This window comes from Cyanobium sp. T1G-Tous, assembly GCF_024345455.1.
Lineage (GTDB): Bacteria > Cyanobacteriota > Cyanobacteriia > PCC-6307 > Cyanobiaceae > Cyanobium_A.
Genome location: NZ_JAGQBD010000021.1, coordinates 1 through 48764, shown reverse-complemented (window position 1 = coordinate 48764; position 48764 = coordinate 1). Strand labels below are relative to the sequence as shown.

Here is a 48764-nt window from a genome sequence, read left to right as displayed (position 1 = left end):
TCCTGACCTTCCGCCACCTGTTGGAGAAGCACGAGCTGGGCGAGCAGATTTTTGAAACCGTCAAAGCCCACCTCAGCGCGCGAGGGATGACGATGCGCCAGGGCACGATCGTTGATGCCACCTTGATCGCGGCACCCAGCTCCACCAAAAACAAAGACGGGAAGCGGGATCCAGAAATGCACCAGACCAAGAAGGGCAACCAGTGGTATTACCGCTTCTCGGGGCTACGCCTACGGAATGAAGGTCCATATCGGCGTCGACAAGGACTCTGGTCTGATCCACTCGGTTGTGACCACGGCCGCCAACGTGCATGACCTCACCCCGGCGGCTGAGCTGCTGCATGGCGATGAAGAGCTGGTGTACGGCGATGCCGGCTACCAAGGCATTGCCAAGAGACCCGAGATGGAAGGGATGGCAGCGGAGTTTCGGGTGGCAATGCGACCGGGCAAACGCCGAGCCCTCCCTCATACCCCCGATGGCAGGCTGCAAGATCTGATAGAAACGGCCAAGGCACATGTCCGCGCCAAGGTCGAGCACCCGTTCCGAGTGATCAAACACCAATTCGGGTTCCAGAAAACCCGTCTGCGTGGCCTGGCCAAGAACCGCTGCAAAATCAATGTGATGGCAGCGCTGACGAACCTGTTCCTGGTCCGTCGACGTTTGCTTGCAACAGCATGACGAGGGGATTGGTGTGCCCCAAAGGGGCTGTTGAAAGGTTCAAGACAGAGCTGTAAAGCCAAAAACCCACCCAAATGACCAGCGAGCCGAGCCAATCAGCTGAGAAATGTTGATTTCGGTGGGTTGGTCGGTTCAGCTGCTGCGAACACCCCTGTTGCCCAGAGTTTCCCTTGCTACCGTAATCTACGCAATCAGCAGCTCCCATCAAATAGTCCAGTCAATAAGGGAGCGGTATTTCTGTCGTTACTCAATTCGGTGGTAACACTGAGCTGGATAGAAAGCTGGGTCTGGACCACGTCCTTATTTCGGATGTACTTTCCAGCCGCGACTCACTTAGTCTTATTGCCGTGTTGCAACTTCAAGAGACGCTTGGTGTACTAGTCATTTCACAAAAAGATTTTTTCGACGCTTGCTCAAGCTATTCGAAGTACATTAATGAGTCAGTCCGGAAATGACAATCAAGACTGAGCATTCAACTGTTGTCGGTGCTAATGACCGTGTTATTTCGCTTGTCTCAACCGGCTTAACTGCATTACGGCTCAAGCAATTGTTAGTCTTCCAACCAGGCTGGACAAAGACGGCAAGCCGGTTAAGTTCAACAATAGCGAGGGGTACGCCTTTGAAGAGGGGGCTGCTTGGGTTGCTAATGAAATGAACGCACCTTTAAATGGTTTTGAACGACATGCGACCCCATCGGTGGGTGGTTCTTCACCATCATAAGAAGGCGTGGGGTCTGTTCTGGGCAGGAGGAGGTCTGGATCAATCCGCCACCCTCAGAAAACGACATCACTCCAGCTACGTTGGTGATGGCCGCCTGAGTGGTGGCAGGGGCGTCACCTTTCCCGACAGCCTCCGTCCGGAGATACCTCCGTGATCTCAGTATTGTGTTAAATCTTCGGTTGAAAACTACGCGAAAGTGTCTTCACTTGCGAGGGCAAAGCAAAGGAATCTTTCAGATTATTTGGCGTATTTAAAGTATTCGAAGTCTTTGGCAAGGCTAGTGGCGACAATGGCCTTTGTCTCATGCTCGTAATAATCTTGCCAATTGGCTTTCCGATTTGATCGATTTTCCATTAGCTTACTGAAAGAGAAAGAATATTTGATTTCGCGAGCAATGCATAGATCGTTAAGTCTTCTGATGGCGAGCCTCATGTCTTGTTCGAACCTCTCTGCCTTTGCAATAAAGTTGATTCGATAATCTTCTATATAATTCCACTGAAGAAGGGGCGAGATCGCCTTTGATCTATAATCAGTCTGATTTTGAGCTTCTACATGGTGCGGCATGTCGGCTAATATGCATTCTCTAAAGCTCATGGATTTATAAGGAGGTATGTTCTTGTGATATTGATACCAGGATACGGTTCGGTCATAGGGATTCCTGGCGACGCAAAAGACAAACAGATCATTTAAATTGCACTTATTGTATAAGATTGCCGCTCGCTGGTGATTTTCGTATATAATGAGAGATCTCGTAGTATCGCTATCGCGGTTGGGGCCAAGCTGCAGCATAGCTAGAACTCTCTTGCTTGCACATTTTGGAATCGATGTAAAAGCGGCAATTCGCGTTCTGTCTAAATTATTGTGGATAATCGAATGCTTAATTGTATTTGCTAGGACGTCTTCAGAAGAAGTCTTTGCGGGGCTTGCGATGGGACTCCGATAGATTTTGTTGAGAAATTGACGTAACACGTGAGTGTGATGAGCGATTGAGGTGATGTAATTCTGGAATGGGAGGCTCTCAGCAGTGCCGGCTGAGCTGGCATTTACTGAAGTGACGGATGCTAAGGATCGACGCGGATCTCCCAGCCTGAGAGGACGGTGGGCCGCTCTCCAGGGCCGCGGGTGATCCTTTAGGCGAAGCGACTGCCGTCGGGGCTGATGAAGCTCACCAGGCTCTGGCCGTCGGGATACATCGCTGTCCCGATGCAGTCGGGGGTGACGCTGTAGGTCGCGAGCATCGTGCCGGTGGCGCCACCGGTCCCGCGGTAGGTGAGTTCAACGCCACCTTTACCGTCGTACACCTCACGGCCGGCTTCGGCGTAGGGCTTGCCATCCAACATGCCGACCGAGCTGTAGATGTAAGTGCCCTTCAGGGTGGCGCTGTTGCAACGGCCGGAAGGAGAGGAGGCCTGTTCCGCCCATGCGGCCGGAGCCCAGACCAGTGTCAGCAGGGATGCCAACAGGGCAGGCAGGGCTAGCAGTCACAAACGGGCAACCACGGAAAAGGAGCAAGACTTGCTCCAGACAGCATGACGTATGGTGGGATTTGTAAAGTTTCCAACGCGGCGTCGGTCGTCTACCGGCTGACCTACTCGACGGCCAGGACCGCCACAAGCTGCTGAGAGCGTGGCTAACGGGCGAGGAGTGAGTTGAGGACAGCGGCAGCAAGGCAGTACTCAGCCCAGCATCCTGATCCAGACCCACCACAGCAGAGCCACAGGCACCATCGCCAGAGCCAGCACAGCAAGGCTTAGAAGCTGTTCTGAGTTCAATTGGTCCACTTTGTCCTTGCAACCAGACGGGCCGCCACAGGCTGCTGAGAGCGTGGCTCAGGGGGAAGGGTGGTGGTTGGGCCGTGAGGGGTGAAGACACATGCGCACCCTTGCGACCGCTCCTTACTTCTGTTTCTACTTCTGTTTGCTCTTGTTGAGAACCGTTGAGAAGTCAGTTGTGGAGAGGCTTTTGCCTGGTTTTTATAAACTCTTCCTCCAGCAACATATTGAATTGCAGTAGTTGGCTGTCGCTAAGTAGTTGGCGACCGGCTAATGCAAAGTGCTGCTCGAGGAAGGCGCGACCCTGGCCCGGATCCCACTCCAACTGGCTAAGGAGCTCCTCACACTGGCTGAGCAGCTCCTTGCGCCGTAAGGGAGGTGGTGCGCTGGCGGGGTCGCTGCCATCGGCAAAGCCCTCCAGGGCCTGTAGGTAGGCGAGCAGGTCCCCGTAGCTGGTGAGGCGGTTGCGGTTGGGGTGGCCGAATACCCGCTCTAGATAGATGGCCTCCTGCTCTCGATTCCAGCCGAGCCGCTGCAGCTGCAAATCCAGTCGGGCCAACTCGCTGCTCCAATCCTCCGGGTCGGCCGGCGGTTCTTCGATCGCCTGAGCCGGGGGGGGGCTGGGCGCCGCTGGGCGCTCGGCTTGGGGTTTGGGCTGAACCTGGGCGGGCGGACTACTAACCCTGACGGGAGTGGGGGCGCTCGAAGTGGGGGGCGCGGCCACTGGAAGGTGTTCACCCAGGCGTTGGCGCGCTCGGTCTTCTGCTGCCTCGGCGGTCGATGCTTCGCCCAATGCCGCGTCGATTACCTGGCCAGCACGGCTTATTTGCACCAGCACCACTCGGCTGCCTGCTTCGGCATGGAGCAGCTGGACGTTGAACTGCAGCTCGCCTAACGGATGCTCCAACCCAGCTTTCTAGAGTGAAACCCATCTTGACCCGCTGCAGCCCGTGGAAGCGGAGTCGATCCAATCCCTCACCCCCCTGCTCAACCAAGCAGACCAGTGGCGTGAGGTGCTGTTGTTGCTGCCCCTGTTGGTGGCCCTAGAAGCAGTGCTCTCCGCCGACAACGCCATTGCCCTGGCGGCGATCGCCCGGGGCCTGGAGGATCCGGCCCGGCAGCGCCAGGCCCTTAATCTCGGCCTTGCTCTTGCCCTGGTGTTTCGGCTTGGTTTGATCGTGGCTGCCCGCTGGGTGCTCAATTTCTGGCCGCTGCAACTGGCGGCGGCGGCCTACTTGTTGTGGCTGTGCGGGCGCCACCTGCTGCTGGTGTGGTCTGAGCCCGAAGAGGCGGCAGGCGATGCCGCTGCAGCCGATGGCTCCGACTCTGCTGGAGCCCAGCCCGGCTCCCTGCACCACGCCGGGCTGGGCTCAATTGTGGCCACCCTGGCCCTTACCGATCTGGCTTTTTCGCTTGACAGCGTTGCTGCAGCAGTGGCGGTGAGTGACCGGCTGTGGCTGGTGATGGCCGGTGGGGTGATCGGGGTTATTGCACTGCGACTCACCGCTGAACTGTTTATTCGTTGGCTTGAGGTTTACAAGCACCTGGAAACGGCCGGTTATCTGGCGGTGGGTCTGGTGGGCATTCGGCTGCTGCTGCGTCTGGGCTTGCCCCAGGTGGTGCCGCCGGAGTGGCTGCTGCTGCTGCTGGTGGCTGCCTTGTTTGCTTGGGGCTTCTCGGTGCGCCTGCCTCTGGCGCCGAAACCACTGGAGCCATGAGGGTGGAGCTGCGCCAGATCGGCAGCGATCGCCTGCTCGATTGGCTTGAGGTGCCAGAGCTGGCTGAGGTACCCCCGCCAGGCCGCTGGCTTGAGGCTGGCGGCCGCAGTTTTCTGGTGCTGCAGCGGCGCCACCGCTATCAATTGCGCAATGGCTGCTACGAACTTGCCAGCGTCGCTCTGCAGGTAAAGCCCCAGCGCCAGCCCACCGATGCCCGCTGGTGGCAAAACCAGTGGGTGATCGGGAACCCCGACTGCCGTTTCAACGCCCGCAGCCCGCTGCTGCGCTGTGCCGTGCTTCCCGATGGCCCATGCGAGCGCTGCAGCCACTTCGCCTGTCCCTAGGGTGGGGGATCACGCAACACCTGCAATCCGTCAGCCCTCTCCAAGATCCGGCACCGCGATTGCCGATTCCAGTCCGGCGGCGGTGGACGCTGCTGCGCTCAGCAGCGATGCTCCTGAGCTGCTCGACTTTGCATCGTTTGGGCTGGGTGAGCCGATCTTGAAGGCGGTAACCGAAAAGGGTTACACCAAGCCCTCACCGATCCAGGGCCAGTGCATCCCGGCGGTGCTGGCGGGTCATGACGTGATGGCGGCGGCCCAGACAGGCACGGGCAAGACCGCCGGTTTCACCCTGCCGATGCTCGAGCGGCTGCGCCACGGCCCCCACGCCCGCGCCGGCATTGTGCGCTCCCTGGTGCTCACTCCCACCCGCGAGCTGGCTGCCCAGGTGGGCGAAAGCGTGCGGGCCTACGGCCGCTACCTCGATCTGCGCAGCGACGTGGTGTTCGGCGGGGTCAAGGTGAATCCCCAGATTTCCAGGTTGCAGCGCGGCACTGACGTGCTGGTGGCCACCCCGGGCCGGCTGATGGACCTCTACCAGCAGAAAGCCCTGCGGCTCGACCGGGTCGAGATCCTGGTGCTCGATGAGGCCGACCGGATGCTGGATATGGGCTTCATCCGCGATATCCAGAAAATCCTGGCCCTGCTGCCGCCCAAGCGTCAAAACCTGCTGTTCTCAGCCACCTTCTCTGGGGATATTCGCCGCCTCGCCACCGGTCTGCTGCACAACCCCGTGCAGCTCCAGGCCACTCCCGAAAACCGCACCGCTCCCACGGTGGAGCACCTGTTGCATCCCTGCGACATGGACCGCAAGGCTGATCTGCTCAGCCACCTGATCAGCAGCAACAACTGGCAGCAGGTGCTGGTCTTTTCCCGCACCAAGCACGGTGCCAACCGCATGGCCGAGCGACTCACCCGCGAGGGGATGTCGGCTTCGGCTATCCATGGCAACAAAAGCCAGGGAGCTCGTACCCGAGCCCTGGCCGACTTCAAGGCTGGTTCTTTGCGGGTGCTGGTGGCAACAGACCTGGCGGCCCGGGGCATTGATATTCACCAGCTGCCCCATGTCGTCAACCTAGACCTGCCGAACCAGGCCGAGGACTACGTTCACCGGATCGGCCGCACCGGCCGGGCCGGCCACAACGGCCATGCCATTTCCCTGGTGGCAGCAGAGGAAAGTGAGCTGCTGCGGGCCATTGAGCGCATGATCGGCACCCGTCTGCCGCGGCAGGAGGTGCCCGGTTTTGAACCCAAGGTGCTCTCAGCTCCACCCTTGGATCTCAGTGGTGGTCGGGGTAAGGGCAGGGGCGGTGGTGCTCGCCGTGGTGGACCTCCAGCAGGACCCTCCCGCAGCGGCAGCAGCGAAGGTGGACGCCGGGGTCGCTACAGCTCTGGGCGCTGATCTAGCCCTAACGGCAGCATTCGACACACCGGCTAAGGGTTGTCTCCGCTCGGATGGAGCCGTTGAAGTCTCCCCCTATGCCCTACGAGCCCGGATCCCCTGAATGCCGCGTCCTGATCGACTGCAAGGTTCAGATTGAGTCGATGCTGCTGGCCCTGGGGCGCATCGACAACAGCCAGCACATCCGCGACCAGCTGTTGTCTGTGCACAACCAACTTGAAGGGCTGCACGCCATCCACCGCAAGGCAGTTGCCGCTCCCCAGTCTGCGGGCCAGCCTTGAGAATCAACCAGCCGCCGGGGCAGCTAGGAGCCCGCTTTTCTGCTGTCCCAGTTCAAAACCGTGACAGGTGGCATAGGCGCTGGCCAGGGTTGCAACCCGGCGGCGCCTGTGGGGCTGCTGCTCGTGGCTGACCACGTAGCGGCCTGTCGTTTCCCTGTAGATCAGGCAACCATTGCCGGTTTCGCCGACGTAGGACAGTTCGTTTCCCATGGTTGCCGAGCAAGGTCTCTCTCCTCTTTAGCTGCAGTTACTGGCCTTGAAAAGTGAGGGAGTCCTAACAACACAGAACTTAAATTGGCCCTAGGGGGCCCCAAGCTGATCACCTGTGTTGCAGCCAAGTTGTTGCAGCAGGCTCTGGCCTTGGGCAGGGGACTTGCCCTCCAATTGGGCAGCTCGTACCAGCAATGGGCAACCAGCAGTGCCAACCACTAAGCCCGCATCGGCAGCAAGGGCCAGCACGGTTCCTGGTGCCGCTGCTGCCGACAACGCTCCTTTCGACAACACTCCTGGCTCTACCAGTAAGCAGCGAGCTTCTGGACTCAGTTGAGAAGCGAGCCTGGCGACCAGAGGTTCGGTGGCTAGAAGTTTCAGTCGCTTGCCCTGCCACTGGGTGACAGCGCCGGGGTACAGGCTCATGACCCGACGATGAATTTCCAGAGCCGACTGGTTCCAGTCGACTACCAGGTCGTCCTTGGTGAGCATCCGGGCGTAGCTGAGGCCCACTTCTCCCTGGGCACGAACCCCGAGCCGGGCAAGCCGTTCGGCTTCTGGTCCCGTTCCGGCTGCTTCTATACGCGGCAGGGCCTCTACCAGCAGCTCGGCGCTGAGCTGGGCTAGCCGCTGGCCCAGCTGCTGGGAGTTCTCCAGCAGGCCAATGGAGATGGAGCGCTCCAGCAGCACCGGCCCGGTATCAAGGCCCTCCTCCATGGCCATGATCCCTACGCCGGTGCTGCTGTCGCCCTGCAGCAGGCACCACTGGATCGGTCCAGCGCCACGCCAGCGGGGCAGCAGGGAGCCATGGGCGTTCCAGCAGCCCAGGGGGGGCTGGGCCAGCACCTCTGGCGGCAGGATCTGGCCAAATGCCACCACCACGTACAGATCGGCGCCGAGGGCGCTAAGCCGGGCTTGAAGCTCGGGCTCGCGGCGGATACGCTCTGGCGTGAATACCGGCAGGCCTAGGTCCAGGGCTCTGGCCTTGACAGGACTCGGCAATAGATCTTTTCCTCGCCCCCGTCGCCGATCTGGCTGGCTGACTACCCCCACCAGCTCGTGCCCTGCCGCCACCAGGGCATCAAGGCTGGGCACCGCGTAGGCGGGGGTGCCCCAAAACAGGATCTTCAAGGACAGATGATCAGGCCTCGCCAGTGATCGAGAGCCCTTCCACCCAGACGTAAGGGCAGAGGCCATCCGGGGTGATCTTGGCCAGGCCTTCAAAGCCGACGATCGCCTTCATCACTGTGCGGATGTCGCCGGCGACTGTGGCGGCTTCGATCGAGCGGCTGACCCCACCCTCAACCAACCAGCCGTCAAAGGGCAAGGAGAAGGAGCCCTGGCTGGCTTTAACTCCAGCATGCAGGGCCGATAGGGAGTCGATCACCACAACGGGGCCGGAATGGTTTAAGCGATCTAGACCCTGCTGGCCGCCGCCGCTGCCTGGGGTAACGCCAATCTCGAACCAATCGGCCCCCACCGACACCTTTGCTCCCATACCGGCATGGCCGGTGGGCGCCACCCCAAATGCTCGGGCGGTGGCCTCCGAGTGCAGGAAGTTTTTCAGCACGCCGCCAGCCACTAGATCTAGGGGCGCGGTCGGGGTGCCCTCGCCATCAAAGGCAGAGGCACCCACATTGCCGGGGTGCAGGCCGTTATCGCGGATGCTCAGAAAGGGCACGGCCACGCTGTCGCCGAGGGAGTCGCGGTGGCTGAGGCTCACCCCATCGAGCACGGCCCGGGCATTGAACAGGCTGCTGAAGGCCCCGATTAGGTCGAGGAAGGCTTCCGGGCTGAAAACACAGGTGTAATAGCCGGTTTCGATCGGTGCGTAGTCAAGGTGGGCGATCGTGCGCTCAGCGGCCTCATCGATGCAGCCGGCGATGTCGAGATCGGCGGTGCCGTAGGCCAAGCGCACGGCACCGGAACTGCGCGGTTTGCGGCCGGTTTCCTCGGCCCTGGCGTAGAGGTAGAGGCTGGCGGTGGTCAGGGTCTGGTGGCGGCAGGCCCCTTCGCTATTGAGATAAAGGCGCTCGCTACTGCGCTGAGCCAGGCCGTTGTAGGGAACTGTGCCGATGGCTATGTGGCGATCAAGCAGTTGCCGTTCGGCCTGTTTGAGGGTGTCCAGCAGGCTGAGGATCGGCTGGGGTTGGTGCAGCGGTTGATCTAGTGGGGCCAGGGGTGCGGTGGCCAGGGGCGAGAACGCCGGGGTTTCCTCCGCATTGCCAAAGGCGCTGGCGTCGCGGGCGCCGCTCAGGGCCCGGGTCAGTCCGGAATCGCTGAGGTCTGAGGTGCTGGTAATGCCTACTAGGCCGTCCCTGTTCCACACCCGCAAGGTGATGGCGCTGCGTTGGGCACCTTTCATCTGTTTGGCTTCGCCGCGGTCCACCTGCACGGAGGTGTCGGTGCTGCAGGAGGCGCCGAGATCCCATTGCTGGATGCCGGCGCCTTGGGCGAGTTGCTGGAGCCGGCCGCTGAGGACCTCGGCGTTCAGGGTCTGGATGGTGGGCTGGCTCATGCTCAGCGTCCTCCCACGGTGATCGAATCCACCTTGATGTGGGGCTGGCCAACGGTCACGAAGATGCTGCCGCTCACGGAGCCACAGAAGCCCGCTGCTAGTTCCAGGTCGTTGGCGCACATCGAAATGCGCGGCATCACCTCCTTGGCTTCGCCAATCAGGGTGGCCCCTTTTACCGGTTTGGTGAGCTGACCGTTTTCAATCAAGTAGCCCTCCTCCACGGCGAAGTTGAACTGGCCGGTGGGGCCGACGCTGCCGCCTCCCATCGACTTGCAATAGAGCCCCTTATCGACGGAGCCGATCAGCTGCTCAGGGGTGTGGGGGCCGGCGGCGATGAAGGTGTTGCGCATGCGGCTGGCGGCTGCAAAGGTATGGCCTTGGCGCCGGCCGCTGCCCGTGCGGCTGTGGCCGGTGCGCAGCTCGCCGGCTCGATCGCTGAGGAAGCGCTTGAGAACGCCGTTTTCGATCAGCACGGTGCGCTGGGGCTCCATGCCTTCGTCGTCCATCGAAAGGGAGCCGAAGGCGCCATCGCTGAGGCCTTCATCGATGGCCGTGACGGCTTCGTGGGCAATGGATTGGCCGACCATTTCGGCAAAGGGGGTGGTGCCCCGCTCCACCTGGGTGGTTTCCAGCAGGTGGCCGCAGGCCTCATGAAAAATCACGCCGCCGAAGCGGTTGGCCAGCACCGCTGGCATCTGACCGGCTTCGACGTAATCGGCGTAGAGCATGGTGCCCACACTCGAGCACACGTCTTGGGCGGCGGCGTCCGCGTCCCATTGGCGCAGGTCATCGGGGCGATCGGAGGTGCCGTAGCGGCGGCCGAGGCCGGCGCGGTGGTCGCCGTCGGCGGCAAGCACGTTTAAGCCGAGGGACTGGTGCAGGCGGATGTCGCGGGCAAAGGTGCCATCACTGGCAGCAACCAGCACCGACTGCCAGTCACGGGAGTAGCTGCCGCGCCTGGCCTGTAGGTGGCGGCCGTGGTGCTCGAGGCGGCAGGTGCCCTCAAGCAGCTTCAAGGTGGCTTCAGCCAGGGAGGGGCAGCTATCAAGCCAGTCCAGCTTGGCGGCGGCGAAATCGCGCATCACCTGCAGACCTTCGAAAGGGCTGGAGTTGCTGCTGCTGTGGCTCAGCCCGAGCATGCCGAGGGCTTGCTCAAGGGCCTGCATCAGGCCGCGATCACTCAGGTCGTTGGTGCTAACAAAGCCATCGCGGTCGCCCAGGAACACCCGGATACCAGCGCCCATGCCAAAGGCGGGGCTGACGCTGGTGATGGTGTCCTGCTCGGCCAGAACGCCGAGGTGGTCGGTGCGCTCCAGGAAAATCTCAACTAAATCGGCACCAGCTGCCCGGCCGCTCGCCAGTAAGCCCTCCAGCCGCAGCATCCAGCTTTGATCAAATGCATCTGCCACTAACCCTGCCGACTGGGCTGCAGCCGACTGGAGAACAACCGGTTTTGAGGCAACCAAAAGAACTCAGCGAAGGAATGATGTAACTGCAGTCCAGGCAAATGCAGACCTGACCTGACGAAAATGCTCAGCGCATCAAGAAAAATCAGCGCACTGAGGGCTGGAATTGCTCGCTGCGGATAGCAGGGGTGAAATAAAGCTTGGCCATTTCTGCGCCATTGGCGATCCAATAAGGCAGTTTGCGCAAAACTTTTATTGCTCCAGGAGCACTGCTTGAATCGGCCTCGCTGAGTTTGGCGTTGTTGCTAACCAGGCGCTCTAGGCGGGTATAGAACTTGGGATGGTCAACATCCAACACCACGGGGAAGACTCTGGCGGAGGTCTCGTTGGTTTTAGCAATCACGACCTTGTCGTATTCGCGGGCATCAAGGCCAAGGGCTTCGTAGAACTCTTTGCGAGCAACGTCCCGGACGTACATGGTGGCAAATACTGCCAGCAGGAAGAAGCGGCACCAAAGCCGGGCAGTGAAGCCGCGCACGGTGTCCGGCTGAGCCTTCATCAAGGCGTCAAAGAAATCGCCGTGGCGATTCTCGTCTTGGCACCAATTCTCGAAGAAGTTAAAGATCGGGAAGATCTTGCTCTCTGGGTTTTGCTCCAAGTGGCGATAGATGGCGATGTAGCGCCAGTAGCCAATCTTCTCGCTCAAGTAGGTGGCGTAGAAGATGAATTTTGGCTTGAAGAAGGTATAGGACTTGCTGGCGGTCAAGAAGCCCAAGTCGAGTTGCAGCCCAAAATCTCCCATGGCTTTATTGAGGAAGCCGGCATGGCGGGCCTCATCGCGAGCCATGTGGGCAAAGCACTCGGCAAGCAGCGGATTTTTGGTTTTGATGCGGCGGCTGAGTTCCTTGTAGAGCAGGAAGCCTGAAAATTCCGAGGTGCAGCTCTGCTCAAGAAACTCAACGAAAACCCTGCGGGTATCAGGATCTAGCTTTTCGGCTGCCCCCTCAAACTCGCCGTTGCGCACGAAGTGGTGGCGGTTGTAATCCTTGCGGAACTCCTCGCATATGGCCTCAAGCTCCACCTCATTTGGCCGCAGATCCATCGCCGCCATGGCGTCGAAATCTGTGGTGTAGAAGCGCGGCGTCAGGATCGTGTCCTTGGCCGGATCTTTGACGACTGGTGCACCGGGCGAGCCCACAGAGGTTTTACTGGAGCTGGTGGTAGCGCTGGCAGTTGTGCTGGCAGTTGCGGCGGGAGGCACCATCGAGGCTTGCGGCTTACAGCAGTAGTTGCATCGTAGAGGGCCTGGCCGTCAGTTCGGGCCGAGCCATTTCTGACCGTTGAGCCGCTGCACCAGCCGCGATACCAGCAGCGCCAGGCTCATCTTCTTCTCGTCGATCAGAAACGACTCCAGCAGGCTTGGCTGGCCGCCTGCCTCTGCCAATGCCACCGTTTTGGCTGAACTGATGTCTGGTTGGGTGAAGCACAGCCAGAAGCGACGCCGACCAGGCAGCTCCCCTTGAACCATCCAGCACTCCGACCCCACCACGGGCATGGCTCCTTGCACAAAGGCCAGTTCGGCAGCAGCTCCTCCGTAGCCCTGGATCTCCTTGGCCAGGGCCGGGATCAGTAGCTGGGGCACAAAGATCTCAAACGGCTGGTCTTCCACTGCAGGCGGTTTGGCTTTTGCGGGCTGATCTTTGGCAGCTGGCTGGGCGGATTCGCTCACCGTTGCAGGCCCCTTTCGGCATCGTCCTTGGACTTTACGCAGGTTGCCAGGCGCTGGGTTGCCCGGCAGCTCGCTCACCAGTCGTCGCTGCTGGGGCTGTCCCAGCCATCACCTACGGCAGCGGCCTGGGTAACTACCGGTTCGCCAGCTGGAGCTGGGTTACTGCCTTTGCGAATCACCCGGAATGGCACGGCAACGGTTGGGGCTGGTTCGCCAGGGGGTCTCGGCGGCCCAGCGGCGGCTCGAGCTGCGGGTCTTGCTGGTTCGCTTTGGTTTTGCTGCTGCGGCTGCCTCCAGTTCTCCTCGGGGTCACTGGCGCCGCGGCGCACTTGACGGCGCAGGTTGATCGGGCCAGTGCGCAGGGCTAGGGCGGCTCCGGCGGCGCTCAGCCCGGCTCCCGCGCTGGCGGCCAGGGCTATCCAGGCTCCAATTGGCAGGGCCGGGCTGGTCCAAACCAGCAGGCGCAGGGCTGCATTGGGTCGGGGGTTGAGGGCGCCTACCAGCAGCACCAGCAGCAGGGGAGCCAGCAGGGGGAGCAGCAGCAGGCGTTGCAGCAGGGCCAATGGATCGACTGGGGTGAGGAGGGCGGCCTAGGGGGAAGTCGTCTCAGCAGCTGGTGCCCCATGGGATCCTGGCTGGGGCGGCGGCCCCTGCCAACGGCGCAGGTTGCCGAGCTCGTAGCCGAGCACGTCAAAGACGCGGATCACCAGAAAATCCACCATGTCTTCGATCGATTGGGGCTGGTGATACCAGGCAGGCACCGGCGGGGCGATGCGGGCACCAGCCTCGGCCAAGGCCGTGAGGTTGCGCAGGTGCACCAGGCTCCAGGGGGTTTCCCTCGGGCAGATCACCAGGGGGCGCCCCTCCTTGAGGTGAACATCGGCGGCCCGCTCCACCAGATCCAGGGCTACCCCCGAAGCGATGCGCCCCACGGTGCCCATGGAGGCTGGCAGGATCACCATGCCACGGGTTTTAAAGCTGCCGCTGGCAATGCCAGCGGCCTGGTCGTTCCAGCGGTGGCAGCGCAGCCGCCCGGTGCTGACAGCGGTGCGTTCCCGCCAAAAGGCTTCCTGGGCATCAGGTTCCGAGGGCACCCTCAGCCCCAGTTCGGCCTGCCAGACGCCAATGGCTCCGCGCGAGGTGACCAGCTCCACCGCTTCTCCCGCCTCCAGCAGCAATTGCAGGGCCCGCTGGGCGAGGGGCTGGGCCGAGGCGCCGGAAACGGCTAGCACCACCGGCCCGGTTCCGGATGGCCGAACCATGGCTCAGACCTCGCTCAGCACCGCGATGGGCGCGAAGGGGTCGATGTCGTCCTGGTCCTGGTCCTGGTTTTGGGAATAGGAGTCGGCCGTCTCGCTCTCGTAGCCCTCGGGTAGCACCACGGCCAGGTCGATCTGGTGGCGCAGGGCATCCACCTTCTGGATCTCCACCTCCACCTGGTCACCCAGCATGTAGGTGCGACGGTTTTTGCGCCCCACCAGGCGGTTTTGGCGGGAGCGGTATTCGTACCAGTCGTCCTTGAGGGAGCTGACATGCACCAGGCCTTCCACCTGGGAAGGGGGCACCTCCACGAAGAAGCCGTAGCTCTGCACACCGCTGATAACCCCAGGAAGCACCTGACCCACTAAGGGCTCGGCCTGGCGGGCCTGGAGCATGGCCAGCAGGTCGGCCTGCAGTTCAGATAAAAAGCGGCGCCGGCCATTGAGACGCTGCACCAGTCCGTGCTCTTGAACTTCCAGGTAGGGAGTTAGCTGGCTTGGGGCCAGCAGCGGCCAGTCGATGGCGCCGTGGCAGGCATCCGATGCCAGATCGACGGTGGTTTTGTGGCGCACACTGGGGCGGTCCTTGCCCTCGGTGAGCAGCAGTACCAGCAGTTGCTGGTTCCACAGGTCGGCGTAGTGCAGGGTTGGGCAGCACCAGGGGGCCAGGGCTGCCCCCTCTTCCAGCAGGCCCGCCAGGGCATGGGGGCCGGGGCTGGTGCTGAGCTGGATCGGTTTGAGGATGGCCTGCAGTTGCTGCTGCAGGGCCCGGCTGCGGTCGGTGCCAGCGAAGGCGGCGGCCAATTCGGATGCACTGGCATTGCCCTCTTCGCTCAGCTCCAGCGGAATGTCGAGGGCCAGAGCGGCCCGGGCGACGTCATTGAGGTCGCTGGGGTCTGCCAGGGCATTGGTGGCATAGATCGCCGGCAGTTCCAAGCTTGCCAGGTGCTGCCCTAGGGCCTGATCGGCCAGCAGCACCGCTTCGCGCAGCAGGGCCAGGGGGTGGTGGGGCTCCAGGCTCACGAGCCAGCCAGCTAAGGCGCTGTCTGGGCCGGGAACAGCCAGATCTCCCAGGCTGTCGATGGCGGGCAGGGGCAGGTTGAGGTCTAGGGATCCCGCCGCTTGCCGCCGTTGGCGCAGCAGGCCGGTCACGGCGATGAGCTGCTCCAGCAGGCCCAGCTGCTCCTTCAGCCCCTTGAGCGCCGCTGGCACGGTGCGGCTCTTGGGTTTGCGCTCCGCCAGGGCATTCAGTGCTTCCAAACCGACTGCCGCCACGGGATTGATCTGGCTGCGGCTGAAGCGGTAGTGCTCAAGGCGGCCGTCAGCGCCCAGCTCCAGGGCCACCGACAGGGCTGCCTGCACCTCGCCCACCTTGAAGGCGCTGGCCTTGGCCAGAGCTGGACTCAGCAGCGGTAGCCACTGGTTTCCGGTGCAGTAAGCGTCAGCCTGGTTGCGAAGCCAGGTGTCCAGGGTGCTGCCGGCGCTGAAGCGCTCAGCGATGGCCGGGGTGTGCACCCACAGGGTCCAGCCGCCGTCGCGCTCCTCAATGGCCAGGGCTGGCAGAGCGGGGGCTTCCTTGCCGCTCCACGGTTCCAGCAGCAGGGTGGCTTGGGCGGTGAGGTCGATGCGCTCCTTGGCGGCCAGCGCTTTGAGGGTTGCCCGAGGTGGCTGGGGGCGGCTGTGGAGCCGGTGCTTGGTGAGCAGCAGGTCGAGGTCGGCTGCTTCCCCCCCGTTGATAGGCAGGCTGCGCGCCACATGGCCCTGGGGGGCGAACTGCCCCACCGGATAGCGGTCCACCAGCACTTCCACCACCGATGCCTGTTCGCCATCGAGATGGGCGGCGTCGCCAGCTGGCAGCTCCACCGCCGTTAGCAGGCGGTCGTCTAAGGGGGTGGCCACCAGACGCTCATCCTGCTGCTCGACCTGGGCCAGCAGCGAGGTGGTGTGGCGCTCAAGAACGCACTGCACCCCGCCCTCGGGTGAGCGGCGACGGCCGCCTTCGCGGGTCACCTTCACCAGCACTCGGTCGCCATTCCAGGCGTGGTTGAGCTGGTGATCGCGGATGTAGATGTCTTCGCCGCCGTCTTCGCGCAGGGCAAAGCAAAAGCCTTTGCTTGAGCAACGCAGCCGCGCGGCGATCAGTTCAGGGTCTTCGCGGCGGGCTACGCCTGCTTCGCTGACCTCCAGCAGGCCAAGGCGGCTGAGGCCGTCGAGGCCGATCTGAAGCTGCTGCTTTTCAGCTTTTTGGCTGATGCCCAGGGCTTTTTCCAGCTTTGTCAGCGGCAGGGCTTCCTGGGCGGGCAGCTGGTCGAGCAGGTCGGCGACCGTGAACTTCATCGATGGGAGGGCTGGCTGGACTGAAGCCGGTTGATGGCGGACTGGACTCGGAGCGATGCCCACGGCCGCCAAGGCCTTCATGAATCGATATTACTCAGCTGATGATTCTTCGGCTTCCGGGCTGCTCGATCGCTGGATCAGGCGTACGCCGATCACCAAAAAGCCAATCGATGCTGCTAGCTGCAGGGCATTGGTGGGGATCACGGCGGATAGGGAGCCGCCGGCGGCTGCGCCCAGCAGGCTGGCCAGCACCAGGGCAGCGGAACTGCCGGCAAACACCGCTCCAGGGCGGGTTGAGGTGCCACTGATGGTCACGATGGCCAGCTGGGTTTTGTCTCCCAGCTCAGCCAAAAACACTGTGGCGAAGGTGGAAGCGAGAAGGGCGAAGGGCATGGCGTAGCGCTGCGGTTAGGAGAGGGGAAGGTCGGAGGGGCTGGGCACCAGGCCCAGTACGGCTTGCCGGCCCAGCCACAGGCCCAGGGCCACCATCAGGATTCCCGCCAGGCGCTCCAACTGCTGTGGTGGCATCACCTTGGCTAGCCAGCGGCCCAGCAACACCCCCACCAGGCTGGAGCTGATTAGGGCCAGGGAGGCACCAACAAACACGACAACTGGCCTGCCTGATTGGGCAGAGAGCAGCAGGGCGGCGAGCTGGGTCTTGTCCCCAAGCTCAGCCAGAAAGACCGTGGTGAAGGTGGTCAGGAAGGCGGCTCCCCAGCTGCCTGCCCGGCTGGCGCTGGGATCGGGTTCGCTGCTCATAAACGCTTACGTATGGCACGCCTAAAGCGCTTCATCACCCTGCCACGGCCCCCGTATTCGCTGCGAATCTGCTGCAGACAGCAGCCGATAGCCAGGCGGTCGCCGGCGCCTGGATCATCAACCGTGCCAAACAGCTGCACCAAGTTGGCCACGTTGCAGAAGTCAGGCCGGTCCGCATAGATGCGGCAACTACGCGCGCCGGTGTTGAAGTTGATGCACCAGCCATCGGGGCCAACCATGGCCAGATACTGCTCCTGCTGCTCTGGGCTAAGCGCCTCGATTGCTTCCTGGCGCAGACTGGGATCCAGCCGGCAGCAGGCTCCGCAGCCGCTGATGCATCCCCAATGGGCCTGATCGTCCCTGGCCATCCCCCTGCAGCGATTAACTCCATTCAGCCACAGGCCAAGGCGCTTCTGCCGCTGTGACAAGCCGTCACAGAGCCCGCCGGCAGGCATGGGCCGCTGGGATCGACCCCTAACCTGTGCCCAAAGCGACTACTGCCCTGCGGCAGCAATCTCCATGGGTATCGACTTCCACCTGATCGCCAATTTTGCCGCCCTGGCACTTATCACCCTGGCTGGTCCTGCCGTGATCTTCGTGCTCTTCTACCGCCGCGGTGCACTCTGATCGCCGCTTCGGCCGAGGTTCCAGAGGGCGTGATAAATCGGCTCAGGCTGGATCTTGCGGCCCACATAGGCACCCACCACGGCGCTGAGCAGGATGCCGAAGAGCCACTGCTGATCCCCTGCCATGCGCAGGGCAAATAGCACTGTCATCAGGGGCAACTGGGTAGCCCCTGCTAAGGCTGCCGCCATGCCTAGGGCCAGGCCAAGCTGGCTGCTGCCCCCCAGCAGCTCCAGGCTGCCGCTGCCAAACAGGGCACCAATGGCGAAGGCTGGATCAATCAGGCCCCCGGGTATTCCCGCTGCCAAGGCCAAAATTGGCGCCACCAGCCGGGCTGCCACCAGCAGCAGCCAGCCGATGACGCTGAGTGGCGAGCCTGGCACCGGCAAGCTGCCGCGACCTTCAAGCAGCTGAGCCATCAGCGCTTCGCCATCGCCACCGCTCCAGCCACCGCTGGCCACGGCGATCAGGCCAAGGGCTAGGCCCAGTCCCAGCCCCCAGGCCAGGGGCCGTTGCCTTACTCGCAGGCGCAGCAGGGCTGAGCTCCGCCAGAGGATGCGGCTGAACAGGCCGCCCAGCAGGCCGCCACCCACACCTACGGGCAAGGCCCACAGCAGTTGCTGCCATTCCGGCTGGGTGGTCTGAACCATGCCCAAGGTGAAAAGCGGTGTGCCAGCGAGGTTGCTCACCAGGGCTGCTGCTGAGCAGACCACTACTGCCGGCCACAGCACGGCTGTTTGGAAGCTTCCGGTGAGTTCCTCCATTACAAACACAGCTCCCATCAGCGGGCTGTTAAAGCCCCCTGCCAGGCCGGCGCCAGCGCCGATTGCCATCAGGCTCTGGGTGCTGAGTTTGGCCAGCAAGCGGGGGAAGCGTTGCCGCAGGCGGTAGGCCACTGCCGCGCCCAACTGCACTACGGGCCCCTCGCGGCCGAGGGGCAGCAGGGCGAGGCTGGCCGCCGACCAGAGGCAGAGCCGCGCCACGGTGGCGAAGGGTGCCATCAAAGCGGCGGCCTGCTCGGGATCCTCGAGGCTCTCGATCGTTTGGGGTATGCCCGAGCCCGCACCCCGGGCCCAGGAGCCGGCCTGAAGCCAAAGCAGCGCTGGCATCACCAGCACCGGCGCCAGGGCGATCGCCAGGCCCTGCAGCGTCCAGGCCCCGCCGGCAAAGTTGGGCAGGGCCTGCAGCAGCAGCTCCTGGGCGTGGTCCACCAGATTCAGGGGCCAGCAAGCCAAGCCCACCAGCAGCCCCAACAGCAGGAGCTGCAACAGGAAGTGGAGCTGGCCGCGGTTTAGGGGCAAGGACATCTCAGGCGACCAGCCCCAGGGCCAGGGCCGCATCCTGCATCAGGGCGCGGACGTAGGGGTGGTCGTGGCTGGTGCCCTCGGCGCTGGTGAGTTCGTCGCCGGCCGCATTGCGCACCACCAGCCCAGCCCCCTCGCGGCGACACCAGTAGGTGCGGTTGTGGCGTTGCAACACCACCTCACCACCATCAAAGGCTCCACCAGCACTGGCTCGCAAGCCCACCAGTTCCAGCTGGAGCCGCTCCTCCCCCTGCCAGGAGTCGAGCCGCAGGCGGTAGGCCACATCGACCAATGCCGGCAGGTTGGTTTCACCCTGCCAGCGCCAGCCCATGGCGCGTAGGCGCGCCTCGCTCTGGTGCAGCTCCAGTTGCAGGTGGCCACCGCGCAATAGCTTCTGGGCCGCCACCTGGCAGCCCTGGCTCCAGAACACGGGCTGGGGGTGGCCGATGCCGAAGGGCTCGAGCCGTTGCAGCTGGCGGTAAAAGCTGCGGTTGATCTGCTCGAAGCTGAGCAGGGCTTCCGGTTCTACCGGGGTGCCATGGCCTGCCTGCTGCAGCCAGGTTTGGGCCAGTTGGTTCAGCTGCTCGTGCAGGGCGGCCACCTGCTCGGCGCGCACGGTGAAGCCCCCGGCGGCGGGGTGGCCGCCGAAGCGCTCCAGTAGGGGCGCGCACTGCTGCAGGGCCCCGTCCACCGCAAAGCCCCGGGGCGCCCGCACCGAGGCCCGCAGGCGGCCGTTGCCCTCGCCAGCGAGCAGGGCGGCGGGCAGGCCGAAGCGCTCCACCAGCCGGGCGGCGACGATGCCGATCACGCCGTGGTGCCAGTGGTTCTGGGCCAGCAGCAGGAAGGCCGGGCGCTGGGGACCATCGGCCTCCAGCAGGGCCAGAGCCTCGGCTTCGATGGCGGTGCAGAGGTCGCGGCGCTGGCGGTTGAGCGCTTCGCAATCGCGGGCCAGGGCCAGGGCCCGGCTTGGATCTTCGGTGGTGAGCAACTCCACGACTAGCTGGGGATCTCCAAGTCGGCCGACGGCGTTGATCCGCGGCGCGATCTGGAAGCCCACCGCCTGGGCATCGAGGGGCGTCTCGTCGAGGCCAGCTAGCTGTTGCAGGGCCTGGAGCCCCACCAGGGGGCTGCGGCCCAGCTCGGGCAGGCCGTCGATCAGCCAGCGCCGGTTCACCCCCACCAGCGGAGCCATGTCGGCGATCGTGCCGATACAAAACAGATTGAGAGCAATCTGCTGGCCGTCGGTGTGCCGCAGGCTTTGACAGAGCGCCGCCGCCAACACGTAGGCCAGCCCCACCCCCGCCAGGCTCCGATAGGGGGATTCGGGCGGGGTGCGCTGGGGATGCAGCAGGGCCAGGTGCGGCGGCAGCGGATCGGGAATTGTGTGGTGGTCCGTGAGGATCGCCTCGACGCCAAGGGCTTGGGCCCGCTCCAGGGCCTCCAGGGCAGACACCCCGTTGTCGACGGTCACCAGCAGGGCGACCCCCTGCTCCGCCAGCTTCTCCACCATGGCGGCGTTGAGGCCGTAGCCGTCATCCATGCGGCTGGGGATCGCCGCGATCGGCCTGGCGCCAAGGCGCTGCAGCACTCCCACCAGCAGGGCCGTGCTGGTCATGCCGTCGGCGTCGTAGTCGCCGCAGATCGCCACCGCTTCCCCCTGGCTGCAGGCGCGCTTCAGCCGCGCGACGGCCTTGGCCAGGTCGGGGAAGTGGCGCCGGGCCGCCGGTGCCGCCTCCGGATCCAGCAGGGCAGCGATGGCCTCAGGGGTGGTGAAGCCCCGGCGGCTGAGCAGCGCCAGTAGCGGTTCGGGCAGGGGATCGGTGGCCGGCTCTGCCTTCAGGGCGCCAGGCGCCAATGGAGCGGGCAGGTGCCAGCGTTGCTCGTGGAGGGCTGGCAGCAACGACACAACAACCGGGACCAAGTCATTGTGCGGGACCTGCTGCTAGGCCGCATCCCCCAGAATCGATGAGCCCTAGCCTGATAAGCCCTGGTGCGAGCAGCTGATGGCCCTGCAAGCCCTGCTCTGGGATGTCGACGGCACCCTGGCGGAGACCGAGCGGGATGGCCATCGCTTGGCTTTCAACCGGGCCTTTGCCGACGTTGGTGTGCCGCTGCATTGGGATCCCGCCCGCTACGGCGAGCTGCTGGCCATCAGCGGTGGCGGGGAGCGGATCACTGCTGCCCTTGCGGAGCTGCTGGGCGATCCGCCACCGCCAGAGTTGGTCGCTGAGCTGCAGGCCCGCAAGCAAGACCATTACGCAGCTCTGGTGGCCGCCGGTGAGTTGCGGCTGCGCCCCGGGGTGGCCGAGCTGATCGCTGCGGCTGGCTCGGCTGGCCTGAGCCAGGTGATCGTGACCACCAGCGGTCGCGCCGCGGTGACGGCCCTGGCGGAGCACCTGCTGGGCGGGCTCTGCCAGCACTTCGCCTTCTGGGTGTGCGGCGAAGATGTGGCCTGTAAGAAGCCCGATCCGGAGGCCTACCAGCTGGCCCTTCAGCAGCTGGGCTGCCCCGCCAGCACGGCGCTGGCCCTGGAAGATTCCGGCAATGGTCTTGCGGCCGCCGCCAGCGCCGGACTGGCCTGCCTGCTCACCCTTAGTCACTACGGCAGTGCGGAGCCGCCGCAGCGCTTTGCGCGGGCGCGGGCGGTGGTGGATCAGTTGGGCGCTGGAGCGGCCGTGCTGCGGGGGCCCGCTTGTCAGGGCCGGCAGATCACGCTCTCCTATGTCCAGGCCTTGCTGGAGGATTCGCCCCCGTGACGCGTTCGAACCTGCAGCCCACCCGCTTCAATCGGGCTATCGAGCGGCTAGGAGCCCAGCTGCTGGGCAATGTGCGTGGCAATTGGCGCCACCGCAGCAGCGTGGTTTTGGCCCTGCTGCTGGGCTTTTACGCCGGCAGCAACATCACCGCATACGTGCTGCTGCAGATCCCCGGTGGGCGACCGATGGCAGTGCTGACAATGGTGCTGCTGGTGGAGCTGGTCGTGCGCGTGCGCGGCCGATTGGTTCGAGCCACGCCCGGACTTGGCTGGGTGCTGGTCGACAACCTGCGCATTGGCATGGTGTATGCAGTAGTGATTGAGGCTTTCAAGCTCGGCACCTGATGGATTCCCAGCTAGAGCGCAGGTTTGTGGAACCCCTGCTGGCCCAGTTGCAGATGCTGGGCTCCAGGGGCCAGCGCGCGGTGCTGGCCCTCAATGGGCCGGTGGGCGCTGGTAAATCCACCATGGCTCGAGTGCTGCAGCAACGGGCCGCCGGCCTTGGGCTGGGGCTGGCAGTGGCCTCAATCGACGACTTTTACCTGCCCTGGGAGCAGCGGCAACGAGCGCTTGAATGCAACCCTTTTGGCGTATCACGGGTGCCGCCGGGCAGTCATGACGTGGCCCTGGCGCTGGACTGTCTCGACGTCTGGCAGGCCGGCGGCGCCCTGCGGCTGCCTCGTTTTGACAAGACCCTGCGGGATGGCCTGGGTGACCGCTCTGCTGAGGAGCTGGTGGAAGCGGAGGTATTGCTGTTGGAGGGCTGGCTGCTCGGTTGCCGCTCCCTGGGCAGGGAAGCCCTAGCCACTATTCAGCCTCCGGCCGGGCTCAGCTCCGAGGAGCTGGCCTGGCTGCCCCACTGGGACCAAGTTCTTGAGGCCTATCAGCCGCTTTGGCAGCGCTGCGCCCAACTGTGGTTGTTGCGTCCCCAAAGCTGGCAGTCGCCGCGCCGTTGGCGCCTGCAGGCGGAGGCGAAACAGCGCCGCCGCGGCGAAGCCTGGTTGCCAGCGACTGAGCTGGATCGCGTGGTGCGTGCCAGCCTTTGTTGTCTACCCCCATCCCTTTATCAGAATCCCCTGCTTGAGCTAGCCAGCGGTTACGCCGTGCTGGACAGCCGCCGTCGCTGGATTGGCGGCAGCTGCGTTAGCTCAGAGTCGTAGTTGAGTATTAGGGACGATCAGCTTTCGCCGTCGTCGCCCTCCTCATCCACCGGATAAATGAAGCCCTGGGCCTTGCCGCTCAGCACCGCCTTACCGATGGAAAGAGCTTTCTGAGCTGCCACAGCCGCCTTGCCCTTCCATGTGGCATGGCGCTGATTGCGCTTGCCCTGGGAAGTTTTCTTCTTAGGAACAGCCATTCAGGCCCACTACATCAAACCAAGATCTTCCGTTGTCGCCTGGCCTTTCGTCAAATCGCTAAGCTCAGTGCAAAGAAAGAACCTAGTGAGCGACAGCATTCCTCCAATTGGGCAATCCATGCGGTTGAACGGACTATCGACTCGCGACCCCGCTCCCTCCTACAGCCAGTTGCTGAAGGATCTGCGGGCGGGCAAGGTCAAGGATCTGGAGTTGTCGTTGCGGCAGCGGGAGGTGCGGGTGCGCTTCGACGACGGACGCCAGGCCACGGTGCCGGTATTCAGTAACGACCAGCTGCTTTTGCGCACCGCCGAGCAGGCGAAGGTGCCCCTCAACGTGCGCGATGACCGGGCTGATGGCGCCACGGCTGGTCTGGTGGCTAACGGCTTGTTGGTGCTGTTGCTGTTGGCTGGACTTGCCCTCCTGATCCGTCGCTCGGCCCAGGTGGCCAACCGGGCCATGGGCTTCGGCAGCAGTAAGCCCCGCTTACAGGAGGAGGGCGGCGTGGCGGTGCGCTTTGAGGATGTGGCCGGTATCGGTGAGGCCAAGGAGGAGCTGCAGGAGGTGGTCACCTTCTTGAAGGAGCCGGATCGCTTCACCGCAGTTGGCGCCAAGATCCCCAAAGGGGTGCTGCTGGTTGGCCCACCAGGCACTGGCAAAACCCTTTTGGCCCGAGCCATTGCGGGCGAGGCGGGCGTGCCGTTTTTCTCGATGGCCGCCTCCGAATTCGTTGAGATGTTCGTGGGGGTTGGGGCCAGTCGGGTGCGAGACCTATTTCGCAAGGCCAAAGCCAAAGCGCCCTGCATCATTTTCATCGACGAAGTAGATGCGGTCGGTCGCCAGCGAGGTGCTGGTATCGGTGGCGGCAACGATGAGCGGGAGCAGACCCTCAACCAGCTGCTCACCGAGATGGATGGTTTTGCAGACAACTCCGGCGTAATTCTGCTGGCGGCCACAAACCGACCTGATGTGCTCGATAGCGCCTTGATGCGGCCCGGCCGCTTCGACCGCCGCATCACCATTGACTTGCCGGATCGCCGCGGCCGCGAGGCGATCCTTGCGGTGCATGCCCGCAGCCGCCCCCTGGCTGGAGCGGTGTCGCTTGCGGCCTGGGCTAGCCGCACCCCGGGCTTTTCTGGCGCCGATCTGGCCAACCTGCTCAACGAGGCAGCCATCCTCACGGCACGCCATCACCAGAGCGAGATCGACGACGACGCCCTAGCCGGTGCCCTCGAACGCATCACCATGGGCCTAACGGCGGCACCGCTGCAGGACAGTGCCAAAAAGCGTTTGATTGGCTACCACGAGGTGGGCCATGCCCTACTCACCACCTTGGTGCCGAAGGCCGATCCCCTCGACAAGGTGACCCTGCTGCCGCGCTCAGGTGGAGTTGGCGGCTTTGCCCGAATGATGCCGGACGAGGAGATCCTCGACTCCGGGTTGATCAGCAAGGCCTACCTGCAAGCCAGGCTTGTGGTTGCTTTGGGTGGCCGCGCAGCTGAGCTGGTTGTTTTTGGTCCCGCTGAGGTGACCCAAGGTGCCAGTGGTGATCTGGATATGGTCACTCGCATCTGCAGGGAGATGGTGACTCGCTATGGCTTCTCCAGTCTTGGCCCGGTGGCTTTGGAGGGGGATGGGGCTGAGGTTTTCCTCGGCCGCGACTGGTTGCGCTCCGAGCCTCCCTATTCGCGTGAAACCGGCAATCGCATCGATGCCCTGGTGCGCGAACTGGCTAGCTCAGCCCTCGATCAGGCCGTGGCCTTGCTGCAGCCTCGCCGCGCCCTGATGGATGAGCTGGTCGAAATGCTGATCCGAGATGAAACCATCGAAGGTGAGGCTTTCAGAGCGGTGGTGACAAGCCATGAGGCGGCCCATCCGCAGCCGCCTGGCTCAGATGTTGCCCTGAAGGCCTCCGGAAAAGCGGATGTCGAGGCTGCGCAGGTAGGTGTGTAGGCCGGCATCTTGAATCGGCAGCAACCGGGAAATCCGCTCGCTGCTGTTGACATGGGCGTGCCAGTAGCCCGGCGGTGTAATGAAGGCCCCACCGGACTGCCAGTCGATGCGGCGGGGGTTGGCGATGGCGCCGCTGGCATCGAGCTCAGTGCCCACCAGGGTGTAACAGCCCGGGTCGCAATCGATGATTAGATCAAGGGCCACCGACTGGTGCCGGTGCGGTGGCTGGATGGCGCCTGCAGGAACCACTCCGAGCATGGCCCAAAGGGTGTGGGTCACGGTGCGGCTTTGGGGTAGATCGCTGTTAGCCAGCAGCAGGCTCAGCCGGTTGCTACGAGCGGCGCTGGGATCGGCGAGTAGCTGGTCTAGTTCGCGCTGCAGCAGGGCGGCGGGGTAGTGGGTTGGCTCGAAGCGGGCGGTGCTGGCCTCGACGCCGAGGTGGCTGAGCAGGGGGCCGTCGTGCACCCAGTAGAGAACGCTGGTGGCCTCTGCAGTTAGCAGGGGGGGCTCGCCAGCTGGCAATACAAATAGATCTCCAGCGCTCCAGCCAAGCTGCGGCGCGCCAGCACGCTCGAGGCTGCCCGATCCTTGCAACACATAAAACAGCAAGCTGGTGGCGTTTGCCGCTGCCTTGAGGCCTTCACCAGCTTCGATCCGCAAAAAGTTGGCCGCTAGGCCGGGGCTGGTGGCTGGGGAGCTACAGCCGAGCTCGCTGCTGAGATCGAGAGGCAGCACCGCCGTGGGCCCTGACTGGTGCAGGGCGGGGTCCCATTGGCGCAGAGGTATCGGTTCGGTTAGCCCAGCACGCACCGGATTGGCAGCCTGGCGGTAGTCGAACAGCTGGGCCTTGGCTTGCCACTGGGCGCAGCCGGTAGTGGGGATCGATTGGATCGGGGCCTGGGTCATTGCTCTGGCTCCTCGCGGGATCTGCACACTATTAGGACTTGGCTTGCGCCTAGAGGCTTCGGTCAGCCGCCGGCCACGGCGGGAACAATCGAAACCTCGTCACCGTCGCTGAGGCTGGTGCTCTGGTTGTCGAGGAAGCGGATGTCCTCACTGTTTACGTAGACGTTGAGGAAGCGGCGCAATTTGCCTGCCTCATCGCACAACCGACCCTTGATCCCCGGATAGCGGCCCTCGAGGGCATCGATCAGGCCATCCACATTGGAGGCATCGAGATCAACGCTGGCCTCGTCGTTGGTGAACTTTTGCAAGGGGGTGGGGATGAGAACCTGAACTGCCATGGCCGGGATTGGAGGGGCGTGGGGAATGGGTGGGGTGATCAGCGTTGGGGTAATCAGTGCTGCTGGTAATCAGTGCTGGTGGGAGGCTTGCGCTTTTGCCCAGGCCGCTTTGAAGCTGTCGAGCTGGGCCTCAATCAGGTAGGGCTCGCCGATGGAGGAGGCGATCGCCTCAGTGGTCTTCAGACCGTTGCCGGTGATGTAAGCCACGGTGGTTTCATCAGGATTGATCTTGCCCTGCTCCACCAGCTTCTTCAGCACGGCGATGGTGGTACCGCCTGCGGTTTCGGTGAAAACGCCCTCGGTTTCAGCCAGCAGCTTGATGCCCTCGATGATCTCGGGGTCGCTGACTGCCGCAATGCTGCCGTTGGTTTTGTTGGCGATGTCGATGGCGTAGGGACCGTCTGCCGGGTTGCCGATGGCAATCGACTTGGCGATCGTGTTGGGCTTCACCGGAGTGATGAAGTCCCGACCTTCCGCGAAGGCCTGGGCGATTGGTGAGCAGCCCTCGGCTTGGGCGCCGCTGAAGCGGACGTGCTTTTCGTCCACCAGCCCCACCTTGATGAATTCATCAAAACCCTTGCGAATTTTGGTGAACAGGGAGCCAGAGGCCAGGGGCGCCACGATGTGGTCTGGCAGTTGCCAGCCCAGTTGCTCGATCACCTCGTAGCCCAGGGTTTTTGAGCCCTCGGAGTAATAGGGGCGCAGGTTGATGTTGACGAAGCCCCAGCCGAAGGTGTTTGCCACCTCGGAGCAGAGGCGATTCACCTGGTCGTAGTTGCCATGCACCGCCATCAAGGTGGGGTTGTATATCAAGGTGCCCAGCACCTTGCCCAATTCCAGATCGCTTGGGATGAATACGCAGCAGTCGAGGCCGGCGTGGGCGGCGATGGCGGCGGTGGAGTTGGCCAGGTTGCCGGTGGAGGCGCAGCTCACCGTGGTGAAGCCCAGCTCCCGGGCGCGGGTGAGGGCCACACTCACCACCCGGTCCTTAAACGAAAGCGTCGGCATGTTGACGCCGTCGTTCTTGATGTAGAGGCTCTTGAGGCCGAGCCGCTTGGCCAGGTTGCCGGCCTTGAGCAACGGCGTAAAGCCCGTGCCTACATCGATGGGATCGCCTTCAATCGGCAGGAATTCGCGGTAGCGCCAGATGGAAGCGGGGCCCGCCTCAATCGTGGCCCGGCTCACCCGATTTTTGATCGCCTCGTAGTCGTAGACAACTTCGAGCGGTCCGAAGCAGACGTCTTCACAGACGTGGCGAGCGCTCGCTTCGTAGGGATGGCCGCATTCCTTGCAGCGCAATCCGGTGAAGGTGGAGCGGGAGAGGGTGGCAGTCACAGTCACGCCCAGGAGTGGCCTGAGATTAACAGCGTTGGCCGAGACGTCGATTTAATTCCGACTAAAGAGATCGGGTATTTATTTGAGGCTTGGGCTTGCTGATGGGCCAGGGCTTCCTAGCCTCAGCTTCTGCACCGACTTCTGATGCCAAGGCGCCCCTTGTCTGCCTCCCTGCGTGCGGCGGTCAGCGTGACCCTGGGCCTGGCTCTTCTGTTGGGACTCGGCGTGCTGGGGGCCCGTCTCTGGGTGGAGTGGAGCTGGTTTGAGCAATTTGACAAAGGCCCGGTACTGCTGCGCCGCTGGCTGCTGCAGGTTGGCTTGATGGGCCTGGGCTTGGGGCTGGGCCTGGTGCTGCAGGGCTGGCTGAGCCGGTTTTGGCGCTCAGGCTCGGCAGACCCCGACGAGCGGCGCTTTGGCCTGGCCCCAGCTGGCTATGCCGCCGCCCTGGGGCTGCTCGCCCTGGCCCAGCTGGTGCCGCTGGCCCTGCTATTGCGCCTGGCCCAGCGCCTGGTGCTGACCCCCTTCGATCCCCGGCGGCTGCATGGTTTGACCCTGCTCAATGGCCTGCCGTTTTCCCTGCTTTTGCTGCTGGCCGGGCTGCTGGTAGCCCTGCTGGTCTGGCCGCGGCGGGCGCCCCGGCTGGTGGCGGCGCTGGCCTCTTTGGCCACGGCCACGGTGCTGGGCCGGGCTTGGGGGGTGTGGTCGCTGGCCTTGCTGGCTCCTGACAGTGGGGTGCGGGAGCCGATGCTCTGGGCCGATATCAGCTTCGGCATGGTGCGTTTCCCTGCCCTGGCCCTAGGGCTAACCCTGCTGCTTGCCCTTGGCACCTGCCACCTGGCGGCGGGGCTTTGGGGCCTGCTGGCCCGCCCCCCCCAGCTAAGCGATGGCCGTTTCCACGGTTTCACCCCAGCCCAGCTGCTGCAGCTGCGCTGGCCGCTGGGCTCGCTGGCCCTGCTGGTAGCTGGCAGTTTTTGGCTTGGCCGCCACCAACTGCTGCTCAGCACCGCCGGCAGCGTGCCCGGTGCCGGCTGGCTCGATGTCCATCTGGTGTTGCCCCTGCGCACCATGGCGGCATTGGTGGCCCTGCTCACGGCTGTCGCCCTGCTGCTGCCCCTGCCGCGCCGGGGCATTCGGGGACCTTTGCTTGGGGCTGTTTCCTTGGCCCTGCTGCTAGTGCCCTTGCTTGAGGTCGCTCTCACCCCGGTGCTGCAGCTGCTGCTGGTTAGGCCGCGGGAGTTGCAGCTGGAAACCACCTATCTGGCGCGCTCAATCCGGGCTACCCGGGCAGCCTTCCAACTTGATGGCATCAGCACTCGTTTCGTAAAGCCACGCCGGCGTCTCACCCGCGCTGATGTGCAGGCAAGCCAGGCCACCCTGCGCAACATTCGCCTTTGGGATAGTCAGCCCCTGCTCTCTACCAACCGCCAGCTGCAGCAGCTGCGGGTGTATTACCGCTTCTCTGCCGCTGCGGTGGACCGCTACAACCTGGCGCCAAACCAGGGATTGGGCCGCCAGCTGGTGATCATCACGGCGCGGGAGCTAGATCAGGCCTCCCTGCCTCCGGCAGCTCGCACCTGGCTTAACACCCATTTGGTGTTTACCCATGGCTACGGCTTCACGGTTTCGCCGGTGAACACCAGCAGTCCCGATGGCCTGCCCGATTACTTCATTAGCGACCTAGGTGCATCAACCAGGGTTCAGGGCAATGCCCAGCTGGGCATCACCACCGCCCAGGTGCGCGCCGGCATCCCCATCGGCAAGCCCAGCCTCTACTTCGGGGCACTGGTGTCGCCCTATGCCCTTGCTCCCACCAAGGTGCAGGAGTTTGACTACCCCCAGGGTGACGAAAATCTTTACACCCACTACGGCGGCTCAGCTGGTGTGCCGATCGGCTCTGCTTGGGGCCGGCTGGCCGCGGCCACATATCTGCGAGAGCCGAAGTTGCTTATGCAGGGGGCGATTACCCCCCAGACCCGACTGCTACTGCGCAGGGAAGTTCGCCAGCGCCTGAGCAGCATGGCCCCGTTTGTGCGCTTCGAAGGCGATCCCTATTTGGTGTCGGTGCAACTCGATAAGCCCGGTCCCTTCGCCCGCGATCAACACCAGTTTTGGATTGTGGAGGGCTTTACCACCAGCCGCAGCTATCCATACAGCGCTGCCGTGCCTGGCGACGCTGATATCCGCTATCTACGCAATTCGGTGAAGGCGGTAGTAGACGCTTACAACGGCACGGTCGTGCTCTATGTGGCCGAACCGGATGATCCAATCATCGTCGGTTGGCAGCGCTTGTTTCCGGATCTTTTTCAGCCGCTAGCGGCGATGCCTAAGCCCCTGCAGGCCCATATTCGCTATCCCCAGCGCCAGTTCGAGCTGCAGACCTCCCAGCTACTGCGGTATCACGTCACCGATCCGCGCATTTTCTACAGCGGTGATGACGTGTGGCAGGTGCCCAAGGAGCTCTACGGGCGCAGCCAGATTCCGGTGAAGCCTTATCACATCAGCGCCCAGCTCACCCCAGAGTTGCCGCCTGAATTCCTGCTGCTGCAGCCGCTCACTCCCTTGGCCCGCCCCAACCTGGCCGCCTGGTTGGCGGCCCGCAGCGACGCCCCCAACTACGGCGAATTGGTGTTGCTGCGCTTCCCAACCCAAACGCCAATCTTCGGTCCGGAGCAGGTTCAGGCCCTGATTAACCAGAACCCGCGCATCAGCCAGCAGTTTGGTCTCTGGGATCGGGCCGGATCGGAGGTGATTCAGGGCAATCTCTTGGTGGTACCAGTGGGCGAGGCGCTGCTTTACGTGGAGCCCGTTTATCTCAAGGCCCGCAACGGTGGGCTGCCTACCCTCACTCGCGTGGTGGTAAGCGATGGCACCAGGGTGGCGATGGAAACCACCCTGGACCGGGCGATTGCCTCCCTGTTGGCGCCAGGCCCAGCCAATCGATCGGGCTTATGAAAAAGGCCCCTTAAGGGGCCATAAAAAGGCCCCGTAAGGGGCCGGTGATCTCCATGGCTGGAGCATTAGGAGGGTATGGCTAGATCAAGCTGCGACTGCTGCCTTGGGGTCAAGGGCGCCCTTGGCGTAGAGGCCGGCGTAGTAGTTGATGTCGCGCTGCTTGATCTTGCTGGCGTTGCCGGCACACCAGAACTGCTGATAGCGATCCAGGCACACCTGCTTCATGTACTGGCGGGCAGGCTTGTTGAAGTGGCGGGGATCGAAGTTGGCAGGATCCTTGAAGGCCGCTTCCCGAACAGCTGCGGTGAAGGCGAGGCGGTTATCGGTGTCGATATTCACCTTGCGCACGCCGTTGCGGATGCCCTCCTGGATCTCTTCGACGGGCACGCCGTAGGTCTCGGGGATGGCGCCGCCGAACTTGTTGATCATGTCCAGCCACTCCTGGGGCACGGAGGAGGAGCCGTGCATCACCAAGTGGGTGTTGGGGATCGCTTTGTGGATCTCAGCGATGCGGCTGATGGCCAGCACTTCACCGGTGGGCTTGCGGGTGAACTTGTACGCGCCGTGGCTGGTGCCGATGGCGATCGCCAGGGCGTCAACTTTGGTTTTGGCGACGAAATCGGCTGCTTCGGCGGGGTCGGTGAGCAGCTGGCTGTGGTCGAGCTTGCCCTCGAAGCCATGGCCGTCCTCGGCCTCACCCATGCCGGTTTCCAGGGAACCCAGGCAACCCAGCTCGCCTTCCACACTCACGCCGATGGCGTGGGCCACGTCCACCACCTCTTTGGTGACAGCCACGTTGTACTCGTAGCTGGCGGGGCTCTTGGCGTCTGCCATCAGCGAGCCGTCCATCATCACCGAGGTGAAACCGTTGGCGGCAGCACCAAAGCAGGTGGCAGGGCTGTTGCCGTGGTCCTGGTGCATCACCACCGGGATGTCGGGATAGGTTTCGACTGCGGCCAGGATCAGGTGGCGCAGGAAATTTTCACCGGCGTACTGGCGGGCACCGCGGGAGGCCTGCAGAATCACCGGAGAGTCGGTCTCACTGGCCGCCTCCATGATCGACTGCACCTGCTCCAGGTTGTTTACGTTGAAGGCAGGGATGCCATAGCCGTTCTCAGCGGCATGGTCGAGCAGCAGCCGAAGCGGAACGAGCGCCATGGGAAAACCTCTCGGGGTCGGGAGTTGAACTGGGGGCGACTCTAGGGGATGCCCCTTGGAGTGCCCTGGGCAGCTCCCAGGCGGGCCCAGTCGCAGCAGCGCTGACTCAGCACTGCCTCGCCCAAGCCAGGCAGCATCGGTCGGCCCTCGCGCACCGCCGCACTCCACCAGCTGTGGATGCGCTGCACCGGCGCAATCCGGCCATCGGCCCAGGTGCGAGCAAAGCTCCAGCGCTCATCAGCCTCCACCGGCCGCAATGGCTCTCCCGCCTGGGAGTGCCACAGCCCAAAGCCATGGACGTAGTCGGCCTGGTTGTCGGAGCCGAGCACGGCGGTGCCGTCACGGCCATACAGCTCCAGCCAGCAGCCCCGGCCCCTGCGGGTCACGGAGGCCAGGTTGAGCTGGGCCGGCACCTTCTGCCCCAGGGGTGTTTCCAGCTCCAGCTGCACCAAGGCGATGTCTTCGGCATCCACCCTGGCCAGGCGACCACTGCCATCGGCTAGGCGACCACTGCCATCGGCCAGGGGCCGCTGGGTAATTGCCGTGCTCAATTGGGCCCTAAGGGAGTGGCTTGGACCCACCAGCCAGTGCAGGGTGTCAAAGGCATGGGTGCCCAGTGCTCCCAGCACCCCGCCCCCTTCGGCTGCCTGGGAATACCAGCTCCAAGGGCGCGAGGCGTCAGCTCGGCTGCCCATCAGCCAGTCGTATTTCACCAGCACCAATTCACCGAGGACGCCGCTGGCCAGCAGGTCGGCGAGCTGCTGGAACAGGGGAACGGCCCGGTATTCAAAGTCGACCGCCACGGTTAGCCCCCGCTGCAGGGCCAGCCGTTGCAGGCTCTCGATCTGCTCGGCGTTGAGGGCTACGGGCTTCTCCAGCAGCAGGTGCTTGCCCGCTTCCAGGGCGCGCCTGGCTAGATCAAAACGTGGCCCCGGCGGGGTGGCAATCACGATTGCCTCGACGGCCGGATTGGCCAGCAGCTCATCGAAGTCGCTGTGGCCAGGCAGTTCGGCGCTGCGGCAGGCGGCTTCCAGTCGCTCGGGGCGCGGGTGCCAGAGGGCCACCGGCTCGGTGCCGGGGCAGGCGCGCAATGCGGGTAGGTGCACGGCCTCGCCAAAGCCCAGGCCAGCAATGGCCACCTTCAGCGGAGGAGCGCTCATGAGAGGCCCTCGGCTGCGGTGGCACAAACTTCGCCGATCACGCTGCTGATCAGGTTGTCTCCCGATGCTGGTTGCCATTCAGCCCTGAACTGGGGTAGGCCGTTGATAGAAGTGTCGCGGAACAGCTCCTGGCCGCAGTCAATTTCCATCACGTAGAGATCGGATAGGGGCCTGGGTTGCTCCTCGCTGACAGGTTTTTGGAAGCGTGTCAGCACCGAAATATTGCCGCCTCGGCTGGTGCGCAGACTGCCGCCATCCCACCACTGGCGTCCCTCGCTGGTGCTGGCCACCTCATGCCAGTCGACCGGGCCAGCTAGGGCCCTTCCAGGCGTGGCGGCCAGGATCCCCACGACCAGAAACAGCAGCAGCAGAGTTCGGGCTGCCCGGCGCAGGCCGCTCATGCCGGCACCGTTTCACGACAGCCGTGCATGGTTAGCAGGCTGGCCAGGGTTGCCTTGAATTCAGTGCGATCCACGATCGCGTCCACGAAGCCGTGGTCGCGCAGGTATTCGGCGGTTTGGAAGCCCTCGGGCAGCTTTTCACGCAGGGTCTGCTCGATCACCCGGCGGCCGGCGAAGCCGATCAGGGCCTTGGGCTCGGCGAGGATTAAGTCGCCCAACATGGCGAAGCTGGCGGTTACACCCCCTGTGGTGGGGTAGGTGAGCAGGGGTAGGTAAAGGAGCTCTGCCTGGCGGTGCCGCTCCAGGGCGCCGGAGATCTTGGCCATCTGCATCAAGCTCAGCATCCCCTCTTGCATGCGGGCACCACCGGAGGCGCAGACAATCAGCACCGGTATGCGCCGGGCGGTGGCTGTTTCGATCAGGCGGGTGAGCTTCTCGCCCACCACCGAACCCATCGAGCCGCCCATGAAGCGGAAATCCATCACTCCAAGGGCCAGGGGCAGGCCACTGGTGCGGCAGATACCGGTAGCCACGGCGTCGCGCAGGCCAGTGCTCTGCTGGCTGTCGCGGATGCGATCGGCGTAGCTACGCCGGTCCTTGAAGGCTAGGGGGTCGGTGGGTGAGAGGCCGGTATCCATGGGCTCGAAGCTGCCCGGGTCGGCGATCAGGGCGATGCGCTCAGGGCTGTCGATGCGGTTGTGGTGGCCACATCCCTTGCAAACGCTGGCGTTAGCCACCAGGTCTTTGCGATACACCACCAAACTGCATTCCGGGCACTTGCTCCAGAGACCGTCGCCCTCCTCCTGCTCCTGGGTGACCCGCACGGTTGGGGCATTTTTCTGGCGATCCGCAAACCAGTCGAACAGCGACATGCGGCGTTTACCAACAGCTCGACCTATTAAAGGCGCTTCACCACACCAGCCCCAGCACGGCCAGCCATAGGTCGTTGCCGAGTAGCCACACGGCGGCCCCACCAGCTGCAAGGAAGGGGCCAAAGGGAAAGGGCTGGTGCTTGCCCAGCAGGCCGCTGAGCCGGCCGATGCTGCCCAGCACCGCCCCGGCAAACACCGCCAGGATCACGGTGATGCCAAGCCCGGTGAGACCAAGCCAAGCCCCCAGCAGGGCAGCCAGTTTGGCGTCTCCCAGGCCGAGGGCCGGCCGGCCGATTGCCTTGTGGGCCAAGGCACTGACCGTTTCAAAGCCAACCAGGCCAACTCCGGCGGCCACAAGATGGTGAAACAGCAGCTCTCGGCCGATTGCGTCACCCTGCTGGAAGCCGATCACTGCGCTCACCGCCAGGCCTAGTAACAGGCCAACGCGGCACAGGGGTTCGGGCAACCAGAGGCGATCGATATCGATCAACACCAGCGGCAGCAGCCAGCTCAACAGCAGCCAGCCTGCGGCTACCAGCAGCCAGGGCTGGGGGTTAGGGCCCATGGCGCTCGGCTGGGCCAGCAGGGCCGCTACCCAGAGCCCGGCGCTAAGCAGCTCCACCAGGGGGTAGCGGCAGGAGATCGGAGCACCGCAGTGGCCACAGCGGCCACGCAGTAGCAACCAGCCCAGCAGGGGCACATTTTCAAACCAGCGCAGCCGGCTGCCGCAACGGGGGCAGTGGCTGGGTGGCAGCACGATCGATTCCTCCCGCGGCAGGCGCCAGGCCACCACATTGAGAAAGCTGCCCACGCAGGCTCCAAGTAGGGCCACCACAACTGGCACGGCTGGGGAGCTGGCAAGCAGCGGAGCAAGGGGGCTCAAACGGGCCTCAGGCGAGAGGGGGAGAGGATGGTTTGCGGGGTAGACGCAGCCTGGCTGCACCGCTCCCTGTCAGGCGGCCCCGGATCAAATTAATGGGCACAAATTGCTCATCGGGCAGCAGCACCGGCTGGTCGAAAACAATTCTGCCCTGCAATATTTGCTTGCCATTGAGCACCACGCCGGATGGTTCGTGGCCGGCGTTGCCGAGCTCCAAAGACTGAAACAAGATGCGGCGAGCTGCCTGAATCACCAGACTGCTGTTGATCTGGTCGAGACGCAATGAGTCTGCGGCCTTGGTTTTGGCAGCCCCCGGAATCAAAAACGACGGGGAAGGATTCTTCGTGGGTGTGGCGAAGGAGATCGGCCTCACCAAAACGAATGGCAACCCCAGAATAGGGGTTGCCATTGCAATCAGGACAGCTTCTTCTTCTCTTCGATCATGCGATGGATGATCGGCGTAAGGATCAGCTCCATGGCGAAGCCCATTTTGCCGCCGTTCACCACGATCGAGGTGGGGCTCGACATGAACGAGTCGTGGATCATGTCGAGTAGGTAGGTGAAGTCGATGCCCCACTTTTCGCGGGCCCCCTTGCGGAAGTGGATGATCACGAAGGATTCATCCGGCGTGGGGATCTCCCGGATCATGAAGGGGTTGGAGGTGTCCACCGTCGAAACCCGCTGGAAGTTGATATCCGTGAGGCTGAACTGGGGGCAGATGTGGTTGATGTAATCCGGCATGCGGCGCAGGATCGTGTCCACCGTGGCCTCAGCCGAATAGCCGCGCTCCTTGTTGTCACGAGCGATCTTCTGGATCCACTCCAGGTTGACTACCGGCACCACGCCTACTAGTAGATCAGCCAAGCAGGCTACGTCGTAACCCTCACCCTTGACTCCGCCGTGTAGACCTTCGTAGAAGAGCAGGTCGGTGCCGGTGGGGATGGCTTCCCAGGGAGTGAACTGGCCGGGATCCAGGTTGGTGCCGAGGCGGGCGTTGTGCTCGGCGGCCTCTTCAACGGAGTGCAGGTAGTAGCGCTTCTGGCCACTGCCGGTTTCGCCGTAGGCCTTGAACAGCTCTTCGAGCTTGTCAAACAGGTTTGCTTCGGGGCCGAAGTGGGAAAAGTTTTCACCATTGGCCAGGGCGGTAGCCATGGCTTCCTTCATCGGGCCGCGCTCGTAGCGGTGGTAGCTGTCGCCCTCCACCACTGCAGGTGTGATTCCCTCGCGCTTAAAAATGTGCTCGAAGGCGCGCTTGACAGTGCTGGTGCCTGCGCCGGAGGAACCGGTGACAGAAACAACCGGATGACGCTTCGACATGCGCAGGAATCAACGAAACTGATCGCGAGTTTGGCAGGTCGCCGGCGCCTTACCCCGCCAGGGCCCCCAGCAGCTGCTCTCCCATGGCGCGGCAGCCCAGCTGGGTGCAGCCCTCGCTCATCAGGTCACCGGTGCGATAGCCAGCGGCTAGGACCCGGTCGACGGCGGTTTCTAGGGCGGTGGCAGCGGCGTCTTGCTGCAGGCCGACCCGCAGCATCATGGCGGCGCTGAGCACCATCGCCATCGGGTTTGCCTTGTCCTGGCCAGCGATGTCAGGGGCGGAGCCATGGATCGGCTCAAACAGGCCTGGCCCGCTGGACCCCAGGGAAGCGGAGGGCAGCATGCCGATCGAGCCGCTCAACATGGCGGCTTCATCACTGAGGATGTCGCCGAAGAGGTTGCTGGTTAGCAGCACGTCGAATTGACGAGGATTGCGCACCAGCTGCATGGCGGCGTTATCAACGTACATATGGCTGAGTTCCACCGTCTGGTAGTCCGCCGCCATGGCGGTGACCTGGTCGCGCCAGAGCTGGCTCACGTCCAGCACGTTGGCCTTGTCAACGCTGCAAAGCCGGCCGCTCCGAGTCACGGCCAACTCGAACGCCACCTTGGCGATGCGGTCGATCTCGTCGTCGAAGTAAGCCATGGTGTTGAAGGCCCGCACCCGGCCTTCAGCTTCCACCCGCCCCTTAGGGGTGCCGAAGTAAACGCCGCCGGTGAGCTCACGCACTACCAGCAGGTCCACCGCTTCGATCACCTCCCGTTTGAGGGTGGAGGCGTCGATTAGGGCTGGGATGATCTTCACCGGCCGCAGGTTGGCGAACAGGCCCAGAGCTGATCTGAGCCCCAGCAGACCCGATTCAGGGCGCTGCTCCCGGGGCAAGCTGTCGTATTGGGGCGAGCCGATGGCGGCGAGCAGCACCGCATCGGCGGCCTTGCAGGCCTCGAGGGTGCTGTTGGGCAGGGGCTCGCCGGTGGCGTCAATGGCAACGCCGCCCATGGGCTGCTCGTCGTAGACGAGGCTGAACCCATGGCTGCTGCTGACCGCATCGAGCAGCTGGCGGGCTACAGCCATGATTTCCGGGCCGATGCCGTCGCCGGGAAGCAGGGTGATCCGGTAGCTCGACGTCATGGGCCTTGAAGTGCTGGGCGCGAGGCTAGGGCTTGGCCTGCTTCTCCAGCTGCCGCAGGGATTTAACGAGCTCTGGCAGCTTGTTGAATACGGCTGAGCTGCGCAGCCAGAGGCGGTTGGAGATAGCCGGATAGCCGCTCACCACCTCGCCGGCGGCCACCTCCCCATGCACCCCGGATTTGGAGCTGGCGATGGCTCGGTCGCCCATCACCGCCTTGTTTGCCAGACCCACCTGGCCCGCCAAAATCACGCCATTGCCAAGGCGGGCCCCGCCGGCGATGCCCACCTGGGCCGCCAGGGCGCAGCCCTTGCCGGTGCTGACGCCATGGCCGATATGAACCAGGTTGTCGATCTTGGTGCCGGCGCCGATGCGGGTTTCACCTACGGAGGGTCGGTCGATGGTGCTGCCGCAACCCACCTCAACCCCCTCCTCAAGAACTACCTGGCCGGTCTGGGGCATCTTGCGCCAGCCATGGGCGGTGGGCACGAAGCCAAAGCCCTCGCTGCCCACAACGGCATTGGAGTGCACGACGCAGCCCCGGCCCAGGCGGCTGCCGGGGTGCAGAACGGCACCGGCGTGCAGCTCGCAGTCGTCACCGATCTGCACGTCTTCGTAGAGCACCACCTGGGGGTGGAGTACGCAGCTGGCGCCGATCTGCACGTTGGCGCCGATCACGACCAGGGGGCCTAGGTGGGATCCCATGCCGACTACGGCGCTTGGATCGACCACGGCACTGGGGTGGATGCCAGCGGCGGGTTGGCGGCGGGGGTGGAGAGCAGCGAGGGCCTCGGCAAAAGCCAGGCGTGGATCAGCAAGGGCGATCCAGGCCAGGTCTCGCTCCAGGGCGAGCCGCTGCAGGGCTGCGGCCTCATCGCCGCGGGCTGGCAGCAGGATGGCTCCGGCGTTGCTGCCGGCCAGGGCGGCAGCTAGGCAGTTGCCTGGTTCCAGAAAAGTGAGCTGATCAGCCTGGGCCTTATCTAGGGCGGCGGCCCCATTTAGCTCGGGGTCGTTAGCGAGATGCCGCGGACTGGCATCCGTAACTTCGCTGAGCTGGCTGAGCAGTTCGCTGAAGCGCATGCCAGGGAATAGGAGCGGGGCGAATCGTAGGTCCGGCCTTAACGGCTGGTGAGCACCAGCTGGTCGCGGTGCACCACCTCAACGCCGGAGCTGCCCATCAGCTCTCGCAGCTCCGTGCTGCTAAGGCTGGCCAGACCTCGGCCCAGCTCGCGCCCATCACTGGCCAGCAGGCGCACCGCCTCGCGGCGCTCGAAATCGCCTACCACCGCTTGCACTCCCACGGCCAGCAGCGAGGCTCCCTGCTGGGTTAGGGCCCTCTCGGCGCCGGCGTCTAACTGCAGGCTGCCCTTGGGCAGGAGCGCGTGGGCCAGCCAGCCCTTGCGGTCTGGAAGGGGGGTGGGGCTGGGCTGGAACAGGGTGCCGACCCGCACGCCGGCCAGCAGGGCATCGAGCACGGCGGGGTCACGGCCGTCAGCCAGGCGCACCCGGATGCCGCTGGAGGTGGCGATGCGGGCTGCAATGAGTTTGGTGGTCATGCCGCCAGTGCCCCACTGACCTCCGCCGGTAGCCACCGATTGCAGGCTGTCGAGCTCGGCCAGGCTGGCCACCTCCTCGATCGGCCGGGCCTCGGCGTCGCTGCGGGGGTCGCCTGAATAAAGACTGTCCACGTCGGTGAGCAGCACTAGTTCATCGGCGCCGATCGCCACCGCCACAAGGGCGGAGAGGGTGTCGTTGTCGCCGAAGCGCAGTTCGTCGGTGGCCAGGGTGTCGTTTTCGTTGACCACCGGCACGACTCCCCAGTCCAGAAGCTGCTCGAGGGTGCGGCAGGCGTTCTGGTAGCGGCGGCGGGAGGCCAGATCGCCGCGGGTCAGCAGCACCTGGGCTACCGCCAGACCACGTACGGCGAAAGCGTCTTGGTAGAGGGCCATCAGCCGGCCCTGGCCCACGGCGGCGGCGGCCTGGAGAGCCACCACTTCGCTGGGGCGCTGCCCCAGGCCAAGGGCTTCGCAGCCCAGCCCCACGGCCCCACTGGTAACTAGGGCGATGGTCTCGCCCTGGCGCCGTTGGCGGCTGAGACTGGCAGCTAGATCTGCGATCACCGCTGCGGTGGGGCGCTCGGCGCTGCCCCGCAGCAGGCTGGTGCCCACCTTGATCACTCGGCGCATGGAGTGGGATGGGGTTGTCATCAGCCCAGGCTGGTGCCCACCCAGTTGGCCAGGCGCAGCTCCATTTTTTGGAGCCGATCCCGCTTGCAAGGCTGACCTAGGGGATCGATCGGTTTCACCAGCACGGTGAATAAGCCAAGCCGGTTGCCGGCGATCACATCCGTAAACAGGCGGTCACCGATCAGGGCGACCTCCTGGTGGGGCAGGTTGAGCTCCGCCAGCACCCGACGCAGGGCGCTGCGGCGTGGTTTGCCGGCGGAAATTGTGTAGGGCAGGTCGAGCTGGGCCGCCACCGCTCCGATCCGCTGGCGGGAGGGGTTGTTGCTGAATAGGTGGATCGGCACCTGCTGCCGCGCTTGCTGCAGCCAGCGCAGGGCGCTGGCGGGCAGCTCCGCCTGGCGGCGGGGGAGCAAGGTGCGATCGACATCGAGCACCAGGGCCCGGATCGGTTGCTCGAGCAGCTCCTGCAGGGGCAGCTCGGCCAGGGTGCACTCCCGCAGCCAGTTAGGGCGCAGCAGCTGGCGCAGCATCAGTCGTCGCCCTCGCGCTCTTCCAATTCAGCCTCGATTCGGGGTTGAACCCGTTCAAACTCCTCGCCTTCCACTAGCAAGGCGCCGTCGCCATTCATGCGGGCCACCACGAAGAACGGATCTAGGGGGATGTACAACCCATATTCCAGATCGTCTACGAGGAAGCTCACCAGCAATTCGTAGGTCTCGGAGTCGTCGTCGGCGTCATCGTCGTCATCGAGCTCATCGGGTTCGGGCTCGTCCAGTTCGCCGCTGACGGTGAGGGTGACGGCAGAGCGCACCAGGGTGAGGTCGTGCTCCTGCAGCACCACATCGGCAACCGACAGGATCGGCTCGGTGGCATCGATGGTGTCGATCAGTTCTGGGTCTTCGTCGCCGTCGAGGCGGAACAGACAGACAGGGGTGTCGACCGGGGTGAGCAGCACGTAGTCGTGGCCATCGAGGGGGATCAGCTGCTCGAGGAAGCAGAGCAGCTGGCGGCCGCGGCTGTCGTGCACCAGCACGGTGGGAACATCGGCGGGGATCTCCGAGCTGGACTGGGAGGGGGGTTCGGAACTCATGGGCTGGAATTGGATCTCTTCAGGATGCTGCAGCGTCGGCCGTCTGGCAGCGCTCGATGGTCGCCGGGAGCACCGGATCGGGGCCGTCCTGCAGCCATTGTTCGAGCAGCAGGGCCGCGGCGGCGCTGTCGAGGGCACCGCTGCGGTCGCCGTGAAGCCCGTGGCGCTCGCCGGCGGCCCAGGTGCTGGCGTGCTCATTTACCCAGGCCAGAGGAAGCTGCAGCCGGCGGGCAAGGCGCTCGCCGTAGCGCTGACAGTGCAGGGCTTGGGCGGTGGGCTGCCCAGCCGCATCGAGCGGCAGGCCCACCACCAGGGCCAGCACCCGCCGCTGCTGCACCAGGGAGTTCAGGTGCTCTACGTCGCTGGCGAAGGAGCCCCGGGCCAGGGCCCGCAGGGGGGTAACGGTTAGGCCGAGGGGGTCACAGCCCGCCAGGCCGATGCGCCGTCGCCCAACGTCGAGGGCCAGCGCTGAGCGGGGCTGCGGGGCGCTTCTTGATCGGGTCGCGCTCACAACGGCGGGGCCAGGGGGGTTGGGGTGGGCAGGGGGCGGCGGCGGGGTTGCCACTGCTCGAGCAAGGCATCGATGCGCTGGGCGGCCCGTGCCGGGGCATGCAGCCCCTGACGCCGCCAGACGCTGCGTGCCATCAGCACCCGCTCGCCCCGCTCCTGAGCTCCCAGCTCAGCGAGCCAGCGCTGGCGAGCTTCGTCGCGCAGGTCACAGCGCAGCCAGAGGGGTTCGCCGGCGCCGAGGCCGGCTTGGGCTTGGTGCAGCAGCAACTCGGTGGCGGCGCCCACCAGGTGTTCCCAGCCGGGATGGACACTCAGCTCCACATCGTGACCGCCGCCTGGGTGCTCGCCGATCCAGCGCACGGCGGCCACCGCCTGCTCCCGGCTGGGATCCACCAGCATCCAGCCGCGGCCGTGGCTCTGGTCGAGCAGATCTTCGACGCGGCGATCGAGCAGCTGACGCAATTGGGCCGGGCAGGCGGCCTGCTCCAGGTGCCAAAGCAGGGTGGCGCTGCGGCGGTTGAGAGGTGTGAGCTGCAGCTCTGCCGGTGCGGGGCTGCTGGCCGAGATAGGGCTGCCGCCGGCAGGGGCGCCAGGCCAGCACCACAGCCGGTCGCTGCGCAAGGGCTGAAAGCCCTGCTCGCGCAGCATCGCCAAGCGGGTGTCATCGAGGCTGGAGGCCGCAGCAATCCAGCTGGCCGCTCCCCGGGCCCGCTGGATTGCTGCTCGCAGCAAGGTGCTGGCCAGTTCATGGCGGGCGGCGCTTGGGGCCAGGCGCAGGTGTTGCATCTGCCAGCAACTGCCGCTGCGGTTGAGCCGGCGGCAGACGATCAGGCCGAGCGGCTTCTGGCCACTGAGAGCTACCAGCACCTGGGGTGCGAGGGAGGGCCTAGCCAGAAGCGCCTGCATTAGCCGCTCGGGCAGGCCCAGCAGCACGGCCCGCTGCAGCACCGGTTGCAGGGGCAGAAAGGCGGGATCGGTGAGTAGGGGCAGGTGCCAGCCAGCCAAGGTTTCGAGCCGCCAGCTATCTGGCCCCGGAGGCTCGGGTGGTGCCGGAAGGGCAGAAGGCGGCTGCAGGATCCCGAGCATGGGGGCGTAACCAGTTAGCCGCGTAAGCCAACTGTATCGGCGCCAGAGACGGCTGCGGCTTAGCTGGGCTGGGGCTCAGCTGGGCTGGGGCTCAGCTGGGGCGCACCAGCACCAATGGGGTGCGCTCGTTGGCATTACCAGCCGGGTTGGGACGCAGGGCCCGCTCCAGCAGGGCTTCATCGCAGCCCGGGCTGGAGGCCAGCACCTTGACCCGGCCCAGATCGTTGACGTCTACCACCGCCACGGCCACGCCCAAGGAGCGGGCCATGGCGGCGCAGAAAGCGGCGGGCTGTTGGGGACCGAGCACAATCGTCTGGTCGTAGGGGGGCGTGGTGCCGGTGATGTCGTCGATCAGGCGGGCCTGGTCGCCGGCAAGGCGATAAAACCAGCCCTTGCTTCCTACAAGTTTCAGGGCCAGGCCAATCAGCCAGGCGCCCAGCACCTGGGCCGGACCGACCACATCGATCAAGGACTGCAGGCCGCAGGCGGTGGCCAGGGAGCTGGTGGGGTGGAAGCCACGACAGAGCAGCCGGGCCAGGGCGCCCGGTTGAACGGTGGCCGGGTGGTGATAGCGACCCTGCATCACCGCCAGGGGGGTTTCGCCGATTGTGAGCACATCGCCGGGTTGGATCAGCTCGCCGGCGTAGCGGCGCAGCACGGCTTCTGGGTCGTCGAGCACGCCGAGCAGGTGGGTGCCAACCGGCAGCACGCGGCAGCGATCACCGTCGCGCCAGTGGGCCGATTGGGGCGCTATGGGAGTGGGTTGCTGCAGCGGTACCAACACGCCATCGCGGCGATGGAGGCGGCCGAAGGGGCCGTAGTTGACCCAGAGAATTTCCAGCCAGAGGGTGTCGAGCAGCTGGTCTAGGGACTGGCCCGGGGGGCCGCTCAGGCTGATCTGGATGCGGGCGCTGGTGCTCTTGCGCCCCTTGACTATGTAGGCGGCCCAGTAGCCATCCGGGCGGGATTCCTCATCCGGATGCAGCGCCTCGATTCGACTCGACACCGTGACGCCTGCCAGGTCGCCCCGACCCAGCAAGGTGGGCCGCAGCTCGATCTCCGGCACCATCACCTCCATGCGGTGGTGGGGGTTGTGGATCGTCACCATGCCGGAGACGGTGAGGCCATCGCTGCCGGCTTCGACGCGGAAGTCTTCAGCGCGCAGCCGCAGCGGCGAGGCGGGGCGCAGGCGATGGCGAAGCTCCAGCACTACCAGGCTGAGGCCCAGCAGCAGGGCCAACACCAGCAAGAGCTTGAGCAGAACCAGTGCGGCAAGCGATGAGGCCATGGGCGAAGGCGCCAATTGCGACGAGGCACGAATCGACGGAGCGTAAATGGCCTAGTGGTCTTAATTTCTCGCCATCACGGAATCGGTGATCGGCATGCGTAAGACCTTCGTGCTCGACACCAACGTGCTGCTGCACGATCCGGCAGCCCTGACACGCTTTGAAGACAACAACATCCTGATCCCGATCGAGGTGGTCGAGGAGATCGACCGCTTTAAGCGGGATCCAGCTGAAAAGGGACGCAATGCCCGCCAGGTATCGCGGCTGCTGGACGCTCTGCGCGCCCATGGCAACTTGGCCGATGGGGTACCCAATGGCGAACAGGGCGGCACGCTCAAGGTGGTGTTTTGCCGGGCCGAAACCCTTAGCCAGCTGCCGCCCGAGCTCAAGGGCGGCAGCGGCGACAACAACATCCTGGCGGTGGCCCTAGAGGAGCAGCGCCTGCAGGCGGTGCTGGGTAGCCAGCCACCGGTGGTGCTCGTTACCAAGGACACCAACCTGCGCATCAAAGCTGATGCGGTGGGCTTGATCGCCCAGGACTACACCAGTGACCGCGTTGCAATCAGAGACCTATATCCCGGCTTCTGTGAGGTGTGGGTGGATGCGGAGCAGATGGATCGGGTCAAGCTGCCGCCAGGTCTGGCGGTGGAGGGTCTGGTGCTGGAGGCGCCGCTGCAGGCCAACGAGGGCGTGACCCTGATCGATCGGGCCCAGCCGGCCCACACCCTGCTGGCTCGCTACAACGCCGCCACCGCCAGCCTGCAGCCGCTGCAGCGGGCGCCCAAGGCCAAGCTTGGCCGCATCCAGCCCCGCAACCGGGAGCAGACATTTGCCCTTGATCTGCTGCTGGACCCCAGCATCCAGCTGATCACCCTGGTGGGCAAGGCCGGCACCGGTAAAACCCTGCTCGCCCTGGCCGCTGGGCTGCACCAGGTGGCCGATGAGCGGCTCTACGAGCGTCTGCTGGTGACCCGCCCGGTGATTTCCCTCGGCAAGGAGATCGGCTTTCTGCCTGGGGATCTGGATGAAAAAATGGGTCCCTGGATGCAACCAATCATCGACAACCTCGACTTTCTGCTCGGCGGCACTGAGGAGGATGGGCGGGGTGCTGCGCGGGCTGGTGGCAGTCACCGCGGGCCGCGCAGCAATTGGACCGACCTCAAGGGCATGGGCCTGCTCGAGGTGGAGGCGATCAGTTATATCCGCGGTCGTTCGATTCCGCGCCAATTCATGGTGGTGGACGAGGCCCAGAACCTCACCCCCCATGAGGTGAAGACGATCGTGACTCGGGTGGGCGAGGGCACCAAAATTGTGCTCACCGGGGATCCTTACCAGATCGACAATCCCTACGTGGATGCTGAAAGCAACGGCCTCACTTGGCTGGTGGAGCGCTTCAAGGGCCAGCGGCTCGCCGGCCACGTGACCCTGCTGCGGGGTGAGCGCAGTGAACTGGCCGAGCTGGCCGCCAATTTGCTGTAGGGCGGCCAGTCCCCTTCATTGGGGTTGGAAGACGACGTTCCAATCCTGCTTCATATCCACAACTAGCCAGCCCTGCTTGGGAGCCTCCTTTAGGGCTTCTACAAGCTTGCCGGTGCTGGTCGTCTTGGCATCGTAGGCATACTCGCGTTCAGCGTCGGTGTGATGGACGATCAGCCCTAAACTGGGGCGAGGATTGTTGATCGTGGTGTACTGCAACATGGCGTGATCGCCATCACTGTTGCCACAGCAAATTACAGGTCTGCGGCCGATAAACTGATGGATGCCAACTGGCTTGCCGGCCTTATCATTTACGAACAAGTAATCAAGGGTTTTGGTGATTACTGGTTTGCCGTCCCGCAGTTCGAATACGGCCCGCGAAGTCGAGCCAACAACTTGCTCTGGTGGTATGCCGTAAACCTGTTCCACCCAGGCCCGCATAAAGTCGGCGCCGCCACCTGAAACAATGAAGTTCTTAAAGCCGTTATCGCTTAGGTAGCGAAGGAGCTCCTGCATGGGTTGGTAGGTGAGCTCGCCATAGGCACTGCCATAGCGCGGATGGTTGGCCGATCTAAACCATGCCTGTACGGCATCTCGAAATTCTTCTACCGTCATGCCTGCATGGGTGATCGCCAGGATCTGCATCAGGCCATCGAAGTGTTCACCTTCCAGGAGTTTTGCAAGATCGCCGTCTAAGGCAGCTTGCACCATGGGGTTTGAGGTAAGACTCGGCTCGGTGAGGATGCGCAGCTTCAGCTCGTCGATGGCAAAAGCTGCCTGAAAAGGTAGCGGATTTTCCGGCCAGAGCGTGCCGTCATTGTCATGCACAGCAATGCGTTCGGCTGGGGGCAGGTATGCGGGTGAGTTTTTATTTGTGACTTTGGCGATGAATGTAAAAATAGCTTGTTTGATCTGCCCTTCATTCCAGGAGGGCAGCGGATCTGCTTGGCGAGAGAAGTCGTATAGCTTTGTTTGAGCGACACCGAAATCGCCTATTTGGTAAAGGCTCACGGAGGCTGTTTGGAAGCTAAAGGCCTCAAATGGCTCTGCCACTAAAGCTTCAACAAAATCACTTGTGCCAATGCCCAGGGTCAGATGGGGCTGATAGTTCGGGCCGGTCCGCGCATCGCCGAAGTTGGTCACGTAGTCAATAGTTGTCTTGCTGATTGCATCGCCGTCAAGGCGAGGCGCAAAGGCATCGCTTGTGCCGTATTTCACGGCAAATGGTGCGGTGGCGGCGATAATTTTTTGCTGAAGTTGATGCTGATAGGGAGTCGCCTCGATATGGAATCCCACCAATTTGAGATTATCACTGGCTAATTCAAAGTAGCCAGTGGCTTTGCCTTCAATATTGATCGGTGGCTCGCTACGCAGCAAGTTGCCAATGGCAGTTGCTACTTGGCCCAGATCTACAGTTTTTATAAATAACTGGAGAATGGTGATGTGAGGCGCGTGGTTGGCATCTAGGGGGAAGCTGGCTGGGTAGTTCTCTCGCAGCCGAGCATTTATCGCCTTTGCTTTCTCAACCGTGGCAGCATCTGGTTCCAGCAGGACGTTGATTGCAGTCAGGGTCATCGGCGTAGTGCTGGGGGTAATAGTCACAACTATGGGTTGTCTGCGCCGGCGCAGGTTTTCGTAGGCCAAGGGTCAGGCCTGCTGGCGGTCCTAAGGCTGGAGGGCTGGGATGTCGTGAACGTCGCGCGATGGCCCCAGGAAGGCTCCTTGGCCCAGGGTGACCCCCATGGCAAGCAGTTCCTGGCGGGTTTCAAGGTCGCCAACAAACTCAGCCACCACCAGGGTGCCGAGTCCCTTGGCAAGTTTCACTACCGCCTCGATGATCAGGCGGTCGGCGGGGTCATCTGCCGTTCCAAGGCCGCGGACGTATTCGCCAGCGATTTTGAGCAGGTCTACGGGTAGGTGCTTCAGGTAGTAGAAGCTGCCGAAGGCGGCGCCGAAGTCGTCGAGCGCCAGCCGGCAGCCGAGTTTGGCCAGGCCCTGACCAAACTGGCGGGCCCGTTGCAAGTTGGCCATCGCTACAGCCTCCGTGAGCTCGAAGATCAGCAGCTCAGGGGGAAAGCTGGTGGCTGCCAAATGGGACTGCAGAAATTGCAGGAAACGATCCCCCTGCAGCGAGGCGCTACTGATGTTTATACCCAGGGCGAGGGGCGGCTGAGTCTTCGTCTGCTCAAGCAGGGTGATGGCCTGACCGGTAACCCATTCATCAATGTCGATGGCCATGCCGAAGCGCTCGGCTGTGTAGAGAAACACCGCCGCCGGAATCAAAATCCCACCTGGGGCCCGCAATCGGATTGCCAGCTCGTAGAAGGCAATCGCATCGGTTTTCAACTCGATCACCGGCTTGGCGTGAAGCACAAAACCGTCATGATCAAGGGCTTCTCGGATCCGCTCTGACCACATCAAACGAGCAGTCACCTTTTCGTGCAGGCCGCTGTCGGTGTGAAACACCCTGACGCAGCCCCGGCCGGATTCCTTGGCCTGATAGAGCGCCAGGTCGGCGTTGATCAGCAGGTCGTCGGCGCACTGGCCGTCATCGCTACTGAAGCCGGCCACGCCGCAACTGGCGGCCACGGTGATGCCTTGGCCTGCTCCTTCCACTACCACCGCAGCGATGGCGCGCAGCAGCTTTTCAGCGTGGCTTTCGGCCTCGGCCAGGTTTGATTCAGGCAGTAACACGGCGAATTCATCGCCTCCCAGGCGGGCAACCTCATCGGTTTCCCGCGAATTGCCGCTCAGGGCTGTGGCCACCGCAATGATCAGGGCATCTCCGGCGGCATGGCCGTACTGGTCGTTGACCTCCTTGAAGTTGTCGAGGTCGAGCATCAACACAGCCCCCCACTGCCGTGGCGGCGGCCGTAGGCGAGCTGGCGGTCAACGTCGATGCGAAAGCGCCGCTGGTTGTAGAGGGAGGTGAGCGGGTCGTGGTCGGCGAAGTATTCCAGCTGGCCGACGAAATGTTTGCGCTCGGAAATGTCGTGCACTTGAAGCACCAAGGTCCCCTGGCGGCTGCCACCGATGTCGTGGCCCTGAGCCACCGTTACTAGCCCCCAGGTGCGATGGCCATCGGCGTGCTCAAAGCGTTTCTCAAAGCTGCAGCTCTCCACCGCGCCACTGCGGAGCCTGGCGATCAGGTCTTCACCGAGGGCGACGTCGTCGCGGTGCACCAGCTCTGCAAATGCCAGCCCCCTCAGCTCCTCCATGGAGCGGCCGGTAAAAAAGGCCATGGCCCCATTGGCCGACTGGATCAAGCCCAGACCACCCCGCTCGGCGCTGGGAAGAACAAAGGCCATCGGGATGCCCGCGTCAGCAAAGGCGCTGTCGCTCAAAAGTTGGGACATGGCCTTATCTCTCCGCTTGGTCCGTGAATGGAAGAACCCACTTCCTTAATGCTGGCAGGTTTATTGGGTTTGGCAGCTCTAGGGAGACTCTGGAGAACCAGTGCCATTCGCGGGACAATGGCCCTGTAATCGCTGACCAGGACTGAGGTAATGGGTGGCAAGCAGCTCGGCTTCTCTGATTACGAGCTCACCACCGCCAAAAAG

The 48764-nt window shown here is 63.9% G+C and carries 50 protein-coding genes and 1 pseudogene; 12 read left to right on the top strand and 39 right to left on the bottom strand.

Annotated features, from left to right (window positions below):
* Positions 1-678, top strand: a pseudogene (locus tag KBY75_RS11855) (IS5 family transposase); the annotation flags it as partial.
* 957 nt (positions 679-1635) lie between these two features.
* On the opposite strand, the gene KBY75_RS15450 reads toward KBY75_RS11855, so the two are convergent.
* The 3 genes from KBY75_RS15450 to KBY75_RS11845 all read right to left on the bottom strand — a co-directional run bounded on the left by KBY75_RS15450 (position 1636) and on the right by KBY75_RS11845 (position 4077).
* Positions 1636-2367: a sulfotransferase family 2 domain-containing protein gene (locus KBY75_RS15450; RefSeq protein WP_396098279.1), complete on the bottom strand. Its 732-nt coding sequence runs from the start codon at positions 2365-2367 to the stop codon at positions 1636-1638.
* Positions 2368-2528: 161 nt separating this feature from the next.
* The gene (locus tag KBY75_RS11850) at positions 2529-2738 is read right to left on the bottom strand and encodes a hypothetical protein (protein ID WP_255024035.1); all 210 of its coding nucleotides are present in this window, start codon (positions 2736-2738) and stop codon (positions 2529-2531) included.
* 604 nt (positions 2739-3342) lie between these two features.
* Positions 3343-4077, bottom strand: a complete 735-nt coding sequence (locus KBY75_RS11845) for a hypothetical protein (protein WP_255024034.1) — start codon at positions 4075-4077, stop codon at positions 3343-3345.
* A gap of 43 nt (positions 4078-4120) precedes the next feature.
* Here KBY75_RS11845 and KBY75_RS11840 point away from each other — a divergent pair, with 43 nt between their 5' ends.
* From KBY75_RS11840 to KBY75_RS11825, 4 genes are all read left to right on the top strand, one after another.
* Entirely contained in the window at positions 4121-4888 is a 768-nt protein-coding gene (locus KBY75_RS11840; RefSeq protein ID WP_255024033.1) for a TerC family protein, read from the top strand.
* Positions 4885-5232 carry a DUF6464 family protein gene (locus KBY75_RS11835; protein ID WP_255024032.1) on the top strand — a complete coding sequence of 116 codons (348 nt, stop codon included), beginning with the start codon at positions 4885-4887 and terminating at the stop codon, positions 5230-5232. Before KBY75_RS11840 ends, KBY75_RS11835 begins: the two co-directional genes overlap by 4 nt.
* Before the next feature lie 142 nt (positions 5233-5374).
* Positions 5375-6631 (top strand): DEAD/DEAH box helicase, encoded by a 1257-nt coding sequence (locus tag KBY75_RS11830; protein WP_255024038.1) that lies wholly within the window; start codon positions 5375-5377, stop codon positions 6629-6631.
* 62 nt (positions 6632-6693) lie between these two features.
* Positions 6694-6912 carry a hypothetical protein gene (locus tag KBY75_RS11825; protein WP_396098276.1) on the top strand — a complete coding sequence of 73 codons (219 nt, stop codon included), beginning with the start codon at positions 6694-6696 and terminating at the stop codon, positions 6910-6912.
* Between the two features lie 3 nt (positions 6913-6915).
* On the opposite strand, the gene KBY75_RS11820 is transcribed toward KBY75_RS11825, so the two are convergent.
* The 12 genes from KBY75_RS11820 to KBY75_RS11765 all read right to left on the bottom strand — a co-directional run bounded on the left by KBY75_RS11820 (position 6916) and on the right by KBY75_RS11765 (position 17498).
* On the bottom strand, positions 6916-7122 hold the full coding sequence (locus KBY75_RS11820; protein ID WP_255024031.1) for a hypothetical protein: 207 nt from the start codon (positions 7120-7122) through the stop codon (positions 6916-6918).
* 90 nt (positions 7123-7212) lie between these two features.
* Positions 7213-8253 carry a methionyl-tRNA formyltransferase gene (gene fmt, locus KBY75_RS11815; RefSeq protein ID WP_255024030.1) on the bottom strand — a complete coding sequence of 347 codons (1041 nt, stop codon included), beginning with the start codon at positions 8251-8253 and terminating at the stop codon, positions 7213-7215.
* Between the two features lie 10 nt (positions 8254-8263).
* On the bottom strand, positions 8264-9640 hold the full coding sequence (locus KBY75_RS11810) for a TldD/PmbA family protein (RefSeq protein ID WP_254936393.1): 1377 nt from the start codon (positions 9638-9640) through the stop codon (positions 8264-8266).
* Positions 9641-9642: 2 nt separating this feature from the next.
* Positions 9643-11022, bottom strand: a complete 1380-nt coding sequence (locus tag KBY75_RS11805) for a TldD/PmbA family protein (protein ID WP_254936392.1) — start codon at positions 11020-11022, stop codon at positions 9643-9645.
* 169 nt (positions 11023-11191) lie between these two features.
* The gene (acsF, locus tag KBY75_RS11800; RefSeq protein ID WP_255024029.1) at positions 11192-12310 is read right to left on the bottom strand and encodes a magnesium-protoporphyrin IX monomethyl ester (oxidative) cyclase; all 1119 of its coding nucleotides are present in this window, start codon (positions 12308-12310) and stop codon (positions 11192-11194) included.
* Between the two features lie 48 nt (positions 12311-12358).
* A complete protein-coding gene (locus tag KBY75_RS11795) occupies positions 12359-12775 on the bottom strand; it encodes a DUF2996 domain-containing protein (RefSeq protein ID WP_254936390.1) in 417 nt (138 codons plus the stop codon).
* 74 nt (positions 12776-12849) lie between these two features.
* Positions 12850-13338 carry a hypothetical protein gene (locus KBY75_RS11790; protein WP_255024028.1) on the bottom strand — a complete coding sequence of 163 codons (489 nt, stop codon included), beginning with the start codon at positions 13336-13338 and terminating at the stop codon, positions 12850-12852.
* A gap of 27 nt (positions 13339-13365) precedes the next feature.
* Entirely contained in the window at positions 13366-14037 is a 672-nt protein-coding gene (locus KBY75_RS11785; protein ID WP_254936388.1) for a flavin prenyltransferase UbiX, read from the bottom strand.
* A 3-nt stretch (positions 14038-14040) separates the two neighbouring features.
* Entirely contained in the window at positions 14041-16371 is a 2331-nt protein-coding gene (locus KBY75_RS11780; RefSeq protein ID WP_255024027.1) for an RNB domain-containing ribonuclease, read from the bottom strand.
* A 90-nt stretch (positions 16372-16461) separates the two neighbouring features.
* Positions 16462-16764 carry a TMEM165/GDT1 family protein gene (locus KBY75_RS11775; RefSeq protein ID WP_254936386.1) on the bottom strand — a complete coding sequence of 101 codons (303 nt, stop codon included), beginning with the start codon at positions 16762-16764 and terminating at the stop codon, positions 16462-16464.
* A 15-nt stretch (positions 16765-16779) separates the two neighbouring features.
* Entirely contained in the window at positions 16780-17130 is a 351-nt protein-coding gene (locus KBY75_RS11770; protein ID WP_254936385.1) for a TMEM165/GDT1 family protein, read from the bottom strand.
* The gene (locus tag KBY75_RS11765) at positions 17127-17498 is read right to left on the bottom strand and encodes a YkgJ family cysteine cluster protein (protein ID WP_254936384.1); all 372 of its coding nucleotides are present in this window, start codon (positions 17496-17498) and stop codon (positions 17127-17129) included. Before KBY75_RS11765 ends, KBY75_RS11770 begins: the two co-directional genes overlap by 4 nt.
* Positions 17499-17583: 85 nt before the next feature.
* Here KBY75_RS11765 and psb30 point away from each other — a divergent pair, with 85 nt between their 5' ends.
* A complete protein-coding gene (gene psb30 / locus KBY75_RS11760) occupies positions 17584-17757 on the top strand; it encodes a photosystem II reaction center protein Ycf12/Psb30 (RefSeq protein ID WP_254936383.1) in 174 nt (57 codons plus the stop codon).
* Here psb30 and KBY75_RS11755 read toward each other — a convergent pair.
* Positions 17736-19061, bottom strand: a complete 1326-nt coding sequence (locus KBY75_RS11755; protein WP_255024026.1) for a chloride channel protein — start codon at positions 19059-19061, stop codon at positions 17736-17738. The two genes, psb30 and KBY75_RS11755, sit on opposite strands and share 22 nt — an antisense overlap.
* 1 nt (position 19062) lies before the next feature.
* Positions 19063-20979: a single-stranded-DNA-specific exonuclease RecJ gene (recJ, locus tag KBY75_RS11750; protein ID WP_255024025.1), complete on the bottom strand. Its 1917-nt coding sequence runs from the start codon at positions 20977-20979 to the stop codon at positions 19063-19065.
* 82 nt (positions 20980-21061) lie between these two features.
* On the opposite strand from recJ, the gene KBY75_RS11745 reads away from it, so the two are divergent.
* The 3 genes from KBY75_RS11745 to KBY75_RS11735 are packed head-to-tail and all read left to right on the top strand — an operon-like array spanning position 21062 to position 22973.
* Positions 21062-21814 carry an HAD-IA family hydrolase gene (locus KBY75_RS11745; RefSeq protein WP_255024024.1) on the top strand — a complete coding sequence of 251 codons (753 nt, stop codon included), beginning with the start codon at positions 21062-21064 and terminating at the stop codon, positions 21812-21814.
* Positions 21811-22158 (top strand): DUF565 domain-containing protein, encoded by a 348-nt coding sequence (locus KBY75_RS11740; protein WP_255024023.1) that lies wholly within the window; start codon positions 21811-21813, stop codon positions 22156-22158. The genes KBY75_RS11745 and KBY75_RS11740 overlap by 4 nt, the downstream gene beginning before the upstream one ends.
* Complete coding sequence (locus KBY75_RS11735; protein ID WP_255024022.1) at positions 22158-22973, top strand: hypothetical protein; 816 nt, start codon at positions 22158-22160, stop codon at positions 22971-22973. The genes KBY75_RS11740 and KBY75_RS11735 overlap by 1 nt, the downstream gene beginning before the upstream one ends.
* A 17-nt stretch (positions 22974-22990) precedes the next feature.
* Here KBY75_RS11735 and KBY75_RS11730 read toward each other — a convergent pair whose 3' ends face one another.
* On the bottom strand, positions 22991-23170 hold the full coding sequence (locus KBY75_RS11730) for a 50S ribosomal protein L32 (protein ID WP_106501574.1): 180 nt from the start codon (positions 23168-23170) through the stop codon (positions 22991-22993).
* Between the two features lie 118 nt (positions 23171-23288).
* On the opposite strand from KBY75_RS11730, the gene ftsH reads away from it, so the two are divergent.
* Positions 23289-25121: an ATP-dependent zinc metalloprotease FtsH gene (gene ftsH, locus KBY75_RS11725; protein ID WP_255024021.1), complete on the top strand. Its 1833-nt coding sequence runs from the start codon at positions 23289-23291 to the stop codon at positions 25119-25121.
* Here the strand turns inward: ftsH and KBY75_RS11720 are convergent.
* The 3 genes from KBY75_RS11720 to thrC all read right to left on the bottom strand — a co-directional run bounded on the left by KBY75_RS11720 (position 25059) and on the right by thrC (position 27700).
* Positions 25059-26027: a cupin gene (locus KBY75_RS11720; protein WP_255024020.1), complete on the bottom strand. Its 969-nt coding sequence runs from the start codon at positions 26025-26027 to the stop codon at positions 25059-25061. The genes ftsH and KBY75_RS11720 overlap by 63 nt on opposite strands.
* 62 nt (positions 26028-26089) lie before the next feature.
* Positions 26090-26365: a MoaD/ThiS family protein gene (locus KBY75_RS11715; RefSeq protein WP_396096750.1), complete on the bottom strand. Its 276-nt coding sequence runs from the start codon at positions 26363-26365 to the stop codon at positions 26090-26092.
* 69 nt (positions 26366-26434) lie between these two features.
* Positions 26435-27700 (bottom strand): threonine synthase, encoded by a 1266-nt coding sequence (gene thrC / locus KBY75_RS11710; protein ID WP_255024036.1) that lies wholly within the window; start codon positions 27698-27700, stop codon positions 26435-26437.
* Between the two features lie 159 nt (positions 27701-27859).
* On the opposite strand from thrC, the gene KBY75_RS11705 reads away from it, so the two are divergent.
* A complete protein-coding gene (locus KBY75_RS11705) occupies positions 27860-30652 on the top strand; it encodes a UPF0182 family protein (RefSeq protein WP_255024019.1) in 2793 nt (930 codons plus the stop codon).
* Between the two features lie 84 nt (positions 30653-30736).
* Here KBY75_RS11705 and fba read toward each other — a convergent pair whose 3' ends face one another.
* From fba to KBY75_RS11630, 15 genes are all read right to left on the bottom strand, one after another.
* Positions 30737-31810: a class II fructose-bisphosphate aldolase gene (gene fba, locus KBY75_RS11700; RefSeq protein WP_106501579.1), complete on the bottom strand. Its 1074-nt coding sequence runs from the start codon at positions 31808-31810 to the stop codon at positions 30737-30739.
* A gap of 41 nt (positions 31811-31851) precedes the next feature.
* Positions 31852-32970 (bottom strand): Gfo/Idh/MocA family protein, encoded by a 1119-nt coding sequence (locus tag KBY75_RS11695; protein ID WP_254936374.1) that lies wholly within the window; start codon positions 32968-32970, stop codon positions 31852-31854.
* Positions 32967-33371, bottom strand: coding sequence for a hypothetical protein (locus tag KBY75_RS11690; protein ID WP_255024018.1), 405 nt, complete (start codon positions 33369-33371; stop codon positions 32967-32969). Before KBY75_RS11690 ends, KBY75_RS11695 begins: the two co-directional genes overlap by 4 nt.
* On the bottom strand, positions 33368-34243 hold the full coding sequence (accD, locus tag KBY75_RS11685) for an acetyl-CoA carboxylase, carboxyltransferase subunit beta (protein WP_255024017.1): 876 nt from the start codon (positions 34241-34243) through the stop codon (positions 33368-33370). The genes KBY75_RS11690 and accD overlap by 4 nt, the downstream gene beginning before the upstream one ends.
* A 37-nt stretch (positions 34244-34280) precedes the next feature.
* Positions 34281-35126, bottom strand: a complete 846-nt coding sequence (locus tag KBY75_RS11680; RefSeq protein ID WP_255024016.1) for an A24 family peptidase — start codon at positions 35124-35126, stop codon at positions 34281-34283.
* Between the two features lie 7 nt (positions 35127-35133).
* On the bottom strand, positions 35134-35532 hold the full coding sequence (locus tag KBY75_RS11675) for a hypothetical protein (protein ID WP_254936371.1): 399 nt from the start codon (positions 35530-35532) through the stop codon (positions 35134-35136).
* A gap of 5 nt (positions 35533-35537) precedes the next feature.
* Positions 35538-36440, bottom strand: a complete 903-nt coding sequence (locus tag KBY75_RS11670) for a phosphoribulokinase (RefSeq protein ID WP_254936370.1) — start codon at positions 36438-36440, stop codon at positions 35538-35540.
* Between the two features lie 49 nt (positions 36441-36489).
* Entirely contained in the window at positions 36490-37572 is a 1083-nt protein-coding gene (gene leuB / locus KBY75_RS11665; protein ID WP_254936369.1) for a 3-isopropylmalate dehydrogenase, read from the bottom strand.
* Between the two features lie 25 nt (positions 37573-37597).
* Positions 37598-38650 (bottom strand): UDP-3-O-(3-hydroxymyristoyl)glucosamine N-acyltransferase, encoded by a 1053-nt coding sequence (gene lpxD / locus KBY75_RS11660; RefSeq protein WP_254936368.1) that lies wholly within the window; start codon positions 38648-38650, stop codon positions 37598-37600.
* 38 nt (positions 38651-38688) lie between these two features.
* The gene (gene proB, locus KBY75_RS11655; protein ID WP_255024015.1) at positions 38689-39777 is read right to left on the bottom strand and encodes a glutamate 5-kinase; all 1089 of its coding nucleotides are present in this window, start codon (positions 39775-39777) and stop codon (positions 38689-38691) included.
* A complete protein-coding gene (locus KBY75_RS11650) occupies positions 39777-40286 on the bottom strand; it encodes a YqeG family HAD IIIA-type phosphatase (RefSeq protein WP_255024014.1) in 510 nt (169 codons plus the stop codon). The genes proB and KBY75_RS11650 overlap by 1 nt, the downstream gene beginning before the upstream one ends.
* Positions 40286-40846, bottom strand: coding sequence for a DUF3727 domain-containing protein (locus KBY75_RS11645; RefSeq protein ID WP_254936365.1), 561 nt, complete (start codon positions 40844-40846; stop codon positions 40286-40288). The genes KBY75_RS11650 and KBY75_RS11645 overlap by 1 nt, the downstream gene beginning before the upstream one ends.
* Before the next feature lie 19 nt (positions 40847-40865).
* Positions 40866-41357, bottom strand: a complete 492-nt coding sequence (ruvX, locus tag KBY75_RS11640) for a Holliday junction resolvase RuvX (RefSeq protein ID WP_254936364.1) — start codon at positions 41355-41357, stop codon at positions 40866-40868.
* A complete protein-coding gene (locus KBY75_RS11635) occupies positions 41354-42442 on the bottom strand; it encodes a GNAT family N-acetyltransferase (protein ID WP_255024013.1) in 1089 nt (362 codons plus the stop codon). The genes ruvX and KBY75_RS11635 overlap by 4 nt, the downstream gene beginning before the upstream one ends.
* Before the next feature lie 91 nt (positions 42443-42533).
* Positions 42534-43730 (bottom strand): F420-0:Gamma-glutamyl ligase, encoded by a 1197-nt coding sequence (locus KBY75_RS11630; RefSeq protein ID WP_255024012.1) that lies wholly within the window; start codon positions 43728-43730, stop codon positions 42534-42536.
* A gap of 94 nt (positions 43731-43824) precedes the next feature.
* Here KBY75_RS11630 and KBY75_RS11625 point away from each other — a divergent pair, with 94 nt between their 5' ends.
* Positions 43825-45207 carry a PhoH family protein gene (locus tag KBY75_RS11625; RefSeq protein ID WP_255024011.1) on the top strand — a complete coding sequence of 461 codons (1383 nt, stop codon included), beginning with the start codon at positions 43825-43827 and terminating at the stop codon, positions 45205-45207.
* A gap of 15 nt (positions 45208-45222) precedes the next feature.
* On the opposite strand, the gene KBY75_RS11620 is transcribed toward KBY75_RS11625, so the two are convergent.
* Genes KBY75_RS11620 through KBY75_RS11610 form a run of 3 tightly spaced genes read right to left on the bottom strand, consistent with a single transcriptional unit; the run spans position 45223 to position 48560 of the window.
* Positions 45223-46848: a haloacid dehalogenase-like hydrolase gene (locus tag KBY75_RS11620; RefSeq protein WP_255024010.1), complete on the bottom strand. Its 1626-nt coding sequence runs from the start codon at positions 46846-46848 to the stop codon at positions 45223-45225.
* 21 nt (positions 46849-46869) lie between these two features.
* Entirely contained in the window at positions 46870-48045 is a 1176-nt protein-coding gene (locus tag KBY75_RS11615) for a bifunctional diguanylate cyclase/phosphodiesterase (RefSeq protein WP_255024009.1), read from the bottom strand.
* On the bottom strand, positions 48045-48560 hold the full coding sequence (locus tag KBY75_RS11610; RefSeq protein WP_255024008.1) for a PAS domain S-box protein: 516 nt from the start codon (positions 48558-48560) through the stop codon (positions 48045-48047). The genes KBY75_RS11615 and KBY75_RS11610 overlap by 1 nt, the downstream gene beginning before the upstream one ends.
* Positions 48561-48764: the final 204 nt, after the last annotated feature.

Coding starts and splice junctions, on each gene's coding strand:
- KBY75_RS11850 (WP_255024035.1), bottom strand. CDS start 2,738: ATGTTGGATGGCAAGCCCTACGCCGAAGCCGGCCGTGAGGTGTACGAC.
- KBY75_RS11835 (WP_255024032.1), top strand. CDS start 4,885: ATGAGGGTGGAGCTGCGCCAGATCGGCAGCGATCGCCTGCTCGATTGG.
- KBY75_RS11820 (WP_255024031.1), bottom strand. CDS start 7,122: ATGGGAAACGAACTGTCCTACGTCGGCGAAACCGGCAATGGTTGCCTG.
- KBY75_RS11810 (WP_254936393.1), bottom strand. CDS start 9,640: ATGAGCCAGCCCACCATCCAGACCCTGAACGCCGAGGTCCTCAGCGGC.
- KBY75_RS11805 (WP_254936392.1), bottom strand. CDS start 11,022: ATGCTGCGGCTGGAGGGCTTACTGGCGAGCGGCCGGGCAGCTGGTGCC.
- acsF (WP_255024029.1), bottom strand. CDS start 12,310: ATGGTGCCTCCCGCCGCAACTGCCAGCACAACTGCCAGCGCTACCACC.
- KBY75_RS11785 (WP_254936388.1), bottom strand. CDS start 14,037: ATGGTTCGGCCATCCGGAACCGGGCCGGTGGTGCTAGCCGTTTCCGGC.
- KBY75_RS11780 (WP_255024027.1), bottom strand. CDS start 16,371: ATGAAGTTCACGGTCGCCGACCTGCTCGACCAGCTGCCCGCCCAGGAA.
- KBY75_RS11775 (WP_254936386.1), bottom strand. CDS start 16,764: ATGCCCTTCGCCCTTCTCGCTTCCACCTTCGCCACAGTGTTTTTGGCT.
- KBY75_RS11770 (WP_254936385.1), bottom strand. CDS start 17,130: ATGAGCAGCGAACCCGATCCCAGCGCCAGCCGGGCAGGCAGCTGGGGA.
- KBY75_RS11765 (WP_254936384.1), bottom strand. CDS start 17,498: ATGGCCAGGGACGATCAGGCCCATTGGGGATGCATCAGCGGCTGCGGA.
- psb30 (WP_254936383.1), top strand. CDS start 17,584: ATGGGCCGCTGGGATCGACCCCTAACCTGTGCCCAAAGCGACTACTGC.
- KBY75_RS11755 (WP_255024026.1), bottom strand. CDS start 19,061: ATGTCCTTGCCCCTAAACCGCGGCCAGCTCCACTTCCTGTTGCAGCTC.
- KBY75_RS11745 (WP_255024024.1), top strand. CDS start 21,062: ATGGCCCTGCAAGCCCTGCTCTGGGATGTCGACGGCACCCTGGCGGAG.
- KBY75_RS11735 (WP_255024022.1), top strand. CDS start 22,158: ATGGATTCCCAGCTAGAGCGCAGGTTTGTGGAACCCCTGCTGGCCCAG.
- KBY75_RS11730 (WP_106501574.1), bottom strand. CDS start 23,170: ATGGCTGTTCCTAAGAAGAAAACTTCCCAGGGCAAGCGCAATCAGCGC.
- ftsH (WP_255024021.1), top strand. CDS start 23,289: ATGCGGTTGAACGGACTATCGACTCGCGACCCCGCTCCCTCCTACAGC.
- KBY75_RS11720 (WP_255024020.1), bottom strand. CDS start 26,027: ATGACCCAGGCCCCGATCCAATCGATCCCCACTACCGGCTGCGCCCAG.
- KBY75_RS11715 (WP_396096750.1), bottom strand. CDS start 26,365: ATGGCAGTTCAGGTTCTCATCCCCACCCCCTTGCAAAAGTTCACCAAC.
- fba (WP_106501579.1), bottom strand. CDS start 31,810: ATGGCGCTCGTTCCGCTTCGGCTGCTGCTCGACCATGCCGCTGAGAAC.
- KBY75_RS11695 (WP_254936374.1), bottom strand. CDS start 32,970: ATGAGCGCTCCTCCGCTGAAGGTGGCCATTGCTGGCCTGGGCTTTGGC.
- KBY75_RS11690 (WP_255024018.1), bottom strand. CDS start 33,371: ATGAGCGGCCTGCGCCGGGCAGCCCGAACTCTGCTGCTGCTGTTTCTG.
- accD (WP_255024017.1), bottom strand. CDS start 34,243: ATGTCGCTGTTCGACTGGTTTGCGGATCGCCAGAAAAATGCCCCAACC.
- KBY75_RS11675 (WP_254936371.1), bottom strand. CDS start 35,532: ATGGCAACCCCTATTCTGGGGTTGCCATTCGTTTTGGTGAGGCCGATC.
- KBY75_RS11670 (WP_254936370.1), bottom strand. CDS start 36,440: ATGTCGAAGCGTCATCCGGTTGTTTCTGTCACCGGTTCCTCCGGCGCA.
- leuB (WP_254936369.1), bottom strand. CDS start 37,572: ATGACGTCGAGCTACCGGATCACCCTGCTTCCCGGCGACGGCATCGGC.
- lpxD (WP_254936368.1), bottom strand. CDS start 38,650: ATGCGCTTCAGCGAACTGCTCAGCCAGCTCAGCGAAGTTACGGATGCC.
- proB (WP_255024015.1), bottom strand. CDS start 39,777: ATGACAACCCCATCCCACTCCATGCGCCGAGTGATCAAGGTGGGCACC.
- KBY75_RS11650 (WP_255024014.1), bottom strand. CDS start 40,286: ATGCTGCGCCAGCTGCTGCGCCCTAACTGGCTGCGGGAGTGCACCCTG.
- KBY75_RS11645 (WP_254936365.1), bottom strand. CDS start 40,846: ATGAGTTCCGAACCCCCCTCCCAGTCCAGCTCGGAGATCCCCGCCGAT.
- KBY75_RS11635 (WP_255024013.1), bottom strand. CDS start 42,442: ATGCTCGGGATCCTGCAGCCGCCTTCTGCCCTTCCGGCACCACCCGAG.
- KBY75_RS11630 (WP_255024012.1), bottom strand. CDS start 43,730: ATGGCCTCATCGCTTGCCGCACTGGTTCTGCTCAAGCTCTTGCTGGTG.
- KBY75_RS11625 (WP_255024011.1), top strand. CDS start 43,825: ATGCGTAAGACCTTCGTGCTCGACACCAACGTGCTGCTGCACGATCCG.
- KBY75_RS11615 (WP_255024009.1), bottom strand. CDS start 48,045: ATGCTCGACCTCGACAACTTCAAGGAGGTCAACGACCAGTACGGCCAT.
- KBY75_RS11610 (WP_255024008.1), bottom strand. CDS start 48,560: ATGTCCCAACTTTTGAGCGACAGCGCCTTTGCTGACGCGGGCATCCCG.